This window comes from Gorillibacterium massiliense (assembly GCF_000455485.1).
GTDB classification, from domain to species: Bacteria; Bacillota; Bacilli; order Paenibacillales; family NBRC-103111; genus Gorillibacterium; species Gorillibacterium massiliense.
This window is the reverse complement of sequence record NZ_CBQR020000103.1, coordinates 1-46983: the sequence shown is the minus strand read 5'-3', so window position 1 is coordinate 46983 and position 46983 is coordinate 1. Positions and strand designations below refer to the sequence as shown.

Below are 46983 nucleotides of genomic sequence, written 5' to 3'. Positions count from 1 at the left end.
TTGTTCAGTTTTCAAAGGACCAAGTGTTGCGTTTTGAAGCTTTTCTTTCGTCGTTCGCTTTCAGCGGCGACTCAATTAATATACCATAGTCGAACACCTAATTGCAAGCTTTTTTTTTAAAACTTTTTTCAGCGTTCGAAACAGTGAATCTCTCTCACTGACTCTATTTGGCTGCCGGTTAAGACAGCGAGGTATAATATATCACGGATTTGGAGCAGGGTCAACCCTTTTTAATATAAGAAAACCTTTATCGAGGCTTTACAAAGATGATCAACCGCGTTTCAGAGGTAGGTTTTCTTAGTACAGAATGTTTTAGTGTTTCAGCACTTTAGCAACTTTTACATTCTGTAGCGTTAAAAAAGCAGATTCGTACAAACCGTACAAATCCGCCATATGTCGTACTGAACTAGTTGATCAGCAACAAGCACCTTATCGAGTCAAAACCTCTTGAATATACATTTTCCGTTCAACAACCAGATTAATGATGTTTTCTCCTACCTTGACCCATGGCCGTGTAGGATTATCCCGGTCAAAGAAAACAATCTCGCCCACGCTGCCGTCATTGAGCTTAACCAAATTCCCCTTAGAGAACGAGGTTACTTTTATAATAAACGTTTGAACCAGCGTCGGATCCAGCTTGCCGAAAGATTCCTCCCATAATTGATCCAGAACCAGATAGGGAGACTGGGATGATTTATAACTGCGATTACTGATCATAGCTTGATAGATGTCGGCGATCGCGACTATTTTGGCATAGGGATGAATGCGATCACCGGTTACGCCCATAGGATACCCTGAACCGTCTTCCCGTTCATGATGCTGCAGCGTGCAGTATTTGACGCCCTCATTAACCGCCGGCACGTTTTTCATGATTTGATAACCCATCAAGGTATGCTTCTGCATGTGATCGCGTTCTTCAGCCGTCAGCTTTTCCTTGCGCTCAAAAATCGATGCGTCCACTTTGGCATGACCGATATTATGAAGCAGTCCGCCTAAGGCGACAGGCAGCCAATCCTTTTGCGGCAGACCATGCCACTTGGAGAGCAAATACGAGGTCATGGCTACATAAATGCTATTGATGAAAAGATAATCGCTTCCAATGTCCTTCTTTTCATTCAGCAAAACTTGAAACTCGTCGATATGATCCAACAAACGGATGAGCTGCAGACGAATTTCCAAAATCGGTACAGGCTGGCCAGAGGCAATCAGATTGAAGACGCGTTTAAGCAGATCTTTCATCACTTTGATTTCGTCATCAAGCGTTGAAGAATGATCGGAAGAAGGTGCATCCACTGTCATTTCAGATAAATCGTTTTCCGTCCCATTTTCAAGAGGTATCGAAGTAATCATAAAAGCATGAAGCAGCTGCCGCTCCCGTTCATGGATGACCTTACCTTTCTCCAACAACAAATTGCCCCTTTTGGTAAAGACGTCCTCGGAAAGCCTCGATCCATTTTTCGCTTGAGCAAGCGGTACAACGGTCATTGTTACCCATCCTAACTCAGGTGTTTTTTTCTGCTTCATCTAAAGCTTATTCATTATTGTAATGCAAAAAAGGAGGGGAGAAAACCCCTCCTTTGCAAAGATCGTTATTCTTCTTCTTCCGCCATTTCTTCATTTTTCTCTACGCGGGACACCGTCGCAACCTCATCGTCTTCTTTAATATTGATAAGTCGAACGCCCTGAGTGTTTCGTCCCATTGTATTGATACCGTCCATACTCATCCGGATGATGGTTCCCTGGGTGGTGATGATCATCAGATCTTCATCATCGCGAACCACCTTGAGCCCGACAACAGGGCCGTTTTTGGAGGTGATGTTCAAGGTTTTAATCCCTTTGCCGCCTCGGGACTGGATACGGTAGTCGCTCATCGGAGTGCGCTTGCCGTAGCCTTGGGAGGTGACGATCAGCACGCTGTTGTCTTCGTTCACGATATCCATATCGATGACGGCGTCGTCCTCGCCGATGCTGATCCCTTTCACCCCGGTTGCAGCCCGTCCCATTGAACGGACGTCCGATTCCGGGAAGCGGATGGACATGCCCGTTTTCGTTCCCATGATGATCTCCTGCTTGCCGTCCGTCAGCTTGACGCCGATAAGCCGGTCTTCTTCCCGCAGGTTGATAGCGATCAGGCCGCCCTTGCGGATGTATTTGTAATCATCAAGAGGCGTTTTCTTGACGATGCCTTCCTGTGTGGCAAAGAACAGGAACAACTCGTTTTCGCCGGATTCTTCGATGGGAATGACCGCACTGATCTTCTCTCCCTGCTCGATTTGCAACAGATTGATGATCGGTGTTCCTCGGGCTGTCCGGGACATTTCCGGAATCTCATAGGCTTTGATCCGGTATGCTTTTCCTTTGTCCGTAAAGAACATGAGGAATTGGTGCGTGTTGGTGACGAAAAGGTGCTCGACAAAATCGTGCTCCTTTGTCTCCATACCGATCACGCCGCGGCCGCCCCTCTTTTGCGAGCGATAGGTACCGACCGGAAGACGCTTCACATAGCCGGAATGGCTGAGAGTGATGATCACGTCTTCTTGCGGAATCAGATCCTCATCGAGAATGCTTTCTTCCCCGATGGTGATTTCCGAACGGCGAGCATCGCCGAATTTGACGCGGATTTCCTGCAGCTCATCACTGATAATGGCCAGCAAGCGGGTTTCATCAGCGAGAATTTCTTTGTATTCGGCGATTTTAGCCATCAGCTCGGCGTATTCTTCCTCCAGCTTCTCCCGCTCCAAACCAGTGAGACGGGATAGACGCATATCAAGAATCGCTTGAGCTTGATCATGACTCAAATCGAAGCGGGTCATCAATGCTTCCCGGGCGGTTTCCATACTGCGGGAAGTACGGATCAAATGAATAACTTCATCCAAATGATCAAGGGCGATCCGCAAGCCTTCGAGAATATGGGCGCGGGCTTCCGCTTTTTTCAGATCGAATTCGGTCCGGCGGCGGACCACTTCTTTTTGATGCTCCAAATAATAATAGAGCATGTCCTTCAAGTTGAGCACTTTCGGCTCATTATTGACGATGGCCAACATAATGATACCGAAATTCGATTGCAGAGCCGTATGCTTGTATAAGTTATTCAGCACAACGCTAGGGTTAACGTCCCGGCGCAGCTCAATGACGATACGCATGCCGTTGCGGTCGGATTCGTCTCGGAGATCGGTAATGCCATCGATACGTTTTTCCCTGACCAAATCAGCAATGTTGGAAATAAGCCGGGCCTTAATAACTTGATAAGGCAGTTCATGAACAATAATGCGGGCTTTGCCGTTTACTTCTTCGATTTCCGCCCGAGCGCGCATTGTAACCGATCCACGGCCGGTGGTGTATGCTTGTCTAATGCCCTCGCGGCCTAAAATATAGCCGGCTGTCGGGAAATCCGGACCCTTAATGTATTGCATCAGATCGAGAGGCGTGATCTCCGGATTTATAATCATCGCCTGCAGACCGTCAATGACCTCTCCCAGGTTATGAGGCGGAATGTTCGTAGCCATCCCCACCGCGATCCCTGACACGCCGTTGACCAGCAGATTGGGAAAACGGGACGGCAACACCGCCGGTTCCTGCTCTTCCCCGTCGTAGTTCGGCACAAAATCGATGGTCTCTTTATTGATATCCCGCAGCATTTCCATGGCGATCTTCGACAAACGGGCTTCCGTATACCGCATAGCAGCTGCGGAATCACCGTCGATGGAGCCGAAGTTGCCGTGTCCGTCTACCAACGGATAGCGCAGGGAAAAATCCTGAGCCATGCGGACCATGGTTTCATAGACTGCTGAGTCACCGTGGGGATGGTACTTCCCGATGACTTCCCCGACGATCCGCGCCGATTTCTTATGGGGCTTGTCCGGTGACATTCCCAGTTCGGACATGGCATAAAGTATACGCCGGTGAACCGGCTTCATTCCGTCCCTTACATCCGGCAACGCGCGGCTGACAATGATACTCATGGCGTAATCCATAAAGGATTCGCGCATTTCCGAGCCGATATCTCGTTCCCTCACTTGTGGTTGCAGTTCTTCGGCCATGGCGCACCTCCTCAAAATTCATAAACGCGAGTACGCAGCAAAGCCCCGTTTCCGGGACTTGCCGCTTATCCATAAACGTTTGGCTAAGAAGATTAGATATCGAGATTTTTCACATATTTCGCGTGTTCTTGAATGAACTCCCGCCGCGGTTCTACGTTGTCACCCATAAGGGTATCGAAAATTTGATCCGCGTCGATGGCATCCTGAATGTTGACCTGCAGCAGCGTCCGCGTAGCGGGGTCCATAGTGGTTTCCCACAGCTGTTCCGGATCCATCTCGCCCAAGCCTTTGTAGCGCTGCACGCCAACCTTGACTCCCTCGCCGAACTCTTGCAAAATCGCATCCCGTTGTTTATCGCTGTATGCGTAACGAACCGTTTTGTTTCGTTCCAGCTTATAAAGCGGCGGCTGCGCGATATAGATATATCCGCTCTCGATCAATTTCCGCATATACCGGTAAAAGAAAGTGAGCAGCAGCGTACGGATATGTGCGCCGTCAACGTCGGCGTCCGTCATGATGATGATTTTGTGATAGCGAGCTTTCGTGATATCGAAATCATCGCCGATTCCGGTGCCCGCAGCCGTGATCATCGCACGGATTTCCGCATTAGAGAGAATACGATCAAGCCGTGCTTTCTCTACGTTGAGGATTTTACCACGCAGGGGCAAAATCGCTTGGAAATGCCGGTCCCGGCCCTGCTTGGCTGAGCCGCCAGCGGAGTCGCCTTCGACAATATACATTTCGCTGACGGAAGCATCCCGAGAAGAACAGTCAGCCAGTTTGCCTGGTAACGAACTGCCTTCCAGCGCGCTTTTCCGTCTGGTTAGCTCACGCGCCTTACGTGCGGCTTCCCTGGCTCTAGCAGCCTGAATGCCCTTCTCCATAATTTTGCGAGCTACCGCAGGATGTTCCCCAAGAAACTCTTCCAGCTTATCAGCAAAAAGAGATTCGACGATCCCCCGCACTTCGCTGTTACCCAGCTTGGTTTTCGTTTGGCCTTCGAACTGCGGTTCGGGGATTTTCACGGAGATAATCGCCGTCATCCCTTCCCGCACGTCTTCGCCGCTCAAATTGGCATCGCTTTCCTTCAAACCGCCGTTTTTACGGGCGTAATCGTTCAGAATGCGAGTTAGAGCGCTTTTAAAACCAGACTCGTGAGTACCGCCTTCGTGGGTATGAATGTTATTGGCGTAAGAGAAAATATTTTCGTTGTAGCTGTCGTTGTACTGCAGGGCGACCTCTACCGAAATGCTATCTTTGCTGCCCTCTGTATAGATGGGATCATGGAGAGCTTCCCGGTTGCGATTAAGATACTGTACGAAAGTGACGAGCCCGCCGTTATACTTATGGCTTTGTGAAGCGCCTGTCCGTTCGTCAAGAATATTGATTTCAATGCCTTTATTAAGATAAGCCAATTCCCGCAGACGGGAGACCAGCACATCGTATTCGTATTCGGTCGTTTCCGTAAAAATTTCCGCATCGGGCTTGAAGCTGATCTCCGTGCCGGTTCTGTCCGTTTCCCCGATCACCGTCACTTCGCATTGCGGAATGCCGCGGTGGTATGTCTGTTGATAGATGTTCCCTTCGCGATATACCGTAGCTGTAAGAATCTCGGACAGCGCGTTGACGACAGAAACGCCCACGCCGTGCAAACCGCCGGATACTTTATAGCCGGATTCCTCGCCACCAAATTTGCCGCCGGCATGGAGCACCGTGAGCACGACTTCGAGGGCGGATTTTTTCAGCTTGGATTGCTCGCTAACCGGAATACCCCGGCCGTTATCTATCACGGTGATGCTATTGTCCACGTGAACGATGACGTCGATTTTATCGCAATATCCGGCAAGTGCTTCGTCGATGCTGTTATCGACGACTTCCCACACCAAATGGTGAAGACCTCTTGCGCTTGTGGAGCCGATGTACATGCCTGGACGCTTCCGTACCGCTTCAAGTCCTTCCAAAACCTGAATCTGATCCGCATCATAAGACGCGTTCGGAGGATTGACTGACACTAGACTTCACCTACTTTACACGATTTAATCCCCGAATAAGAAGTACGCCGTAAGTCGACGCATGATCTTCCTTTCTTATTGGGGACCCGAAGAATGCTGCTATTCAATTGACTTGCAGGGAGACGGACCGCTTCTTCAGGGTAGACGTAGAAATAGGAGAATAGTAAACCTTATCCACGGTAACGACCATGGATTTGCTTTCTTCTTCCCCGATGATTTCAACTTTGTTCTCCCGTGCGGCTTCGTATACAAACTGTTTGGAAATTTTGGAATTTTCCTCGATGGATAAGTCGAAAATGGCGATAAGCTCCGAAGAGCGGATGATCTTATCCCCGCCTAAATGAATAAACATCAGGTCAACCCTCCGCTGAGAATGAGATCGCAACATGCGATAAGCGAACACAAAAATCGGGTACGGTGCCGGTCATGCCAGCAAGCCTCCGTCCTTCACATGATAAAGGGCGGCATTTTGCAGCTTGCCGAGATCAAAGCTTTCCGTTCCCGTCGTCGTAATAAAGGTTTGCACCTTGTTCTGGAACGTTTCGATCAACTGGGTTTGGCGGTTGCGGTCCAGTTCGGACAACACATCATCTAGAAGCAAGATCGGATATTCTCCAGCTTCCTCGCGGATGAGTTCAAGCTCCGCCAACTTAAGAGAAAGAGCCGTTGTCCGCTGCTGGCCTTGAGAGCCAAATACTTGGGCTTCTTTGCCATTTATGATAAACACCATGTCGTCCCGATGGGGGCCGATCAAGGTTGATCCCCGTCTAAACTCCTGATCTTTCACCTGTGATAACTGTACCATAAACTTGGAAAATAACATAGCTTCATCTTCATCCCCAGCCATATCCAGTGAGGGTCGGTAGTGAATACTGAGCTCCTCCTGGCCGCCGGTTATGCCGGAATGAATGCGCTCCGCCCAGACTTGCAGCTGTCTTATAAAGCTTTGACGTTTTTTCATGATTTTAATACCGAATTGAACCAATTGCTCGTTCCACACCCCAAGGAGCGCGTCATCGGCATTCCGGGCCATTCCGGTCTGTTTCAAATACTGGTTTCTTTGAGTCAAAATCTTCTGGTACTGCATCGTATCGTATAGATAGCCGGGATGAACCTGCCCCAGTTCCATATCGAGAAAGCGCCGGCGGATTCCAGGCGCTCCTTTGACGATTTCCAAATCTTCAGGCGCAAACATCACCACGTTGAAGGTCCCGATAAAATCGCTCAGCTTTCGCTGCTCGAGCCCATTGATCTTCGCTTTTTTCCCTTGTCGGGTTAGCATTAGGTTCAATTTGGCCGTTCCGTATTTTTTTTCCACTTCGCCGTAAATGGAAGCTTGTTCGGCATTCCAGCCAATTAATTCCTTATCCTGATGGGTCCGATGGGATTTGGTTAAAGCGAGAACGAAGATCGCTTCCAGCAGGTTCGTCTTGCCTTGGGCGTTTGGGCCTACGAAGAGATTAACCTGATGATTGATATTCAGCTCCACCTGTTGATAGTTCCGATACTGCTGCAGAACCAGCTTGTTCAGGAACATGACTCGCGCACCACCCGGAATTCACCTGCTCCCTGAACCCGGATATGGTCGCCTTCCACCAGTTTTTTCCCCCTGCGGTTTTCCGGTTCTCCGTTTACCCACACCTGCGTTTCCTGCAAAAATATTTTTGCTTGTCCACCTGTGGATATGCAGTCGGATAGCTTAAGAAATTGTCCCAAGGTTATGTTATCGGTGCGTATCGCGATATTTTTCATCTGCCGCTCCTTAATTCGTTGTCCGATACGGCAAAATCAGCTGCAACAGCTTAATGTCGCCTACCGGTTCAATGATGATCGGACTCATGGCGCCAGTAAAACCGAGACGGATGGCGGCGCTATCGATGGAACGCAGCGCATCCAGCATATATTTGGAGTTGAACGAAATCTTCAGCCGTTCGCCAGTAAATTCTTCTGCATCAATGGTTTCCGTAACCCGCCCCAGTTCTGTTGAGCTGGAAGAAATTTCGATCGTTCCATCTTCCATCATGGTCATTTTAACCACATTGGATTTTTCCTCCCGGGACAGCAAATAGGCGCGGTCGATTGCATCCACCAAATCCCGGGTTTGCACGACGAGGGTGCTTTGATGGGATTTTGGAATTAGCTTGGATGTATCCGGATAGGTTCCATCGAGAATACGGCTGTAAAAAAGCAGATTATTCAACCGAAACAGCACCTGGTTATCCGATACGACGATATCCGTTAGCTCGTTGGAGTCCGGCAAAATTTTGCTCAATTCGTTCAGCGTTTTCCCTGATATCGCGATATTGGAAAAATGCTGCCCTTCCCCGATAGCTAGCGGAGTTTCCCGTTCGGCCAAACGGTGACGGTCGCAGGCGATAAACTTAAGACCATTGTCGGTAACAGTCCACAGAATTCCGGTCAGGATCGGCGTTGTTTCGCTGGTGGATACGCAAAAAGATGTTTGCCGCACCATTGCTTTTAGCAGATCGCTCGGAATGGAGATGACTTTCTTTTCCTCGACGAGAGGGAGCTGGGGGTATTCTTCCGGGTCCAATCCCACCATTTGAATCTCCGATGATCCGGAGCGAATGGTGGCATGGAAAGGCGGCCGCACATGAATTTCCACATGTTCGGAAGGAAGCTTTTTGATCATATCGCCAAAAAATTTAGCCGGAAGCACAATGCTGCCAGTTTCCGCAATTTGCGCGATGGTTTTTCCATCCGCTTCAACAGGAATAAAGGATTGTATGGAAATATCCGTATCACTGGCGGTTAGTGCTACACCGGTTGGCGTTGCGTCAATTTTTATGCCGGCAAGAATAGGGATCGTGGTGCGACTGGAAACCGCCTTGGACACATGTTGAATGGATTCATTTAAATATTCTTTGGAAATGGATAGTCTCAACGTTTTCACTCCCGGATACAAGTTTCGGTTCTGGAGAACAGCTGACTCGCATAAATTAAAATGAGGGCCCCATCTCCGTGATCATTTCTATTATTTTTGTAGTTAAAAAATAGTCGTAGTAATAGTAGGGGCTGCGGATATGTGGATAGGTATGTGAATGCCGCTCCAGACTTGATTATCCACATGTGTATAAGTTGTGCGTACTCCTATCATTTTATCCTCATTATCCGATTAACTATTCGAGTTTTTGATTTTATCGGAAATATTGCGGATAACTTGATGCAGCTCTGAGTCCTGCTTCAACGACGATGAAATTTTCTCGTGGGCGTGGATGACGGTGGTATGGTCCCGGCCGCCAAAGGCGTCACCGATTTTTGGCAAGGAATAATCCGTCAGCTCGCGGGCTAAATACATCGCTACCTGGCGGGGAAAAGCAACCGCCTTGGTTCGTTTACGCGCTTTAAAATCCTCCAGCTTGAGGCCGTAAAATTCGCCGACCTTCTGCTGAATATCCTGAATCGTGATGGCTTTCGGCCGGCCAGACGGAATAATGTCCTTAAGGGCGTCGGCAGCGAGCGGCACGGAAATATCTTCGTTGATGAGGGAGGAATAAGCGACAACGCGAATCAGCGCGCCTTCCAACTCGCGAATGTTGGTATCAATGTGGTTGGCGATATAAACCATGGCATCATTGGGGATTTCCAGGTTTTCCGACTTCGCTTTTTTGCGTAAAATGGCGATCCGCGTTTCCAGGTCCGGTGGCTGGATATCGGTAATGAGGCCCCATTCGAAACGGGAACGAAGACGTTCCTCCAAGGTGGGAATTTCTTTCGGCTGACGGTCGCTGGAGATGATGATTTGTTTGCGTTCTTCGTGGAGCGCGTTGAAGGTATGGAAAAATTCCTCTTGGGTCGACTCTTTGCCGGCGAGGAATTGGATATCGTCAATTAACAGGACATCGATATTCCGGTATTTGTTTCGGAAGCTTTCCGCGCGGTTGTTCATGATGGAATTGATGAACTCATTGGTAAATTTCTCAGATGAAAGATATAGAACCTTGGCCGCCGGATTATGCTCCAGCACATAGTGGCCGATAGCATGCATCAAGTGGGTTTTCCCAAGTCCTACGCCTCCATAGAGAAAAAGCGGGTTATACGCTTTTGCTGGAGCTTCCGCTACAGCGAGGGAGGCAGCATGCGCAAAGCGGTTGCCCGAACCGATGACGAAGGAGTCGAAGGTATAGCGGGGATTCAGCATGCTGGCGACAGCGTCTTCCGTTTGGACCGCCGGTTTAGCGGCGGGCGGCGCTGCCTGGGTTTGGGCGGCGGTGAATTGCCCAGCGTCTTCTTCAAGAATGAATTGAACTTCGACGTTCCAATCAAATACTTCGCTGACCGTTGAACTAATCATTTTGACATAACGGGTCTCCAACCATTCCCGTGCAAACTTATTGGGGGCGCAGATGACGATAATTTCATCGGTAAAAATGCTGGCCTTGGTTGATTTCAGCCACGTATCAAAGCTGGGTTTGCTCAACTTGGTCTGTATGGCCGATAGTACTTGTTGCCACCGTTCGTCGACAAGGCGATCCACAAACAATTCACTCCTTTAATTCCTGAAAAGCAAGAAAACCAATGACGGGACTAAACTTACAAATTCTTATAAAGAGAAAAGAAGCTCCCTGCGTGAGGGAACGAGTTCGACGGCAAACGACACCGCCCCAAAAATTTTTGAGACGGTGTGTTGTTAAACCAATTATCCACAGTTATGAAAGTGTAAGTTAGCAGTAAATAGAATAAATCGAAAATTGTTAACAGGGTTATCCACAGGCTGTTGATAATACCTGATCATTTATACGCTATCCACAAGCGAAAGTAATACTAATATATCAAAACAACCCTTGTTTTTCAATGAAAAATGGTTTTTATCCACAAACACAATCACTTGTGGAAAGTATTTATGCACAGCACTACATATTGTGCACAATTTGTGTTTTGTTCGACAGAACCTGCCTTTTGCCAAAAAATATTGTCCACAGTCGCCAAAAGGGAGTCAAAAATTTCATTATGGTTTGGGAAACGAATGCGTTGACTTTTGTCTGTAATGATGATTTAATGGTTGAAGGTATTTTTAAGGATGGGATAATCCTCGGGAGGTGCAAAATAGATGAAACCGACTTATCAACCGAATACGAGAAAGCACAAGAAGGTGCACGGCTTCCGCAAGCGGATGAGCACGAAAAACGGACGGAAAGTACTTGCTGCACGTCGTTTGAAAGGCAGAAAAGTATTGTCCGCCTAATCGCAAAGACCACTTCACGTGGTCTTTTTTGCTGTTTAAGGGCATTATGCATCCAGTCGGGCGCGATTTTTGTTTAACCGTGCTCATTCTGGTGTATGCTGAAAAGAGTAACCTATATAATGGGGTTTTAACTGTGCATAAAGAACATCGTCTGGCCAGAAGGGAAGACTTCAACCGCGTCTACCGATATGGAAAATCCACGGCGAATCAGCAGTTTGTCGTTTACGTTCTGCCGAAACCGCAAAACGAATGTTTCCGCGTCGGGGTTTCCGTCAGCAAGAAGCTAGGAAATGCAGTGGTGCGCAACCGGCTGCGTCGAACGATGAAGGAAATCGTTCGGTTGCATAAGGAACAGATCGCGGACAAGGTAGACTTTGTGCTGATCGCCCGCAAGCCTGTAGCCGACATGGAATATGAAGAGATGCGCAAAAGTCTGCTGCACGTTTTAAAAAGAGCTTCTTTAATAAAAGGTGGACCTTCCAAAGGATCAAATTAATGTTTTTCGGTGATTTTTTCGGTGAATCGAAAAGTTGTTGAAACCGGTGGACAATCCGCGCGTAGAACAAAAAACGGCGGAGCCGTTTCGCTTGGCATGAACCTTTCTTGAATCTCCGTCGGTTTGGTTTATTTGTTCTATTAGATATGGTATATTTGGGTTTGTACACGATTTTCCAGCGGGAGGATAAGATTTTGCTACGACGTTTGTATAAACTATGGCCGCTGGCCATACTGGTGCTCGTTTTGTCCGGTTGTTCCACCACCGTCAAGGGGCCGGACGGAAAGATGATTCCAAAGCCGATCAATGCAGATAACGGCTTCTGGGATAAGTTTGTCGTTGGTCCGTTGTCACACTTCCTTGACTTTATCGCGCATATTTTTGGCGGCGAATATGGACTGGCCATTCTGGTCGTGACCATTATCATTCGTCTTATTATTCTGCCTCTTACCCTTAAACAAGTTAGAAGTTCCAAGGCCATGCAAGCTCTGCAACCGGAACTCGCCAAGCTGAAGGAAAAGTACAAAGACGATCCTAAATTGCAGCAAGAAGAAACGATGAAGCTGTTCAGCCAAAATAATGTCAACCCGATGGCTGGATGTTTGCCGATCTTCATTCAAATGCCGGTGCTGATGGGGCTTTACCATGCCATTATGCGTAACGGCGAAATTCATAACCACACGTTCTTATGGTTGCAGCTCGGCACCAAGGATCCGTGGGTGCTGCCGATTATTGCGGCCCTTACTACCTGGCTGCAGCAAAAAATGATGTCGAAGACCACGGGCAATCAAATGGGACAAATGCAAGTCATCATGTACATTTTCCCAATCATGATTTTCTTTATGTCCAAAAACTTTCCGGCTGCCTTGCCGCTGTACTGGATTTTCTCTAATATCTTTACCATCGTGCAGAACTATTTCATATATGGAAGAAGTTCGAAGACGACTCCTGCCTTGGCTACTGCCGGCGTGACGGACACAGGCAAGAAGTCGGGTAAATCACAAAATGCTAAACCGAAGAATGTGCAACCAGGCAAGATCGTCAATAGCAATACAAAGAAGGCAAAAAAACCATCGAAATAGCAGGGGTGGTACCGGCCTATGAAGAAAGTTGTCGTTTCGGGGAAAACAGTTGCGGATGCGGTGCGTCTCGGACTGACCCAATTGGGAGTGGCGGAAGACCGAGTTCAGGTGACGGTTCTGGAACAACCGGTAAAAGGGTTCTTCGGGCTAATTGGGGCCAAGGACGCTAAGGTTGAGGTGGAGAAACTTCCAGATCCGCTGGAAGAAGCCGAGATCTTTCTCCAGGATGTTTGTAGTACAATGAATCTGGCAGTGAAGGTGGAGCGAACGGAAACAGCCGAAGGCCTTACCTTTAATCTGACGGGTCCCGAGCTTGGGATGTTGATTGGACGAAGAGGGCAGACACTGGATGCTCTGCAGTATCTGGTGAACATTGTAGCGAATCGCTACTCGGATACTCATCTGAAGATTATTCTCGATGCCGAGCAGTTCCGGGAACGACGTCGCAAGACGTTGGAGGATTTGGCAAGGCGACTGGCAGATCGGGTTGTCCGAACCCGTAAGGAAATGGTGCTGGAGCCGATGCCGCCACAAGAACGAAAAGTCATTCATTCCTATTTACAAACTCACCATGCGGTAAAGACATTCAGCAAAGGGGAAGAACCCAACCGGCGTATCGTCATTACCTTACGTTAGTGTAAGACATGAGAGCAATGATTCGGGGGAAACTACGGATCATTGCTTTTTTACTCTATAGAATTTTCTAAATTCAGATTTACGGATTGAAGTGGGGGGATATTCATGATTAACGACACCATCGCCGCGATATCTACGCCTTTGGGAGAAGGCGGAATTGCCGTTATCCGTATTAGCGGAGACGGGGCCATTGCTGCCGCTGAACAGGTATTCGCACCCAAAAACAAGCTTGGGAAGGCAGAAACCCATACGGTGCATTACGGGCATATTGTCGATCCATCCACAGGAGAGCGGTTGGAAGAGACGCTGGTTACGGTGATGCGGGCTCCCCGATCTTTTACAATGGAGGATGTCGTGGAGATTGGCTGCCATGGCGGTCTTGTTTCGGTAAAACGGGTGCTGGATCTTCTCCTGCAAAAGGTCAGTGGAGTGCGGCTGGCAGAACCGGGGGAGTTTACGAAGCGGGCTTTCTTGAACGGTAGAATAGACTTGGCCCAAGCGGAGGCGGTCATCGACCTGATCCGCGCAAAGTCGGACCGTGCTCATAAGGTGGCTATGAAGCAGGTGGAAGGGGACCTATCCCGTCGGATCCGCGATCTGCGGCACAAGCTGGTTGAACTGATGGCTCATATTGAGGTCAATATCGATTATCCGGAGCACGACGTGGAGGAGATGACCAGCGCTTTTATCCGCGAAAAGAGCTCGGATTCCATTGCTGCGATCCACAAACTGCTGAAAGCAGCGCAGGAGGGCAAGATTATCCGGGAAGGCATTACGACGGCCATTGTCGGGCGCCCCAACGTCGGAAAATCATCGCTACTGAATGCACTGGCCCGGGAAAATAAAGCGATTGTGACGGATATCCCCGGTACGACTAGAGATGTGATTGAGGAATATGTTACGATGAACGGGATTCCCTTGAAATTGCTGGATACCGCGGGAATTCGTGAAACGGCAGACCTGGTGGAGAAAATCGGCGTGGAGCGCTCCCGGGGAGCGTTGCAGGATGCGGATTTGATTTTGCTGGTGCTGAACGTGAACGAACCTCTTCATGATGATGAAAAGCGGTTGCTGGATGAACTGCGGAACCGCAAGATCATTGTTATTTTGAACAAAACGGACCTGCCGGTGGAACTGGATCAGGCGTTTGTTGAGGAACGGATTCCGCAGGAGCGTCTGGTCTCCATGGCCGTAAAGGAAAACGAGGGCCTGGAGGAATTGGAAAAAGCGGTGACGGACCTGTTTTTTCAAGGGGGACTGGAGTCGGAGGATTTGACCTATGTAAGCAACGCCCGTCATATTCAACTATTGAAGGAGTCGGAAGCGGCGCTTACGGACGCCATGGAGGCGGTGGATCTGCAGATCCCCATCGACATGATTCAGATCGATGTTCGCAGAGCCTGGGAAGCCCTAGGGGAAGTGATTGGGGAAGAAGCCGGGGACTCGCTGATCGATCAGATTTTTACGCAATTTTGTTTGGGTAAATAGACGGTAAGGAATGGCGCTTCAAGGGAAACGCCGCATAAAACATACATGCCGCTTAAGCAGCATCAGCGAATGTATGAAAATCGGCACAGCCGCCTGAAGCTTAACCTGCATGAGTGAAGGTTATTTCAGGGTAGAAAGGAAGTTGTATTATGGGTTATCAAGCTGGCGATTATGATGTCATCGTCATCGGTGCTGGGCACGCTGGTTGCGAAGCCGCATTGGCATCGGCCCGAATGGGATGCAATACGCTGCTTTTAACCATTAATTTGGATATGGTTGCGTTTATGCCCTGCAATCCCTCTATCGGTGGTCCGGCAAAAGGCCACGTTGTTCGGGAAATCGATGCCCTTGGCGGCGAAATGGGACGCAATATCGATAAAACGTATATTCAATTACGCATGTTGAACACCGGTAAGGGTCCTGCGGTTCATGCATTGCGGGCGCAGGCGGACAAGTTCTCCTACCAACATACGATGAAGGAAACCATCGAAAAGACGGAGAACCTAACCCTTCGACAAGGCATGGCCGAAGATCTCATCGTGGAAGATGGCGTCATCCGTGGAGTTGTAACGAAAACCGGCGCTACTTACTCTGCAAAAGCGGTCGTGTTGACTACCGGGACATATCTGCGCGGCAAGGTCATCATTGGTGAGTTGATGTATGAGAGCGGACCTAACAATCAGCAGCCTTCAGTGCGCTTGTCTCACTGTCTACGGGAGCTGGGCTTTGAGCTGGCTCGTTTCAAAACGGGAACGCCGCCGCGGGTACACAAGGATACCATCGATTTCAGCAAAACGGAAATTCAACCAGGGGACGAGCACCCGAAATTCTTTTCCTATGAAACGACGGAAGAGGTACCGAACCAGTTACCTTGTTGGCTGACCTATACGTCAGGGGAAACCCACGACATCATCAACAGCAATCTGCATCGGGCGCCGATGTTCTCCGGGCAGATTGAAGGAACGGGTCCGCGTTATTGCCCGTCCATCGAGGACAAAATCGTCCGTTTTGCCGATAAGCCAAAGCATCAGATTTTCCTTGAGCCGGAAGGCCGCCATACCAGTGAATATTATGTGCAGGGTCTCTCTACCAGTATGCCGGAAGACGTGCAACTAGGCATTCTCCGCTCTATCCCCGGTTTGGAAAAGGTGGAGATGATGCGCACGGGTTATGCCATTGAATACGATGCCGTCGTTCCCACGCAGCTGAAACCTTCTTTGGAAACGAAGCGGGTGGACGGTCTGTTTACAGCAGGGCAAATCAACGGAACCTCAGGGTACGAAGAAGCAGCGGGACAAGGCATTATGGCCGGCATAAACGCTGCTCGCAAAGTGCAGGGGAAAGAGCCAGTCATTTTGGATCGTTCTGAGGGCTATATCGGTGTACTAATCGACGATCTCGTAACAAAAGGAACCAATGAGCCTTATCGGCTGCTCACTTCACGTGCGGAATACCGCTTGCTGTTGCGCCACGATAACGCGGATTTGCGGCTGACGCCTATCGGGTATGAGATTGGTCTTATTTCCGAAGAGAGGTACGGACGGTTTTTAAATAAAAAGGCGCTGGTAGCTGAAGAAATTGAACGGCTGAAAGGGACGAAGATCCGTCCCGATGAAGAGGTGCAGGCGGTGCTGCGGGAAGCCGGATCGACGGAACTGACCAATGTAACCGATGCCTTATCCTTGCTCCGTCGGCCGGAAATCACTTATACCCATTTGGATATTCTTGCCCCGACATCTTTGGAGTTGACCGAGGAAATGAAGGAGCAAGTGGAGATCCAAATTAAATACGCCGGGTACATTGAAAAGCAGCTTGCTCAAGTGGACCGGTTGAAAAAGATGGAGAAGAAGAAAATCCCGGACGATATCGTCTATGAAGAGGTTCACGGCATCGCGACGGAAGCGAAGCAGAAACTGGCGAAAATCAGACCGGTATCCATCGGCCAAGCAACACGGATTTCCGGTGTGACTCCGGCGGATATTTCGATCCTTCTCGTTTATCTGGAACACTACAATAAAGTAACGGCTTCGAGGAAGTGATCAGGTATGGATCAGACGGAACGGCTATTCACCGAATTATTGAGTGATCACGGACTGGAACTCAGCGAGCTGCAGTTAGAGCAGTTTGATGCTTATTACCGGGAGTTAGTGGATTGGAACGAACGGATGAATTTGACCGGCATTACAGAAAGAGAACAAGTGTACGTAAAGCATTTTTATGATTCTCTTTCTCTTGCCTTCCATGTCAACATGAAGGAAGTCCATTCCATCGCGGATATCGGTTCCGGCGCTGGGTTCCCTAGTATTCCTCTTAAAATCGCTTTTCCTCATTTACGTGTTACGATCGTGGATTCGCTGAATAAACGCATCCTGTTTTTGCGGCATGTGGTGGAGACACTTAACCTGAATCAAGTACTTTGCGTACACGGCAGAGCGGAAGAGGTGGCTCGTGCATCTGACCACCGGGATCGCTACGATCTGGTCACGGCAAGAGCGGTTGCGCGGCTGAGCATACTGAATGAGTTTTGCTTGCCATTTGCCAAAACCGGGGGTCTTTTTGCAGCTATGAAAGGATCAGACCCACATGAAGAAGTGGAAGATGCGGCGTTCAGCTTATCTGAATTGAACGGGAATCTGATCGGCATTTCCGCCTTCAAACTGCCTGTGGAAGAAGCGGACCGACACATTATCTCCATTCGCAAGACGGCTTCAACGCCAAAAAAATATCCGCGCAAACCTGGAACTCCATTGAAAGAACCGCTAACAAAACGGTGATTGTCAAGTGCTTCCGTTGTTTCACGTGAAACATTTGCCAATGGAATTTCACAGATGCGGCGGCAGGAAAAACCTGTGAAGATGGAGAAATTATTATTCCAGCTTTTAAGCGGCTTATCAACCGGCGAAATGATTCATCGTTAGGGAATGCGAAAGAGGCGAACGCCAGCAGAATTATCGTTCGGGTCAGACATTTGGCGTGTCTGTTTTTCGCTGAGGTGCAAAGAGTATGGTTTCGACTTTTGAGAAGTGTTTTGTCGGGCTGACTTACTTTGTAGAGCGGCAGTATTTGAAAAATGGATATTCGGATCGGTTCGTTTTTCCCGCAATTGATTATGCAAACCAGTTAGGTGGTATAAGCTGATGAAAGAACAACTGTCCAAACTTTTCGGTTTAAACGATCGCGCGGCTGGAGATGAATTGAGACAACTTCCTTTGGAGGAAATTGTTCCAAGCCCTTATCAGCCCCGGACGGTTTTTGATGAGGAACGGATCGATGAACTATGTCAAACCATAAAGACACATGGCGTCATTCAGCCCATCGTCGTCCGGATTCGCGGCGGCAAGTTTGAAATTATTGCCGGTGAGCGGCGTTTTCGCGCTGTAAAAAAACTTGGACATGAAACCATCCCCGCTATCATCCGAGAGTTTAACGATTCGCAGGCGGCCTCTATCGCACTTATCGAGAACTTACAAAGAGAAGGGTTGACTGCTGTTGAGGAGGCGCTGGCTTATACGCAATTGATGGAGATGCATCAATTGACTCAGGAAAGCCTGGCTCAACGCTTAGGAAAAAGCCAATCCACCATCGCGAATAAAATCCGTCTATTGCAATTAGGCGATGATGTGAAAAAAGCATTGATGGAACGGCAAATCACGGAACGGCATGCTCGTGCGCTGCTAGCTCTTAACTCTGAAGAATTGCAAAGCAAAGTTCTACAGGATATCATTACAAAAGAGTTGAATGTGAAGCAGACGGAAGCCAGAGTACGTTTTCTTATGGAAGCTAGCAAACTCAAGAAGAGTAAACGGATTTCCTTCACGAAGGATGCACGACTCGCACTTAATACGATCCGGCAATCCGTTGATATGATCACCAACTCCGGAATGAACGTGAAAGCAAAAGAACAAGATTACGAGGATCGCTACGAGATTGTCATCACCATTCCGAAAAGGAAAGATGCTTAATAGTCGTTGTCGGCCCAATCCAAGCCTGTTTTTTGGCATTATTATGCCGCAGGCTGTTTCTTTTTTTACGATATAAGAAAGCAAACTTCGGAACATCAGCATCCTTAGATCGCACGAAAAACTACCTTTATAAGCGGTCTGGCTTCTTTGAATATACATCGATAGAAGTTTTTTTGTATTTAGCATTTTTTAATGGAGAAACGTGATAGAATAGAACTCTGACGTCATTTTTTTATAAGATGTCAGAGAGTCGGCAGGGTGACCGTTTGCACAACCGACATATGGCCCTATGGACTATACCCGCGAACAACTTTTGAAGATATCAGAAAGTATAAACCTCGCAGCAGCGACTTCCTGATATCGCAAGAAAAACGACCTTTATACGCGGTCTGACTTCTTTGAATGTGTGTCGATAGACGTTTTTCTTAACGATACAGAATATTAAGTTTGCTAAAGTGCTCAAGCACTAAAACATTCTGTACCAAGAAAACCTACCACTAAAACGCGGTCGCTCATCTTTGTAAAGCCTCGAAAGAGGTTTTCTTATCGGGAGTACTTTGAAATTCTGAGGTGACTATTTTGGCTAAAATCATTGCCGTGACCAATCAAAAAGGCGGAGTCGGAAAAACGACTACATCCGTGAATTTAGGTGCTTCTTTGGCTACGCTAGGGAAGAGGGTTCTGTTGGTGGATATTGATCCCCAGGGGAACACCACTAGTGGAGTTGGGGTCAATAAGGCGGATGTCAGCAATTGCATATATGATGTTTTGATTAATGATGTTCACCCGAAAGATGCGATTGTTGAAACCAATATTCCAAATTTAAAGATTATTCCTGCTACCATTCAATTGGCTGGCGCTGAAATTGAGCTTGTACCGACGATATCGAGAGAAGTGCGGTTGAAAAAGTCTTTGCAGCTGGTCAAACATCAGTTTGATTACATTCTCATCGACTGTCCTCCGTCTCTTGGTATTTTGACCGTGAATTCGTTAACGGCTGCGGATTCCGTGATCATTCCCATTCAATGCGAGTACTATGCCTTGGAAGGATTGAGCCAACTGTTAAATACAGTTCGTCTGGTGCAAAAACATTTGAACACGGGCCTGCAAATTGAAGGCGTGCTGCTGACGATGTTCGACGCTCGGACAAACCTGGGCATCCAGGTTATCGAAGAAGTGAAGAAGTATTTTCAACAGAAGGTTTATCAGACAATCATTCCTCGAAACGTGCGATTAAGCGAAGCGCCCAGTCATGGGCAATCAATCATCACCTATGATCCCCGCTCCAAAGGGGCCGAAGTGTACATGGAACTTGCCAAGGAAGTGATTGGTTTATGAATAAAAGGTTAGGAAAAGGTCTCGATGCTCTTATTCCTTCCTTGAACATTAATGATGACGATAAAGTGGTGGAAATCCCGTTAAAGCAACTGCGGGTGAACCCTTATCAACCGAGAAAAAGCTTTAACGAAGAAACGATTCGCGAACTGGCTTCCTCCATTAAAGAGCATGGTGTTATTCAGCCGATTATTGTCCGAAGTGTACTGAGGGGTTATGAAATCATTGCTGGGGAGCGCAGATACCGAGCTTCGGTATTGGCGGGCCTGGAAACGATCCCTTCTGTGGTGAAGAGTTTTTCGGATAGGCAAGTTATGGAAATTGCCCTCATCGAGAACATTCAGCGTGAAGACCTCAATGCCATTGAGCTTGCTTTAGCTTACCAATCCCTTGCAGACGAGTTCCAGCTTACACAGGAAGAGCTGTCTTTGAAGGTTGGAAAGAGCCGCTCTCATGTTGCTAACTTTTTGCGGCTGCTGCAGCTGCCTGAAGAGATTAAGCAAAATGTTTCACGTGGAACATTGACCATGGGACATGCCAGAGCGATTGCGGGTGTCAAAAACGACAAACTGAAAAAGCAACTGGCAGAGACAACGGTGCGCGAACAATGGAGCGTGCGGGATCTGGAAGAGGCCATTAAAAAGATGGAGGAACGGCCAGAGAAAGAAAGTGCGAAGAAAAAAGCTACGGTCAGCCGAAATCCATTCATTAATGAGGCGGAGGTAAACCTGCGCAACCAGTTTCAAACGACGGTAAAAATCAAGCATCACAACCATAAAGGGAAAATCGAAATCGCCTACTATTCAGATGATGATTTGCAGCGTCTGCTGGATTTGTTGAATCGTGAATAGAAGGGATACGTAAAGGTGGACGGTTAACATGCCGTCCATTTTTTTCTTCTCGGATCAATCGATAGGAGGGGACGATAAGCAGAATATGATGAAGACAACGTATTTCGATCATGCAGCCTCGTCCTGGCCAAAACCGCCGCAGGTTGCTCAAGCCGTTGGTAAATGGGTCGAAGATAACGGAGCAAACCCCGGAAGGGGAAGTCATCGGCTTGCCATGGATGCGAGCCGGATCATTTATGACTGCAGATGGAATCTTGCAGATTTGCTCGGTGTTAAAAATCCTCTGGATATTGCCTTTACAGCCAATGCGACGATGGCGTTGAATATGGCACTCAGCGGATACTTGCGTGAGGGTGACCATGTGATAAGCACGGAACTCGAACACAATTCAGTACGCAGGCCGTTGGAATGGCTAAAGCGAACACGCGGAGTGGAAGTCACCTATGTGCCAGCCGATCGAAAAGGAAATATTGATTTGACAGCATTAGCAGATGCTTTTCGAAAAAACACGAGACTGGCGGCGGTCAGCCATGGCTCCAACGTGTTGGGCAGTATTTTGCAGGTGGGGGAAATAGGTGAAATGTGCCGTAAAAAGGGCGTCCGGCTCTTGGTGGATGCGGCACAAACTGCAGGGGCTCTGCCCATAGATGTAGAAAAGATGAACATAGATCTGTTGGCTTTTCCCGGTCATAAAGGATTGTTGGGTCTACAGGGGACCGGTGGCTTGTACATTAGCCCTGAGATTGATTTGGAGCCGTTTATGTATGGGGGCACAGGCGGATTTTCGGAAGAAACTGGCCAACCGGATGTACGGCCGGATCGTTATGAAGCGGGTACACTAAATACCCCGGGGATTGCCGGGTTAAACGAAGGGGTTAAGGTTGTACTGCAGGAAGGAACGGAAGCCATTCACCGGCGGGAGTGGGAATTAAGCCAACTGTTGATGGAAGGGTTAATGCAAGTAGAGGGGTTAGAATTATTGGGACCATCGCTCGGCGAAGCGCGCACAGGAACAGTCAGCTTTCTTTTGCCGAAAATGGATCCGTCGGAAATGGGAATGATACTTGATAAATCTTATGGGATCGCCGTACGTACCGGACTCCACTGTTCGCCACTCAGTCATCAGACGGCTGGAACATTAGGCAGCGGTGCCGTGCGGGCCAGCATCGGGTTTTCTACAACCCGCGATGAGGTTGTATATGTCATACAAGCCGTACAAGAGATTGCACGGACATACAGAGACTGAGCATTCATGGAGAGGTGATGTTTTATGGGGACTGATTTTGAAATTGATCCACAGGTGTATTTTGTTGCAGGAACGGCTTTGTTCCTTTTGTCGCTGGTTTTGTTTTTGATTTTATCCATTCGGTTAAGCAAGATGAACAAACGGTACAAAAAGATGATGAATGGCAGATCAGGGGCGGATATCGAGGAAGTATTGGGCTCGGTGCAGGAAACGTTGCATACGTTGAATGATCGAACGGAACGCAATGAACAAGCAGCCCGGGATATTCGCAGCGAATTGAAGGAGCGCAAGTCCAAGGTAGAGGTAATCCGATACAACGCTTTCGGACAAAGAGGAAGCGATATGAGCTTCTCCATTGCCATTTTGAACGATTACCTGGATGGTGTAGTGTTGACAGGCATTCATAGCCGCGAACAAACATTCATGTATGCCAAGCCGCTGGAAAAGGGGGATTCATCGTACAACTTGTCCCCTGAAGAAAAAGAAGTGGTGGAAAAAGCGGCAGGGTCTAGCCGCAAGGAGCGGCAAACGACCAGCGTTGGCTAATTCCGATTGAAACAGGTAATTATTGCTCCATGGTACGGTAGAGCGACGATGAAGAAAAGGCAGCCAATCTGCCGCAATCCAGAAGCGATAAATAGATGCCTTTGGCGATAACCTCTGCCATGTTCATGACAATGCTAAGTCGGGTGTTTTGCAGGACGAAGTACTCCATGAAACCGCCGATGTTGACGATGCCGGTGATATGCATATGCCCGACAGGTGGCAGGTCCTTATTCACGCCGGCGCCGGGTTTAACAGGTCCGCTGGCCAGCTTGACCGAACCGACGCTGGAATTTTGCCCTAGACAGGCGTCAATGGCGATGATATAAGGATCACCGTAATCAGCGTGCAGCTGGGTGACTGTATCAGCCAGATTCAAGGCGTGCACCGGTTGGTCCAAGGTGCCATAGAGATGGATATCGTTAAAACTGTACCGGCGCAGCCTCGATCCGACCAAGGGCCCTAGAGAATCTCCTGTGGAACGGTCGGTTCCGATACATACAAAGACGACGGAACGGGATTCGGGAATCCGCCGAAGTACGTCGATCATCGCTTCTGCCAGCTTCCGAGCTGGGTTGGGTTCGCTGGCTGAGATGACGGTGGGGGTAAAGGAAAAGTCGGATTCGTACTCGGGAATAAGTTTCATAGGATTCCTCCAGATATGTTTTTTACTAGTATATGGAGAGAAAACTTCTTTTATACGTTGCAGATCTGATAGAAAAAGAAGGAGGAACCGCTGTGACGCAGGCGAAATACCTGATCGCGTTCGATTCCACCCAGCAGGCGCTGAGGGCTGAAATGCTGCTGGATTACGCGGAAGTGGAGTCGGATACGCGGCCGACGCCGAGAGAGATTACGGCGGGTTGTGCGTTGTCCATTGAATTCCCGGAGGGGGACCTGGAGAAGGTACAAGCTTTGTTTCGGGAGGAAAAAGTGGCCATAAGAGGCATTTTTACTTATAACGGATCGGCTTACGAAGTTGTGCAATAACCGGGAAAAAACGATGGGTTACAATTGAGGATCATCGGGTGCATTGAAATTTTTTCGAGAAGGAGAGAAGCAGGATGAAGGGATGGGCCTTTACTCTGGTGTCGGATTTGCTTCCGACCGGCGACGCGAAAGGCTTTTTTACGAAAGCGACGGACTATTTTACGGATCCGGATCATTGGAGCGCATGGCTCTATGTTGTCGTGAAAGTACTGCTCATTTTGCTTTTGGCCAAAATCGTCAACAAGGTGGCTAAAGCGGCACTAAGAAGAGTGATGAATGATCGGAAGCGGAATCCGCTGCGATTTGACCCAAGAAGGTCGCGAACCATTGGCTTGCTAATTGAGAATGTGGTGACGTATTGCGTTAATTTTATTGCCATTATGTTGATTCTGAGCCAGTTCAACTTCGATCTGGGGCCGCTTATTGCGGGTGCCGGCGTCATCGGTCTTGCTATAGGGTTCGGAGCCCAAAGTATTGTGAAAGATGTGATTACAGGGTTTTTCATTATTTTCGAGGATCAGTTTGCCGTTGGAGATGTGATCCAGACCGGAGCATATAAGGGAACGGTGGAGACGATCGGGCTGCGGATCACGACCATCCGTGCATGGACAGGCGAGATGTTTATCATTCCGAATAGCCAGATTCAGACAGTAACGAATTTCTCCGTAAACAACTCCCTTGCGGTAGTGGATTATTCGTTCTCGGTTGATGGAGAGATTGAGATCGCGATGCAGGAAATGCGCTCGATTTTGCAGAAGCTTCATACGGAGAATGAGAATGTGGTGAGTGAGCCGGTTTTACAGGGTATTCAGACCCTGGGCGAATCGACGGTAGGTTTGCGAGTGGTGATGGAATGTCAGCCCAATAGCCAAGGGGACGTGATTCGTGGGTTGAACGAGGAACTGAAAACGCGGATGGCAGACAAAGATTTGCGCATTCCTCCGCTTAAGGCTGTTAATTATTCGCCGAACGAGAAAGGGTGATGACGGGTGGAACCAAAGGTGTATGCATTAGGCGATGTGGTGCAAATGAAAAAACCGCATCCTTGCGGAACGAATGAGATGGAGATCATCCGTATGGGAATGGATATCCGGATCCGTTGCGTCGGCTGTAAGCACAGCGTTCTTGTGCCCCGGGCAAAGTTCGAGAGCAAATTGAAAAAGGTGCTTCGTTCCAATCCTGCAGTTCAAGAGAAGAAACTGGGGGAAGACCCAGAGGTTTGAGGGAGAAAGGAGCGGATGGATCATTGTGTGAATGGGTTCTTATGGGTGGAGGTCTTCCCATAAAATTTCCGTTGCGTACGGTCTCCACGATGTGGTACAATACCATTTGTCCGCATTAGCGGCAAATTGGAGAGGTACCCAAGAGGCCCAAGGGGGCTGACTCGAAATCAGCTAGGCGTGTCAAAGCGTGCGTGGGTTCGAATCCCACCCTCTCCGCCATACATACGAAATAAACCGCCAAAGGGCGGTTTTTTTGTTGGGCAGATGAGAACCCACAAGGGTTCGTCGGAGTTAGAGGATCTCGTAGAGATCCACATAAGCATATGCTCGGCATCGATAGCACAAAAAAGATTTCGTGAATCGGCTGGAATCCGTTACTTACGGAAGAAGGATTCAAAATATGGGTGTAGAAGCTATATAGCCATAGATTAGAGCGACAGAGGGGATGCTTTGTGACGTATTACATCGACCAGTCGTGGGAGCGGTGCGTGCTGGCGGGTAAGGATCCGCGAACGATTCCGCAACCGATCAAAACATTACGGACAGAGGAGATGAAGGAGGAGCTTCTACGCTACGCGGATGTGCTCTCCGTTATTCATTTAATCGGTTTAAAACTGCTCTACCGGCTGCAGGATACGCCGTTGCTTCTCGCTCTTGTTAACCAGGATGGCTATGTGCTTGAGATCTTTGGACATCCAGAAATCAATCATGTCATGAGAAAACTGGGCATTCGCGAAGGCGTCCAAATGACGGAAGAGTCGATGGGGACGAACGCGGTTTATTTGGCTCAACTATTGAAGAAACCAATCGAAGTGGTAGGGAAGCAGCATTATCATCATGCCCTATATGATTTTGCCTTTTATAGCGTACCGTTTTCCTTTGGGGAAGCTTATCAACTGGAAGGCGCCGTGCTTATGATGAATAGGCTGGAGGATCACAGCCGGTTTCAGCTAGCACTTTTAGAGACGATGATCGATTCAATGGAACGGGAGCTGTTGGTGCAGCATAACAATCGCAATCAGTCCGTTGTGAACCGGTATTTGGTCCACAGCGGTGTGATATTGACAGATGCAGAAGGTTTTGTGGTCGAGTGTAATGACCTTGTCGAGCAAATAATGGGATGTAAACGAGCTGATGCCATCGGCCAATCCGTATTTGATTATGAGCTATTCGGAGGCTACGTCAAAGAGGTGTTGGAGGCGGGAACCATAATTGAGGACTTGGAACTAACCTTCAATCATTCCTTGGCCAAGCAGATGGTCTGCCTTTTAGATGCCATGCCCCTCCACAATGAGGAGCAAGAGCTGACTGGAGCCTTCGTTCAGTTTCGCGATATTACGGAGCGCAAGCTGTTCGTGCAGCAGACAATCAATTCCGAAAAATATTCCGCTATCGGCAAAATGGCGGCGGGTCTCGCTCATGAGATTCGAAACCCGCTCACTGCCGTTCTAGGTTTCAATAAGCTGCTGATTCAGAAGGGCATTGGCAAAGGTGAGCCGGAGGAACAGTATTTGAACATCATGTATAACGAACTGCAAAGCGTGAGCCGATTGATCTCGGATTTTGTCGTGATGGCGAAACCGGGTTCACCGGACCGAAAAATATGCGTGCTGCAGGAAATTTTGCACAATACGATGTTTTTAATGAAAAGCCAAGCGATCCTTAAAAATACAGTCATCCATCAGGACTATCCGGAAGCCCCCATTCAAGCCTCCATTGATCCAACGCAAATGAAGCAGGTCTTGATGAACCTTGTGCAAAATGCCATCGATGCCATGCCGGAAGGCGGTGTGGTGGAGGTTACGCTCAAAAGCTCGGAGAATTGTCTCCATATTGGTATCAGCGACAACGGAATCGGAATGACGGAGGAGGAATTGGCGCAGGTGCTTGACCCGTTTTTTAGCACAAAAGAGAACGGACTAGGCTTGGGGCTGCCCGTTTGCTACCGGATTATCCAGAATCACGGCGGCCGGTTATCCGTTGTTTCGCAAAAAGGCATAGGCACTCATATTGATGTAACCCTGCCAACTGACTAATACCAACTATGCACAAAAGGGAAGCGATGAACATTGCCGCTTCCCTTTTATATACCGAGCCTTTACCCGTTGCGTTTGATGCCCTTATGCATACGGGTCCATTTGCGGTTGTGATTGGAAGTTTCGGGGAACTTCTGGCCCTTTTCCATATGAATCTGCGCGGGGTCGTTTATCCCCATCGTATGATCTCTTTCCCCGATTTCTATATACACCCCGTTGTTAGGCGCTTCATCACCCGGCTTGAATTCCGTGCGCTCACCCATGATTTCACCTCCATTTTTCCATAGCGTGTGTGCAACGATAATCACTTATCCATGGAAAGTTTCACCTGAGAAACGAGCGCGCATAATCCTTTACTTGTTTTCCTGTCTCTCATTTGGTATAGTATTTGGGTGCGAGTTTTCATAAGAATGTCTCGCTCCTTGCTCCTTCTATACCGGAGGGAGCCGTTTAAGTCCATAAGGAGGTGAATAGATCAATGCGCAAGTACGAAGTGATGTACATTATTCGTCCGGATGCCGATGAAGACGCAGTGAAAGCTGCAGTCGAAAAGTTTCAAAACATCATCGTAAACGGCGGCGAAGTTACGAAGAGTGAAGTCTTGGGCAAGAAACGTCTCGCGTATGAGATCAACAAGTTCCGTGACGGTGTTTTCGTACTCGTCAACTTCAACGCTGAACCAGCTGTTGTTGCAGAACTTGAGCGCGTAATGAAGATTTCGGATGAAATCATTCGTTACCTGATCACGAACGACGTAGCGTAAGACAGAGCTTTGTATCGCCCCGTTTTTAGCCGTCTAACGAAAGCTGTTGGGAGGAAAACCAGATGTTAAATCGCGTGATTTTAATCGGAAGGTTAACCCGTGATCCGGAGCTCCGTTATACCCCGGCCGGTGTTGCCGTAACCCAGTTTACCCTCGCGGTAGACCGCCCTTTTTCCAATCAGAACAAAGAGCGGGAAGCCGATTTCATCCCCGTCGTGACCTGGCGCCAATTGGCGGAAACCTGTGCAAATTATTTGCGCAAGGGTCGTCTGGCAGCCGTTGAAGGACGGATTCAGATTCGCAATTACGACAATAACGAAGGCCGTAAAGTATACGTGACCGAAGTAATTGCCGATAATGTGCGTTTCCTGGAATCCGCAAATCGCGAAGGCGGAGCGGGTGGAGGCCGGGAAGAAGCGGCAGGCAACCGGTATGGCGGCGGAGGAAACCGGAATCAAGATCCCTTCGCAGACGACGGCAAACCGATCGACATATCGGATGATGATTTGCCATTTTGAAACCGGAAAGGACTGAAAAGAAATGAGCTTAAACAAGCGTGATAACAGCGAAGATCGCGGCGAGCGCAAGTTCAGCGGACGCAGAGGCGGACGCAACAAGCGCCGGAAGGTTTGTTACTTCACCGTTAATAAGATCAAGCATATCGATTACAAGGACACGGAAACCCTCCGTAAGTTCATCAGCGAGCGCGGCAAAATTCTGCCCCGCCGTGTAACCGGTACGTCTGCTAAGTACCAACGCGCCTTGACGATCGCCATCAAACGCGCCCGTCAAATCGCACTCTTGCCTTACACCACCGAGTAATCGGAACGAAAAAATCAGCCGTTTCCCTGAGTCTACGAGGACAGGGGAATCGGCTTTTTTTGTGTGAAACCCCCATTACTACGCGAAGCGGGTCTTATGGTATAATGGAGGGTACAGTCTGACAAAGAGAGTTGAGTGAAGACAGGTGAACAGCAAGGCTGCCTCCATACGCACGCTTCTTCTGTGGAGCGTCGTTTTTCTCTTGCTTGTGGCGACGATCGCTATACCCGGGCTCAATATCCTGACTTTGCATGTTCTGCTCGTACCGAGCTTGTGTTTATTTTTGCTCGCCGGCTGGAAAAAGTCGCTGATTACCATCCTCCTTTGCCTTGCCATTGCCGCGGTTTTGCTTCCTTCTTTCTGGTTGATAACCGTTGTCGCAGCTACAGTCATTCCTGCGGGGATCATGGCTTTGGTCTATAAACGCAAAAATCATGCGCCGCTGGCGATTGCAGCCGGAGCATTGACGATATTGGCAGAGCTGGTGCTGATCCTGGGGCTGGCAAAGCTGCTCGATTATGATCCCCTAGGCTTTATGAAGGAAATGTCCGATGACTGGGTGAATAATCTACCTGCCAGTATGAGGCAAGGTATGAATACGGACGCCTGGATCCAGAATGCCCGTCTGATATTCCCCTCCGTGCTGATCACCATCAGTACTTACTTTGCTTGGATCACCCATGTGATTGCCCGTTGGGTGGCACGCAAATCAGGCATGCTGCTGCCCGCGCTGCCGAAAATCCGCTCGTGGAAGCTGCCGCGCTCCTTGGTGTGGTATTTTCTCGTTTTGCTCATTTTGCAGGCCTTGTTGAAGCCGGAAGGCCAGTCAACGCTGAATATTGTCGTCATGAATCTATTCCCGCTGTTGACGTTCCTCTTCGTCATCCAGGCGTTTTCTTTTCTATTTTATATGGTTCACGCGCGTCGTTGGAACATTGCGATTCCCTGGATCGCCTTTGCGCTTTTGCTTGTGTGGTGGGACGCAACGCTGTTGTTCACTGTGCTTGGAGTGCTGGACACGGCTTTCCCTTTGCGGGATCGGATGTCTGACAATTCGTAGGGTAGGGGGAGCGAAAGGAAATGCCTGATTTTTTGTTGAAACGCTGGCATGGCCGACATATGATGGGCGCTTTCGTGCTGGCCCTCGCCCTTTCCGGGCTGCTGTTCGTTTTTGATTGGGCGCTGGGTGTGGCAGGTCTTGTTCTTTGCGGGGTTCTCGTTTACTTCTTGTTTCGTGCGGAAAAAGCATTTCAGCTGGACTTGAACCGTTACTTGGAGACCCTCAGCTTGCGCATTCGCAAAGCCGGGAACGACGTACTGCACGAACTGCCCATTGGCATCCTCCTCTATGATGAGGAGAAGCGGATCGAGTGGCACAATCCTTTTATCACGGCGATGCTGGGAAAGAAGGAACCAATCATTGGCGAGTCCTTCACCGAAATTTTCCCGACTCTGCGGAAGAAGGATAAAGAGAAGGATGGCCGTGTCGAGCTGCGCATCGAGAACCGAATGTATCAGGCTCTGCTTCGGGAAGAGGAACGGCTGATTTATTTTCAAGATATTACGGAGAAAAATGAGCTGTCCAAAAAGTATCAGGAAGAGCGCATCGCCATCGGCTTGGTGTTTCTGGACAACCTGGACGAAGCGTCTCAGGGTATGGACGATCAAACCCGCAGTGTTCTCTTGGGAAAAGTGGTCGGCGAACTGAACGAATGGACGGCCAAGTTCAATCTCTATTCACGGAGGCTTTCCTCCGAACGCTATTTGCTCATGATGAACAACCGCTCGCTGCAGCTTTTAGAGCAGGACCGGTTTGATATTTTGGACCGGGTGCGGGATATGACGGCGGATCTGAAGGTTCCCCTCACGCTAAGCATCGGGGTGGCCGGAGGCGGCGACAGTCTCGTGGAATTGGGCCAGCTGGCGCAAACCAGCTTGGATATGGCTCTTGGCCGGGGCGGCGATCAGGTGACGGTAAAAGTGGGGCAGCGTACGTCTTTTTACGGCGGACGGAGCAACGCGGTGGAAAAACGCACCCGGGTACGGGCGAGGGTCATTGCCCATGCGCTGCGGGATTTGATCAAAGAGAGCGAAAACGTGGTCATCATGGGCCACAAAGTTCCTGATCTGGATTCCATTGGTGCGGCCATCGGGGTGCTTAAGGCGGTACAACTGCTGGGCAAGGAAGGCTTTATCGTCGTCGAATCCGCCAGCCCTTCCATCGTCAAGCTGCTGGATGTGATCAAGGAAAGCGAGAAGTTGGCTCGTTGGATCGTTACACCGGAGCAGGCACTGCAGTTGACTACACCTCGCAGCTTGGCTGTTGTGGTGGATACCCATAAGGCGTCAATGGTGGCGGAGAGCCGCCTGTTGTCTCAAACCCACCGGGTGGTGGTGGTCGATCATCACCGCCGGAGCGAAGACTACTTGCAGGACGCTCTGTTGATTTACATGGAGCCTTACGCATCCTCTACTTGCGAATTGGTGACGGAGCTGCTTCAATACATTCATGACCGTCTTACCCTAGACAGCATCGAATCGACGGCACTGCTCGCCGGTATGATGATGGATACGAAAAACTTCAGCGTCCGCACCGGCTCCCGCACCTTTGATGCAGCGTCGTTTTTGCGGCGGTATGGGGCAGATATGGCACTCATCCAACAGATGCAAAAAGAAGATTTCCGCACCTATGTCAGCAAAGCGGAAATGATTAAACATACGGAGATTCTGTATGATCAAATCGCTTTAGCAGTTGCCGAGCCGGGAAATCCCCATACCCAAGTGCTCATCGCCCAAGCGGCTGACACCTTGCTGACGATGGCGAATATCTCTGCCTCTTTCGTCATCAGCGAACGGCCTGACGGGCTCATCGGCATCAGCGCTCGCTCAACCGGCGAACTGAACGTTCAGGTGGTTATGGAACGGATGAAGGGCGGCGGCCATCTGAACAATGCCGCTACTCAATGGGAGGGCACTGTTGAGGGTGCCGAGCAGGAACTGAAACGGATTTTGGCTGATATTATTAAGGAAGAGGGGTTTTTGGAATGAAAGTGATATTACTCAAGGATGTTAAGGGACAAGGGAAAAAGGGAGAAGTCAAGGAAGTGTCGGAGGGCTACGCTCAGAACTTCCTATTTAAACAAAACTTGGCCAAGCCGGCTACTGATGGCAACATCAAAACGCTGGATCTGCAAAAGCAATCGGAAGTGAAGAAGAAAGAGCGGGAGAAGGAAAACGCCGTCGCTTTGGGGGAACGTCTCGGGGAACTGACGCTGGTCATGAAACACAAGGCAGGCGAAGGCGGCCGGTTGTTCGGCTCCATCACAACGAAGCAGATCGCTGAAGCGCTGGAGAAAACGCACAAGATCGTCATCGATAAACGGAAAATGCTGCGGGACGAGCCGATTCGCAACATTGGCACGATCAATGTACCGATCAAACTTCATCATGATGTGACGGCAACGCTCAAGGTAGAGATTGTAGGGGAGTAAGACATGATGGAAGGCGAACTTTTAATGTCGCGGGTCCCCCCGCAAAATGTCGAAGCCGAGCAGGCCGTGCTAGGCGCGATCCTGTTGGATGCGGAAACGCTGGTTACCGCCATGGAGCGGTTGCGCAGCGACGATTTTTATAAAAACGAGCACCGTTTTATTTTCGAGGGCATGATCACTCTTGCGGAGGGCAATGAGCCCATCGACTTGATCACCTTGACGGCGAAGCTGCAGTCTAAAGGACAGCTGGAGGAGGCTGGAGGCGTCGTCTATTTGACGGAGCTGGCCAATGCCGTACCGACTGCGGCGAACATGGAGTATTACGCCCAAATCGTCGAAGAGAAGTCCATGCTGCGCCGGTTGATTCGCGCGGCCACCCAAATCGTCAGCAATGGCTACGCTAGCGAGGACGATGTGGGCGGACTCTTAAGCGAGGCGGAGCAGAGGATTTTGGAGATCTCCAACCGGAGATCGTCCACCGGGTTCGTGTCCATCCGTGACGTGCTGATGGAAGTATTCGAGCGAGTGGAGTTCCTGCACCAGAACAAGGGAGGAACCACGGGCATCGGCTCGGGCTTCCGCGATTTGGATAAAATGACCTCCGGCTTTCAGCGCTCGGATTTGATTATCGTGGCCGCCCGGCCTTCCGTCGGGAAAACGGCTTTTGCGTTGAATATCGCTCAAAACGTCGGTGTGCGGGAAAAAGAGACCGTCGCCATATTCAGCTTGGAAATGGGTGCCGCTCAGCTGGTGCAGCGGATGATTTGTGCCGAAGCCAACGTTGACGCTACCCGCTTGCGGACAGGATTTCTGGAGTCGGACGATTGGGAGAAGATGACCATGGCCATCGGCTCACTGTCCGAGGCGAACATCTATATCGACGATTCACCCTCGGTTACCGTTGCCGATATTCGGGCTAAATGTCGCCGGCTAAAAAAAGAGCGTGGCCTCGGCATGATCCTCATTGATTACCTGCAACTTATCGCCGGCCGCGGCAAAGCCGGTGAGAACCGGCAGCAGGAAGTATCGGAAATCTCCCGAACGCTGAAGCAGATCGCCCGTGAGCTGGAGGTTCCGGTTATCGCTCTGTCCCAGTTAAGCCGGGGCGTCGAGCAGCGCCAGGACAAGCGTCCAATGATGTCCGACTTGCGGGAATCCGGCTCTATCGAGCAGGACGCTGACATCGTTGCGTTCTTGTATCGGGATGACTACTATGACAAAGAATCCGAGAAGAAGAACATCATTGAAATCATCATCGCCAAGCAGCGGAACGGCCCGGTAGGCACTGTCGAACTGGCCTTTCTGAAAAACTATAACAAGTTCGTCAGCCTGGATCGCTCCCATCAGGCGGGAGCATGAGCCATGAACCGAATAGCCGGAAGTCCCGGTCTGAGATCTGCCGTTCCACAAGGAACGTGCGCAAGGTTCTCAGCCGGGACTTTTTTTTACGGAAATAAGGTCATGCGTTAGTACTCATTTTTGCGAATGAGAATGGCAAACCCGTATGCGGGTAAAGAGAGGATAGCGTTGGAGTCTTTCTTGGCGACTGCAACAACCTTTTCGCTAGACAGCCAATCGCTCCATACCCCTTCAACCAGTGGTACAGTTGCGGTTACGGAAACATCCGAAGCGTTCACGGCCACCACAACCCGTTCTCCGTTCAATTCTCGTTCAAAGGCTATCGTACGGCTTCCCGCCTTTCCCAACAAGAATCGGAACTTGCCGGAACGAAGGGAAGGATGATCTTTACGAAAGCGAATGATGTTTTGATAAAAACGCAGCAAATCAAGATCCTGGGCGGTTTTCTCCCATATCATACAGCGCCGGCTATCGGGATCGTCTCCGCCGGTTAAGCCCACTTCATCTCCGTATAAAACACAAGGAACCCCTGGGTAAGTGAACTGAAGAACGACAGCCGCCTTCATCATATCCTTGTCTTCTTTGCACCGGTACAATAATCGGGCCGTGTCATGACTGTCGAGAATGTTGAAGGAGGAATCGGTTACAGCTTTGGAATAAAGGGCGATTTGGCGGCCGATATCGGATGCATAACCGGCGGCATCCAGCTTTCCTTTTGCAACAAAATTGATGACCGCATCCGTGAAGGGGTAGTTCATGACCGCATCGAACTGGTCGCCCTGCAGCCAAGGCAAGGGATCGTGCCAGATCTCCCCAAAAATATAAGCCTCGGGATTGGCCTTCTTGACCGTAAGCCGGAACTCCCGCCAGAACGCATGGTCAATTTCATCGGCTACATCAAGCCGCCAGCCATCTATTCCGATGTCCTCCACCCAATAGCGGGCAACCTCCAGAAGGTATTTCTTTACCTCAGGATTCTCCGTGTTCAACTTCGGCATGTGCGGCTCGAAAGCGAAGGTATCATAAGTAGGGACGCCCTCTTTGACGGAGAGAGGCCATTCCCGAACATGGAACCAATCCGCATATGCCGAATTCTTGCCCTTCTCGAGGGCATCCATAAAGGGTTTGAAGCCGCTTCCGCAATGATTGTAGACGGCATCCAGCACGACCCTGATTCCATTCTTGTGAAAAGCATCCACGAGTTCCTTCATGAGCTTGTTGCTTCCGAAATGCGGATCGATGTTCATATAGTCGATGGTATCGTATTTATGGTTCGTCTTAGCTTCAAAGACGGGAGTGAAATAGACCGCGGTTATGCCCAATTCCTTCAAATGATCGATATGATCGATAACCCCCTGCAAATCCCCGCCAAAAAAGTTGCTTCTCGACGGTTTGCCGCCCCATTGTTCGACACCGGCCGGATCGTTCAGAGCATCTCCATTTGCAAACCGTTCGGGAAAAATATGATAGAATACGGCGTCTTTAACCCAGGATGGAGCAGAAAAAATTTCGCTTGTGTGAAGAAACGGGTATTCAAAAAGTCCCCAAGAATCCGATGGCGGCTCATGAAAGAAGCCTTTCTCTGTGTACCAGAGGATTTTGCCTTCCGATTCAAGCTTGAACCCGTACCGTAGGCGGCGCAGGGGAAGTTCGACGGCGGTTTCCCAATAGTCAAACAGAGCATCTGAGACAAGGTGTTCCATAGGCTGCACTTTATGGCTCTTTTCCCAGATGTACTTGTCTCCGTGCAACAGACTGACTTGCTGCATGTCCCCCTTCTTAGTCTGAATACGGATGTGCAGCGTGTGGGTATCTACCGCATAGGCCCAATTCATCTTCGGTCGATGGTAGACGGCTTCGAGAAACATAGAATCCACTCCTTCTTGATTGAGAATAGCCACGATGAACGAAAAAAAGGCACCCCCTCTGCAATGGCTTGCGAGGTTGTACCTTTTGGTATCATGGCCTTCAAATTATGTTAATTATACCAAAATAAACCTAAAATAATCAAGAGGGAGTTCATCCTTGGCGTTGGTGCTGCTTCTTGCGGTATTCATTTGGGCTGCATCCGGCCTCCTGCCTGAACAGCTTGGAGAAGTGAGAGTAGTTTGAGTAACCTACTTTTGTAGATATAGCGTACACAGATTGATTCGTCGTTTCAAGCAGTCGTTTTGCTGCAGCAATCCGAGTTTGAATGATATAGGTGCCGAGGGGAATGCCCATTTCCTTTTTGAAAATTCTCGCCAGATAATCTGGGTTAAGGTATACGATTTCAGCCAGACTTGTCCGAGACAAATCCTTGCCATAATGAGAATGGATGTACTGTTTGACTTCATCGATGACGGATTGGGATTGCTCTGCAAACTTCAAGGAATTCGCGGCGGTGTCGACTAAATAAATGAGGAAATGATGCAAATCTTCAATCGAATTGAGGGATTGCATAAACAGCTGATCGTTGACTTTTCCCGTGTATAATTTGTGGGCTTGAATTTCCCTGCTTTTCAAATGGGAGTACACCAATTGAATCATATCCAGACGGAACAGGCTGAGTACTGACTTATCCAATACTTGCCCCTGCATGACCGTTTTCAGATAGGTGCCGGTTTCGTCAAGGAAAGCCGCATAATTGCCTTGATTGAGCAGCAGCTCCAATAAAACCATATCCGGCGGAGAGTAGACGGTCTCATCGGACTGAACATGTTCCAGCAGGAGGGTCTGGTTGCGATGTTTGATCAATGTGTCATTCTTTTGCTGCAAATCTTGAATGGCCTTGCGAATTTGATCAAGTTTACGGGATACCGAGAGGAAGCAACAGGCATCGGATTTGAGGAACTGATTCGCCTTTCTTATAAAAGAGGAGCAAAGCAGCTCGACTTCCTCCGATTCGGGCGGTCCGTTCCATTTTAAAATAAGCATCCAATTATATTCTTTTATCTCCGTAATGATTTCAATGGAAAACAGGTGGCTCTGAAACGACTCGTACATGACATTCAGGAATGAATAATCGTACAGGCTCTTGTCGTTCTTCCCCAGGCTTTGCGCATACGGAAACAAATTGACTAGAACGGGCAGGAACAGGTCGTCCGCCTGATACGGAAGGTTTGGTTCCACAACGAAAGCTGCGTTTGAGGAGGGGCTGGAAGGAAAGGCTTTTCCGAGAATAAGCTTGTTCCAGAAATCCTCAAGAATGGTTTTTCGGTTCTTGTTCCACAAGGATCCTTCCCGGATCGCCTGCTCGTTTTGCTGCTGCTCTCTTGCTTTCGCTATAGCTTTTTGAATAATCAGCGTCAGTTTGTCGAATTCAATAGGCTTTAAGAAGTAATCGAAGCTCTGCAGCTCAATCGCTTTCTGGGCATAGTTGAAGTCGGCATAATTCGTCAGAATAATGGCCTGCAGGTTGTAATGCTCGGAGCGGAGCCAGGCTAGCAAATCGAGGCCGCTGCCTTGGGGCATCTCGATATCGCAGATCAGAATATGAATGGGATGCTGGAGCAGGATTTCCCGTGCCTGAACAACATTGTAAGAGGAGAAGACGCATTCGACGGACAAAGAAGTCCAGTTGATCTTCGATTCGAGGGCTTTAATGACGAAAAAGTCGTCGTCCACAAGCAAAACATTCATGAGCGTTCCCCTTCCCTCATTCTTCGTCCGTATGTTTGATGACGGGAAGCGTGATTTGAATGCAAGCTCCACCGTTCATATCGTTCGAGAATATGACGCTTGCTTCTTTGCCGTAGAGCAGGTCCAGGCGCTGCAAGGCGTTCATGATGCCGATGCGGCTGCCTCCCGTCGGATTGATCGGGTCATCACTTTCTAACTTCTCCAGGATATCCGGGGGGAATCCCGGTCCGTTATCCCGGATCAGGATCACCATCCGCTCGTCTTCCAGGTCGCGCTTCTCACTATGAACAGCGAGGGTGATTTGCATTTCCCGATCTCTCGACACCGCGTACTTGACGGAGTTTTCGATGAAGGTTTGCAGCAGCAGCGGCGGAAGAAACGTTTCGCCGGCATCTTCGGAAAGCTCCACCCGATAGGTGAAGGCGTTGAGATAACGCGACTTTTGAATATCCAGATAAGTGCAAACATGTGCCACCTCATCCTTCAGACGGACAAAGTTATGGCTGTTCTGAAAAATGTAGCGGAAATAGTTGGAGGTGGATATCGTCATCTGCTCAATTTCCTTGTACATCTGCAATTGCGCCATGCTGTAAATGCTGGTGAGACAGTTCAGGAAAAAATGGGGTTTGATCTGCAGCTTCATATAATCAAGCTGAATTCGCTGCTTTTCCAGCTCCTGCTCGTACATAGCGATCTTGAATGTTTTAATCTGTCCAACCAAATCCGTAAACTGCTTGTTGGCTTGTTCCAGTTCTACGATTTTGCTGCTCTTGAAACTAATGGGTTCATCTTCCGATATGATGCGCCCCAAATTGTCCGAAAAGCTCTGGATAGGGCCGAGCACCCGTTTTTTAAAGAACAGCATAAGGATGCACAAAGTAGAGGTAACAATGAAAAACAACAGCACGATAAGAAGCTGGGCAATCATGATCTTTTCGAAGGCGCCAAATTTGATAACCATTCGCGCACTGAATGTAGCATTGGAAAATTTGCTGCTGACGGTGGTGCGGGATTGCATAAGGGTAAAGACGTTTTTGTTTTTCCGGGGTGATTTATCATTGTGAAAGGCCGGGGTCGAGATGCTGATTCCTTGCTCGTTGATCAGTGACGCTTCTCCATTGGCTCCCAGGTCAATTTGGCGCAAAGGAGCAATGAGATTATCCGCTGAAATAAGGCTGATCAAGTACCGGTTGTAGTAGGGGACAATGGTGATGATGTAGTATTTGTTATTCAGGAGGAGGGGCTTCCATTGGGAATAGTATTTCTCGTAGACCTCCGAGTTTTCGATCAGAGAAACAATTTGGTTCTTCAACTCCAGAAAATCCGTATAGGAGATGTTCATCGGAGCGCAATTCAGAAAAAAGGGCTTGTCTTCTAAATAATAGAAGAAGTTGTATTCTTGTCCGTAATTCTTTTGCAGTTCGCTGAACCGTTTGTAGAGGAAGTCGTTTGCCTGCAAGAATTCGGTGCTGTTTTCCGGGTATTCGTTCATCTTAGCCAAGTTCTCATCGTTTGCAAGCGTCCATCCCATATAGTGATTGATGTAAGAAAAATCATGATTGATGCGATTCATGTAGAGGCTGATCGTGTCTTGTAAACTGCGCGTGGACTGCTGTTTGACGATGGAAACAGAGGCGAGACTGATAACCAGATCGAGAAGCAGCATAGCAAACGAGAACAATAGCATGATCTTGATCGAATGTTTGATGGGATAGGATCGGTTTCTCTTTCGTGCAGGGGACAGTTTATGCATCGTTGAAAATAGTCCTTTCCTGTACTATTTGGATATGAATGCGCTTAAATCGCGACACCCTCATTATAGAACCTCCAAGAAAAAAGAGAATACGGAAAGGCACGCTTTTTTAGCAAAGTCCGGAAAACGTATAGAAAAGTCCGAATACCGCCATAATCGCGGCTTGAGCGGAACGAACCCACTCATGGGGAGCACAGAAGCTAGTTGGCGTGCTCAGAATGCGGGATATTGGTCTGAATAACGGCTTCATAGGTCCGAAATACAGGGAAGCCATTGATTATGATAAGGGAGAAGCAGATGAAGGGATTCCTTGAACCAAAGGAGGGTGCGGACCTCGACGAAATCACCAGCGCTTAGCGGCAGTGAAATAAGGAGAAACGAACTCATTTGAAGTTTTATTGATTATTTGGAACGGGGGATTGTGAATGGCAGGAAAAATCGTAAATAAACGATCCGCAAAAAAGTGGCTGATGATGCTGGTAGCAGTTATCATGGTTCTCAGCCTTGTTGGCTGCAACGAGAATAAGACGGACAAACCGGCTTCGTCCGGAGTGAGCGGCTTCAATAAAGACGGGCTGCCTATTGTAAAGGATCAAGTTACCTTGAAAATCTTGACTGTGCGCTGGGGGAACATGGGGAGTACATTTACCCAGAATCAATGGTTGAAAGACCTTGAGAAGAACACTAACGTTAAAATCGATTGGCAGGTCATGTCCTCGAACGACTGGAACGAGCAAAAATCCATTATGTTGGCCAGCGGCACACTTCCCGACGTCATCCTGGGCAGCAACGCATTCACGGATTCGGATATAGTCAATAATTTAAGCTTCTTCCGCCCGCTTGATGATTACATCGACAAATACATGCCAAATCTGAAAGCGGCTATGAAAGATGTGCCGGATATGAAAAAAGTCAGCACCTTTCCCGATGGAAAAATCTATTCCTTGCCATCGATACAGCCCGCATCACCGAAAAGCGCACGCCAGCCTGTCATCAACAAAACCTGGTTGGATAAGTTGGGTCTCAAGGTTCCCGATACGCTGGATGACCTCTACACGGTGTTTAAAGCCTTTAAGGAAAAGGACCCGAACGGAAACGGCAAAGCGGATGAAATTCCTTTTATTGAAGTAACCGATGACCTGATCAGTCCCTACGGCACTGCCGATCTCACCGGTACCAGCATGGTATTTAAGGATGGAAAGCTGGTTTATTATCCGACCAGCGACTTTTACAAAGAAGGACTCAAATGGGAGCATAAACTGTTCAGCGAGGGCCTCCTTGACAAAGAGATGTTTACGCAAGACGCCACGATGCGGTCGGCGAAGTTCTCAAATCCGGATGCGCCCATTGTCGGGTTCTCCTACCAGTGGATTCCGGACGCTGTGTTCGGCAAGTGGGGCGATCAATATGAAACCATTCCGCCTCTGGCAGGACCGGATGGCGAGCGATACACCGTTGGTAATTCCAATGGGATGAGTCTCAACCGCAACGAACTGATGATCACCACAACATGTAAGTACCCGGAAATCGTCGCCCGTTGGGCTGATCAGTTCTATACAGGCGAAGCCAGTATCCAGAACTTCTGGGGAGCTATCGGAACCGTCATCAAAAAGAATGACGACGGAACCTACGCTCTGATGGAGCCGCCTACTGGAACCAGCGCGGACGCCTGGTACTGGGATCAATCCCTCCGGAGCTTTGGGCCGAAATATGTGAGTGCTGATTTTGATAAGAAAATTGTATTGAGCACTAAAAGCGGAGACGGATTGAAGCTGCAGCTTGACAAGCTGGGCAGAGATTATGTGAAACCGACATTTCCAAGCGTTATGTATACCGCGGAGGAATTCCAGGAGCTTCCGACCCTGACAACGGATATCAACAAGTATGTCGAAATGATGCGTGCCCAGTTTATCACCAGAGGCGGAATCGACGAGGGCTGGGATGCCTATGTGAAGAAGCTTAACGAGATGGGACTGGAAAAGCTGATCAAGATCCGGACGGACGCCTATCAACGATATACAAGCGCGAAATAATCCATGTTCACAGAAGATGTCGCTCTGGTTGCACGGGGCGGCTTCTTTTGTGAAGGGAAAAATCACGAGATGAGAGATTACGGAGGGAAGTGTCATGATAGCTGGTCAAAGCAAGCGGGGTTTGACCTTTGGGCGAATTAGGCGAAACGGGGGATTATATTTGCTGCTGTTACCCGCTGTGCTGCTTACGATTTTATTCGCCTATAAACCGATGTATGGGGTCATCATCGCTTTCAAGGATTACTCTCCGGCCAAAGGGATTACCGGCAGCCCATGGGTTGGCTTCAAGTATTTCGAGAAGTTTTTTCACTCCTATCAGTTTTCAACAACCATCAAGAATACCACGTTCATCAGTCTGTACAGCCTGGCCACCTTCCCCATTCCGATCATGCTCGCGTTGATGGTCAATCAAATGAGGCCTAACCGATTCAAACGTTTTTTTCAAACCGTAAGCTATATGCCTCATTTTATTTCGACGGTGGTTATGGTTGGCCTCCTGCTGATCTTGCTTTCTCCAACCACCGGACTGATCGGCAATCTGTACAGTCTGTTTGGTAAAGATGCTCCCAGTCTGATCGGCTCATCCGCCTTGTTCAGCAGTATCTATGTTTGGTCGGATGTGTGGCAGCATGTCGGATGGGACAGCATTATTTATATCGCCGCCCTTTCAGCTGTTGATCCCAGCCTGTATGAGTCCGCAACCGTGGATGGCGCAAGCCGTTGGAAAAAAATTCGCTATATCGATATTCCCATGCTGATGCCGACGACCATCACTTTGCTTATCCTGCGGATGGGCGGGCTGCTTGGGGTCGGATTCGAAAAAGTGTATCTGATGCAGAATGATCTGAACATCAGGTCCAGCGAAGTCTTGTCCACTTACGTGTATAAAATCGGAATGCTCAGCAGTCAGTACAGCTTTTCTTCCGCCATCAATCTGTTCAATACCGTCATCAACTTTATCTTGTTGATTCTGGTGAATCAGATTTCCAGGAAATTCAGCGAAAACAGCTTGTGGTAGAAAGAAGGGAACGACATGGGGACAATCGCAGTTTCGGACAATAGGAAGGCATCTAATGTCAGGAACAATCGTTCATCGGATACCGTTATGGAGGTTATGGTTTATACGTTCGCCGCCATTTTTCTCGTCATATTGATTTATCCGCTGTACTTTATCGTGATCGCTTCATTCAGCGATCCATCCGCAGTCGGAAGCGGCCAAGTTAATCTTGTGCCAAAAGGGTTTACCCTGGATGGCTACAAAGAACTCTTCCGGCATGACAATATCTGGGCCGGATACCGCAACACGATTTTTTATACGATAGTGGGAACGGCTATCGGTGTGATCGTCAATATTTCCGCTGCCTACGCCATGTCAAGGAAGGAACTGGTGGGGCGAAATGGATTATCGATATTTTTCATTATCACCATGTTCTTTAACGGGGGATTGATTCCCACCTTTATGACTATCCGGGATCTTCATTTGTACAATACCTTTTGGGTGATGGTCGTGCCCTTCTCCGTTTCGGTTTACAATATCATCGTTGCCCGGACATTCTTTCAAACGAGCATCCCGAACGATCTGTGGGAGGCCGCTCAGCTTGATGGATGCGGACACATACGCTATTTCATCCGGGTTGTTCTGCCACTGTCAAAAGCGATCGTCGCTGTGCTGGGATTATGGATTGCCGTCAGCCAATGGAATTCCTACTTCAATGCCCTGATTTATTTGAAAAAACAAAATTTATACCCGCTTCAGTTAGTCTTGCGGAACATCTTAATTACCAATCAGATGCAATCAAGCCTCGGAAGCGGGGAAGCCGCTCAGATCGCGATGCGCCTCGCCAATTTGATGCGGTATTCCGTCATTATCGTAGCTACGGTCCCCATCATGTGCGTTTACCCGTTCATCCAGAAATATTTCAATCAAGGCGTGATGATCGGGGCGGTAAAAGAATAAAGGGTAGAAAAAAACCGCTCCGATGGGAATCGAAGCGGTTTTTTTTGTGAGAGGATACGGCCGTGCCTGAGACTCCATCGTTAGCGGATGAAAAAGCTGTTTTCGGGCGGCGCCTCCTGTACTGCTGTCTGCTCCTTCAAATCGTCGTAGAAGTTGGCCATGCTGGTGTAAACATAGGGAGCAAGCCAGAGATAGCCGATACCGCAAGTCAATGTGGAAAGTATAGCCCAGCCGATAAAGCTCAGCATAAGAAGAAAAAGGCGTCCTTTATGCCCCTTGGTCATTTGTTTGCTTTGACGCAAAGCTTCTAACGGATTCAGCTCCGGTTGATCCAACAAAATGAAGTAAGCCAGGGAATAGGAGATACCGGCGATAATACCGGGGATGATCAAGAGCAGCGTCCACAAGAAGACAAAAATGCCTTGCAGGATGCTTAAGCCCAGGGTAGGGCCAAATTGGCGGAAACCCTGAAACATATCGGGGATGCGGGTCTCGCGGCCTCGCTTGATTTTCAGAAAAACAAAGAACAGCCCAGCTGTGAGCGGTCCTGACAACAGCAAAGACAGGAACAAAGAAAGGAGATCGTTTCGAAATGCTCCGATGATCAAGGAAATCGCCATATTAATCAGCATCGCAAGGACGCCGATTCCCCATTTTCCCGTAAGTTGACTCCGTGCCGCCGCTCGAATTTCGGGATTGGTTTTGTACGTATTCATTTTTACCCCCACGCAATAAAATGTGCCCAACATATCAAGAATAACATTTGGGCAGCCAGTAGGCCACTGAATAAAAAATCAGGGTAATACCTGATGCATATTATCTCCAGACAGAAACGATACTCTTTCTTACGCCGAAAAAATTTACTGTAATTTGGTCAGATTAGGTGAAGAAAACAGGGGGTGTCCGGACAAATTCCGAACGATTATAATTAATGTAAATATAATGTTCGTTTTTCGCATTGACTTCAAAGCTTTAGCCTGCTAAACTGTTTATGCTGCGCCATAATTGTGGGGCAGTAATCTTGCGGTGCCGTGAACAGGCGCCGGACGGGGGAATAGACATGTCAACCGTAGTTGTTGTCGGAACCCAGTGGGGAGACGAAGGGAAAGGGAAGATCACCGACTTTCTGGCAGAGACGGCGGAAGTGGTGGCCCGGTACCAAGGCGGTAACAACGCAGGCCATACCATTTTAATCAAAGGAACCAAGTACAAGCTGACGATGATTCCATCGGGAATCTTTTATACGGATAAGGTTTGTGTCATCGGCAACGGCACAGTTCTTAATCCCGGCGCATTAATCGATGAAATCAACTATGTAAAAGAAAATGGCTTCAGCACGACCAACCTGCGGATCAGCGACCGGGCTCATGTGATCATGCCGTATCACCTGGTGCTGGATAAGCTGGAGGAAGAGCGCAAGGGAGCCGACAAAATCGGCACCACCGGCAAAGGCATCGGCCCGTGCTACATGGACAAAGCCGCCCGCAGCGGGATCCGTATCGCCGACCTGATGGACGCCGACCAATTCGAGCAGAAATTGCGCCGCATCGTGAAGGAGAAAAACTCTCTCATCGCCATGTACGGCGGGCAAGAAGTCAATGTGGAAGAGATCCTCAGCCAGTACCTCGGTTATGCCGATTTGCTGCGTCAATATGTCACGGATACGTCGGTTGAGCTTAACGAACATATCGATCAAGGCAAGCGGGTGCTTTTTGAAGGAGCCCAAGGCGTCATGCTCGACATCGACCACGGCACCTATCCTTTTGTTACTTCTTCTAATCCTTCTGCTGGAGCAGTTTGCATCGGAGCGGGCGTTGGCCCGACGAAGATCCATCAAATCATCGGTGTGGCGAAAGCCTACACGACCCGTGTTGGCGATGGCCCATTTCCGACCGAGTTGAATAACGAAGTCGGCGATTTGATCCGGGAAACCGGAAATGAGTACGGCACCGTAACGGGCCGCCCGCGCCGCGTGGGCTGGTTTGACAGTGTCGTGGTCCGCCACGCCCGTCGGGTGAGCGGCATCACCGGTCTTTCACTCAACTCTCTTGACGTGTTGACAGGGCTGGAAACGGTGAAGATTTGCACGGCATACCGCTACCGGGGTGAAGTAATCGAGCATTATCCGGCCAGCCTGAAGGTGCTGAACGAGTGCGAGCCGGTGTACGAAGAATTTCCGGGTTGGAGCGAAGATATTTCCGGTGTGAAATCGCTGGAAGACCTTCCGGATAACACTCGCCGTTACCTGAACCGGGTGTCGGAGTTGACCGGTATTCCGATCGCGATTTTCTCCGTCGGCCGCAATCGGGAACAAACCAATCAAGTTCGCCCGATTTACGCCTAAAGCATAATCGAATAGAAGATGAAGGAAGCCCATGTCTTTATATTGAAGACAATGGGTTTCTTTTTTTGTTCGCGGCGCATTGAGCTATGTAATTGACGTCTCAGGTTGACAGAGTGCGACTTTTTCCGTAGCCGCAGGGTTAAAATGAGCCTTCATTCGACCATACTGGTAAAAAAAGGTGCGGGATGAATAGTCGATTAACGAGGCGCTCGAAGCGAGCGGCTTAATTCGATGAATGCTGGCACTGCGGTAAAGGAGCAATGATATGACGAAGTGGCTTTTATGGTTAGGAAAATTGATGATCGGCACCATTCTCATTTCCGGGATCACGGTTTACGTTTCTTGGACGCTGGTCCATGCCTATATCAACAATCTGATGAAGCAATACTCCCTTCCCGGACAAACGCCTGCCCTCTCGGAGCTTTGGAAGCAATGGACGGAGGGGGAGAGCGTCTCTGCGGGGCAGACGAAGGAGAATCAGGAGCCGAATAAATCTGCACCTTCGGGTGAGAAGGCAAGTGCAGAAAGCGGCGGTAAAAGTGGCGCAGCCGAAAGTGGGAATGGAACCATAGATACGCCAAATTATGGTGGAACCCATTCGTTGGAATCGGGAAGTGGCGACGTGTCGGGCAAGGAAAACCGGGATCGTGTGCAGGCGATGGGTAGTGCAGGTGAGGAGAGCAATTCAACTGGCACGAGTAGCGTTGTGATGACGGCGGAAGATTTTTACCGGGAAAAACAGGAGCTTTCAAACGCCGATAAACAAACGATTTTTTCGCTGCTCACGACTCGTCTGCCTGAGGAGGAGCTGCAGCGGTTGGTGAGCCTTGTCGATGGGGGGATCACCCAGGAGGAGCTAGGGACGGTCAAGGCAACGATAAAAAAATATTTGTCAGGGAATGAGTACGAGCAGTTGTTGAATATACTGAGTAAATACCAATAATTCACAAAAATTGTTTGAAGTGTGAGCTAGCCAGTTGATAAAAAAAGGACGGATGTGGTAAAGTGGTTAAAGGTTTGTTAAGGGGGATTTTCCAGGTATATGGACACCCCCACAAAGTCCCGTTGTGGATCACCTGCCGCTGAAAACACGTCGAAATTTGTCGAACAAGATGTTCATACATAATGTACGGGTTAATGGTTTGACGGCTTCGCAGGATCGGTTTGCTAAGAGACGATCCCGGTAGAATGCGAGGCGAAACAGTCAAACAAGCGGACAACGAACAAGAGGAGAGAATCATGTCAGGGATCAAGAGCATAGATTGGGCTCTCCGCATCGTCGCTAAAGCGCGGGCGAATGCGAAAACCCAATGGAAAGGCTTGACTGCCACGAGGAAAGCCAACTTGGGCAAAACCGCCGATAGCGAGAACGATAGCGTTCTGAAGGCAAACGAGCTGAAGAAAGTTGAGCATATCGAATCGAATCCAACCAACCAACGGACAGGGAAACCTGCCCGCGAAGCTGTTTCATCTGAGAAAAAGAACTCAGGTCAAAAGTCAAACGCGCAGCGGACGGGCACGAGCAAGCCTGCGGGTGCCGCATCTGCCGGCGCAAAGAAAGGCCCATCTTCCTCCAAAGGAAAGAAGAAGGGAAAGAACCGCGCCGCCCAAAGCGCGCAGCAGCGCCAGGGCGGCCAGCGCCCGGCTGCAGCCGCCAGCGCGGCCAATGCCGCCAAAGGCGGCAAGGCGCCGCA

Annotated in this window: 43 protein-coding genes and 1 tRNA gene; 30 read left to right on the top strand and 14 right to left on the bottom strand. The window is 49.1% G+C overall.

Annotated features, from left to right (window positions below):
• Positions 1 to 429: 429 nt before the first annotated feature.
• From TJ79_RS14890 to dnaA, 8 genes are all read right to left on the bottom strand, one after another.
• The gene (locus tag TJ79_RS14890) at positions 430 to 1524 is read right to left on the bottom strand and encodes an HD-GYP domain-containing protein (protein WP_238323018.1); all 1095 of its coding nucleotides are present in this window, start codon (positions 1522 to 1524) and stop codon (positions 430 to 432) included.
• A 65-nt stretch (positions 1525 to 1589) separates the two neighbouring features.
• Positions 1590 to 4040, bottom strand: coding sequence for a DNA gyrase subunit A (gene gyrA, locus TJ79_RS14885; RefSeq protein ID WP_052339613.1), 2451 nt, complete (start codon positions 4038 to 4040; stop codon positions 1590 to 1592).
• A 92-nt stretch (positions 4041 to 4132) separates the two neighbouring features.
• On the bottom strand, positions 4133 to 6052 hold the full coding sequence (gene gyrB, locus TJ79_RS14880; RefSeq protein ID WP_040951120.1) for a DNA topoisomerase (ATP-hydrolyzing) subunit B: 1920 nt from the start codon (positions 6050 to 6052) through the stop codon (positions 4133 to 4135).
• Between the two features lie 103 nt (positions 6053 to 6155).
• Positions 6156 to 6404, bottom strand: a complete 249-nt coding sequence (remB, locus tag TJ79_RS14875) for an extracellular matrix regulator RemB (protein ID WP_040951119.1) — start codon at positions 6402 to 6404, stop codon at positions 6156 to 6158.
• A 72-nt stretch (positions 6405 to 6476) separates the two neighbouring features.
• Positions 6477 to 7589, bottom strand: a complete 1113-nt coding sequence (gene recF / locus TJ79_RS14870; protein WP_040951118.1) for a DNA replication/repair protein RecF — start codon at positions 7587 to 7589, stop codon at positions 6477 to 6479.
• Positions 7580 to 7804: a S4 domain-containing protein YaaA gene (gene yaaA / locus TJ79_RS14865; RefSeq protein WP_040951117.1), complete on the bottom strand. Its 225-nt coding sequence runs from the start codon at positions 7802 to 7804 to the stop codon at positions 7580 to 7582. Before yaaA ends, recF begins: the two co-directional genes overlap by 10 nt.
• A 10-nt stretch (positions 7805 to 7814) precedes the next feature.
• A complete protein-coding gene (gene dnaN, locus TJ79_RS14860; RefSeq protein WP_040951116.1) occupies positions 7815 to 8957 on the bottom strand; it encodes a DNA polymerase III subunit beta in 1143 nt (380 codons plus the stop codon).
• Between the two features lie 231 nt (positions 8958 to 9188).
• A complete protein-coding gene (dnaA, locus tag TJ79_RS14855; RefSeq protein WP_040951115.1) occupies positions 9189 to 10550 on the bottom strand; it encodes a chromosomal replication initiator protein DnaA in 1362 nt (453 codons plus the stop codon).
• Positions 10551 to 11123: 573 nt separating this feature from the next.
• Between dnaA and rpmH the strand changes: the two genes are divergently transcribed.
• The 12 genes from rpmH to TJ79_RS14795 all read left to right on the top strand — a co-directional run bounded on the left by rpmH (position 11124) and on the right by TJ79_RS14795 (position 22900).
• Positions 11124 to 11258 (top strand): 50S ribosomal protein L34, encoded by a 135-nt coding sequence (gene rpmH, locus TJ79_RS14850; RefSeq protein WP_040951114.1) that lies wholly within the window; start codon positions 11124 to 11126, stop codon positions 11256 to 11258.
• A 133-nt stretch (positions 11259 to 11391) separates the two neighbouring features.
• Positions 11392 to 11754: a ribonuclease P protein component gene (gene rnpA / locus TJ79_RS14845; protein WP_040951113.1), complete on the top strand. Its 363-nt coding sequence runs from the start codon at positions 11392 to 11394 to the stop codon at positions 11752 to 11754.
• Between the two features lie 194 nt (positions 11755 to 11948).
• A complete protein-coding gene (gene yidC, locus TJ79_RS14840) occupies positions 11949 to 12836 on the top strand; it encodes a membrane protein insertase YidC (RefSeq protein WP_238323019.1) in 888 nt (295 codons plus the stop codon).
• A gap of 18 nt (positions 12837 to 12854) precedes the next feature.
• Complete coding sequence (gene jag, locus TJ79_RS14835) at positions 12855 to 13472, top strand: RNA-binding cell elongation regulator Jag/EloR (protein ID WP_040951112.1); 618 nt, start codon at positions 12855 to 12857, stop codon at positions 13470 to 13472.
• Positions 13473 to 13577: 105 nt separating this feature from the next.
• Positions 13578 to 14960 carry a tRNA uridine-5-carboxymethylaminomethyl(34) synthesis GTPase MnmE gene (mnmE, locus tag TJ79_RS14830; RefSeq protein WP_040951111.1) on the top strand — a complete coding sequence of 461 codons (1383 nt, stop codon included), beginning with the start codon at positions 13578 to 13580 and terminating at the stop codon, positions 14958 to 14960.
• Between the two features lie 149 nt (positions 14961 to 15109).
• Entirely contained in the window at positions 15110 to 16999 is a 1890-nt protein-coding gene (mnmG, locus tag TJ79_RS14825) for a tRNA uridine-5-carboxymethylaminomethyl(34) synthesis enzyme MnmG (protein ID WP_040951110.1), read from the top strand.
• 6 nt (positions 17000 to 17005) lie between these two features.
• A complete protein-coding gene (gene rsmG, locus TJ79_RS14820; protein ID WP_040951109.1) occupies positions 17006 to 17734 on the top strand; it encodes a 16S rRNA (guanine(527)-N(7))-methyltransferase RsmG in 729 nt (242 codons plus the stop codon).
• 363 nt (positions 17735 to 18097) lie between these two features.
• Positions 18098 to 18922, top strand: a complete 825-nt coding sequence (gene noc / locus TJ79_RS14815; protein ID WP_040951108.1) for a nucleoid occlusion protein — start codon at positions 18098 to 18100, stop codon at positions 18920 to 18922.
• Positions 18923 to 19501: 579 nt separating this feature from the next.
• Positions 19502 to 20260: a ParA family protein gene (locus TJ79_RS14810; protein WP_040951107.1), complete on the top strand. Its 759-nt coding sequence runs from the start codon at positions 19502 to 19504 to the stop codon at positions 20258 to 20260.
• Positions 20257 to 21108, top strand: a complete 852-nt coding sequence (locus tag TJ79_RS14805; RefSeq protein WP_040951106.1) for a ParB/RepB/Spo0J family partition protein — start codon at positions 20257 to 20259, stop codon at positions 21106 to 21108. Before TJ79_RS14810 ends, TJ79_RS14805 begins: the two co-directional genes overlap by 4 nt.
• 88 nt (positions 21109 to 21196) lie before the next feature.
• Positions 21197 to 22354 (top strand): aminotransferase class V-fold PLP-dependent enzyme, encoded by a 1158-nt coding sequence (locus TJ79_RS14800; RefSeq protein WP_155987903.1) that lies wholly within the window; start codon positions 21197 to 21199, stop codon positions 22352 to 22354.
• 24 nt (positions 22355 to 22378) lie between these two features.
• A complete protein-coding gene (locus TJ79_RS14795) occupies positions 22379 to 22900 on the top strand; it encodes a DUF4446 family protein (RefSeq protein WP_052339612.1) in 522 nt (173 codons plus the stop codon).
• Positions 22901 to 22919: 19 nt separating this feature from the next.
• On the opposite strand, the gene yyaC is transcribed toward TJ79_RS14795, so the two are convergent.
• Complete coding sequence (gene yyaC / locus TJ79_RS14790; RefSeq protein ID WP_040951105.1) at positions 22920 to 23543, bottom strand: spore protease YyaC; 624 nt, start codon at positions 23541 to 23543, stop codon at positions 22920 to 22922.
• A 92-nt stretch (positions 23544 to 23635) separates the two neighbouring features.
• On the opposite strand from yyaC, the gene TJ79_RS28180 reads away from it, so the two are divergent.
• From TJ79_RS28180 to TJ79_RS14765, 5 genes are all read left to right on the top strand, one after another.
• On the top strand, positions 23636 to 23887 hold the full coding sequence (locus TJ79_RS28180) for a putative Se/S carrier protein (protein ID WP_272944751.1): 252 nt from the start codon (positions 23636 to 23638) through the stop codon (positions 23885 to 23887).
• A 74-nt stretch (positions 23888 to 23961) separates the two neighbouring features.
• Positions 23962 to 24870 carry a mechanosensitive ion channel family protein gene (locus tag TJ79_RS14780; protein WP_052339611.1) on the top strand — a complete coding sequence of 303 codons (909 nt, stop codon included), beginning with the start codon at positions 23962 to 23964 and terminating at the stop codon, positions 24868 to 24870.
• A 6-nt stretch (positions 24871 to 24876) separates the two neighbouring features.
• Complete coding sequence (locus TJ79_RS14775) at positions 24877 to 25110, top strand: DUF951 domain-containing protein (RefSeq protein ID WP_040951104.1); 234 nt, start codon at positions 24877 to 24879, stop codon at positions 25108 to 25110.
• Between the two features lie 128 nt (positions 25111 to 25238).
• Positions 25239 to 25329 (top strand) — tRNA-Ser (locus TJ79_RS14770).
• Positions 25330 to 25562: 233 nt separating this feature from the next.
• Positions 25563 to 27146: an ATP-binding protein gene (locus tag TJ79_RS14765; protein WP_040951103.1), complete on the top strand. Its 1584-nt coding sequence runs from the start codon at positions 25563 to 25565 to the stop codon at positions 27144 to 27146.
• A 62-nt stretch (positions 27147 to 27208) separates the two neighbouring features.
• On the opposite strand, the gene TJ79_RS14760 is transcribed toward TJ79_RS14765, so the two are convergent.
• Complete coding sequence (locus TJ79_RS14760; RefSeq protein ID WP_040951102.1) at positions 27209 to 27409, bottom strand: YjzC family protein; 201 nt, start codon at positions 27407 to 27409, stop codon at positions 27209 to 27211.
• 215 nt (positions 27410 to 27624) lie between these two features.
• Here TJ79_RS14760 and rpsF point away from each other — a divergent pair, with 215 nt between their 5' ends.
• The 7 genes from rpsF to dnaB all read left to right on the top strand — a co-directional run bounded on the left by rpsF (position 27625) and on the right by dnaB (position 33581).
• Positions 27625 to 27909 carry a 30S ribosomal protein S6 gene (rpsF, locus tag TJ79_RS14755; RefSeq protein ID WP_040951101.1) on the top strand — a complete coding sequence of 95 codons (285 nt, stop codon included), beginning with the start codon at positions 27625 to 27627 and terminating at the stop codon, positions 27907 to 27909.
• Positions 27910 to 27971: 62 nt separating this feature from the next.
• Positions 27972 to 28427, top strand: a complete 456-nt coding sequence (gene ssb / locus TJ79_RS14750) for a single-stranded DNA-binding protein (RefSeq protein ID WP_040951100.1) — start codon at positions 27972 to 27974, stop codon at positions 28425 to 28427.
• 22 nt (positions 28428 to 28449) lie between these two features.
• Complete coding sequence (gene rpsR / locus TJ79_RS14745; protein WP_040951099.1) at positions 28450 to 28731, top strand: 30S ribosomal protein S18; 282 nt, start codon at positions 28450 to 28452, stop codon at positions 28729 to 28731.
• 145 nt (positions 28732 to 28876) lie between these two features.
• Positions 28877 to 29791 carry a DUF2232 domain-containing protein gene (locus tag TJ79_RS26030; RefSeq protein WP_052339610.1) on the top strand — a complete coding sequence of 305 codons (915 nt, stop codon included), beginning with the start codon at positions 28877 to 28879 and terminating at the stop codon, positions 29789 to 29791.
• Positions 29792 to 29811: 20 nt separating this feature from the next.
• On the top strand, positions 29812 to 31779 hold the full coding sequence (locus tag TJ79_RS14735) for a DHH family phosphoesterase (protein WP_040951098.1): 1968 nt from the start codon (positions 29812 to 29814) through the stop codon (positions 31777 to 31779).
• Positions 31776 to 32222: a 50S ribosomal protein L9 gene (rplI, locus tag TJ79_RS14730; RefSeq protein ID WP_040951097.1), complete on the top strand. Its 447-nt coding sequence runs from the start codon at positions 31776 to 31778 to the stop codon at positions 32220 to 32222. Before TJ79_RS14735 ends, rplI begins: the two co-directional genes overlap by 4 nt.
• A gap of 3 nt (positions 32223 to 32225) precedes the next feature.
• Positions 32226 to 33581: a replicative DNA helicase gene (gene dnaB / locus TJ79_RS14725; protein WP_420319393.1), complete on the top strand. Its 1356-nt coding sequence runs from the start codon at positions 32226 to 32228 to the stop codon at positions 33579 to 33581.
• Between the two features lie 107 nt (positions 33582 to 33688).
• Here dnaB and TJ79_RS14720 read toward each other — a convergent pair whose 3' ends face one another.
• The 3 genes from TJ79_RS14720 to TJ79_RS14710 all read right to left on the bottom strand — a co-directional run bounded on the left by TJ79_RS14720 (position 33689) and on the right by TJ79_RS14710 (position 38868).
• Positions 33689 to 35482 carry an alpha-glycosidase gene (locus tag TJ79_RS14720; RefSeq protein WP_337588947.1) on the bottom strand — a complete coding sequence of 598 codons (1794 nt, stop codon included), beginning with the start codon at positions 35480 to 35482 and terminating at the stop codon, positions 33689 to 33691.
• Between the two features lie 118 nt (positions 35483 to 35600).
• Positions 35601 to 37202, bottom strand: a complete 1602-nt coding sequence (locus tag TJ79_RS14715) for a response regulator transcription factor (protein WP_040951095.1) — start codon at positions 37200 to 37202, stop codon at positions 35601 to 35603.
• A 16-nt stretch (positions 37203 to 37218) separates the two neighbouring features.
• The gene (locus TJ79_RS14710) at positions 37219 to 38868 is read right to left on the bottom strand and encodes a sensor histidine kinase (protein WP_238323017.1); all 1650 of its coding nucleotides are present in this window, start codon (positions 38866 to 38868) and stop codon (positions 37219 to 37221) included.
• Positions 38869 to 39380: 512 nt separating this feature from the next.
• On the opposite strand from TJ79_RS14710, the gene TJ79_RS14705 reads away from it, so the two are divergent.
• The 3 genes from TJ79_RS14705 to TJ79_RS14695 all read left to right on the top strand — a co-directional run bounded on the left by TJ79_RS14705 (position 39381) and on the right by TJ79_RS14695 (position 42945).
• Positions 39381 to 40988 (top strand): extracellular solute-binding protein, encoded by a 1608-nt coding sequence (locus tag TJ79_RS14705; protein WP_052339609.1) that lies wholly within the window; start codon positions 39381 to 39383, stop codon positions 40986 to 40988.
• Positions 40989 to 41082: 94 nt separating this feature from the next.
• Positions 41083 to 42006, top strand: a complete 924-nt coding sequence (locus tag TJ79_RS14700; RefSeq protein WP_040951093.1) for an ABC transporter permease — start codon at positions 41083 to 41085, stop codon at positions 42004 to 42006.
• A 15-nt stretch (positions 42007 to 42021) separates the two neighbouring features.
• On the top strand, positions 42022 to 42945 hold the full coding sequence (locus TJ79_RS14695) for a carbohydrate ABC transporter permease (RefSeq protein WP_040951092.1): 924 nt from the start codon (positions 42022 to 42024) through the stop codon (positions 42943 to 42945).
• Positions 42946 to 43025: 80 nt separating this feature from the next.
• Here the strand turns inward: TJ79_RS14695 and TJ79_RS14690 are convergent, their stop codons facing one another.
• Positions 43026 to 43661, bottom strand: a complete 636-nt coding sequence (locus tag TJ79_RS14690; protein ID WP_040951091.1) for a DUF975 family protein — start codon at positions 43659 to 43661, stop codon at positions 43026 to 43028.
• Positions 43662 to 44005: 344 nt separating this feature from the next.
• On the opposite strand from TJ79_RS14690, the gene TJ79_RS14685 reads away from it, so the two are divergent.
• The 3 genes from TJ79_RS14685 to TJ79_RS14675 form a co-directional block, all read left to right on the top strand.
• Positions 44006 to 45289, top strand: a complete 1284-nt coding sequence (locus TJ79_RS14685; protein WP_040951090.1) for an adenylosuccinate synthase — start codon at positions 44006 to 44008, stop codon at positions 45287 to 45289.
• A gap of 265 nt (positions 45290 to 45554) precedes the next feature.
• Positions 45555 to 46232, top strand: coding sequence for a hypothetical protein (locus TJ79_RS26025; RefSeq protein WP_052339608.1), 678 nt, complete (start codon positions 45555 to 45557; stop codon positions 46230 to 46232).
• A gap of 296 nt (positions 46233 to 46528) precedes the next feature.
• Positions 46529 to 46983 (top strand): hypothetical protein (locus TJ79_RS14675; protein ID WP_155987902.1); only part of this gene is annotated, 455 nt, incomplete at its 3' end.

Coding starts and splice junctions, on each gene's coding strand:
- rplI (WP_040951097.1), top strand. CDS start 31,776: ATGAAAGTGATATTACTCAAGGATGTTAAGGGACAAGGGAAAAAGGGA.
- TJ79_RS14805 (WP_040951106.1), top strand. CDS start 20,257: ATGAATAAAAGGTTAGGAAAAGGTCTCGATGCTCTTATTCCTTCCTTG.
- yyaC (WP_040951105.1), bottom strand. CDS start 23,543: ATGAAACTTATTCCCGAGTACGAATCCGACTTTTCCTTTACCCCCACC.
- rsmG (WP_040951109.1), top strand. CDS start 17,006: ATGGATCAGACGGAACGGCTATTCACCGAATTATTGAGTGATCACGGA.
- gyrA (WP_052339613.1), bottom strand. CDS start 4,040: ATGGCCGAAGAACTGCAACCACAAGTGAGGGAACGAGATATCGGCTCG.
- rpsR (WP_040951099.1), top strand. CDS start 28,450: ATGAGCTTAAACAAGCGTGATAACAGCGAAGATCGCGGCGAGCGCAAG.
- TJ79_RS14690 (WP_040951091.1), bottom strand. CDS start 43,661: ATGAATACGTACAAAACCAATCCCGAAATTCGAGCGGCGGCACGGAGT.
- yaaA (WP_040951117.1), bottom strand. CDS start 7,804: ATGAAAAATATCGCGATACGCACCGATAACATAACCTTGGGACAATTT.
- TJ79_RS14710 (WP_238323017.1), bottom strand. CDS start 38,868: ATGCTGCTTCTCGATCTGGTTATCAGTCTCGCCTCTGTTTCCATCGTC.
- TJ79_RS14890 (WP_238323018.1), bottom strand. CDS start 1,524: ATGAAGCAGAAAAAAACACCTGAGTTAGGATGGGTAACAATGACCGTT.
- mnmE (WP_040951111.1), top strand. CDS start 13,578: ATGATTAACGACACCATCGCCGCGATATCTACGCCTTTGGGAGAAGGC.
- TJ79_RS26025 (WP_052339608.1), top strand. CDS start 45,555: ATGACGAAGTGGCTTTTATGGTTAGGAAAATTGATGATCGGCACCATT.
- TJ79_RS14705 (WP_052339609.1), top strand. CDS start 39,381: ATGGCAGGAAAAATCGTAAATAAACGATCCGCAAAAAAGTGGCTGATG.
- remB (WP_040951119.1), bottom strand. CDS start 6,404: ATGTTTATTCATTTAGGCGGGGATAAGATCATCCGCTCTTCGGAGCTT.
- TJ79_RS14735 (WP_040951098.1), top strand. CDS start 29,812: ATGCCTGATTTTTTGTTGAAACGCTGGCATGGCCGACATATGATGGGC.
- TJ79_RS14800 (WP_155987903.1), top strand. CDS start 21,197: ATGAAGACAACGTATTTCGATCATGCAGCCTCGTCCTGGCCAAAACCG.
- mnmG (WP_040951110.1), top strand. CDS start 15,110: ATGGGTTATCAAGCTGGCGATTATGATGTCATCGTCATCGGTGCTGGG.
- recF (WP_040951118.1), bottom strand. CDS start 7,589: ATGTTCCTGAACAAGCTGGTTCTGCAGCAGTATCGGAACTATCAACAG.
- jag (WP_040951112.1), top strand. CDS start 12,855: ATGAAGAAAGTTGTCGTTTCGGGGAAAACAGTTGCGGATGCGGTGCGT.
- TJ79_RS14780 (WP_052339611.1), top strand. CDS start 23,962: ATGAAGGGATGGGCCTTTACTCTGGTGTCGGATTTGCTTCCGACCGGC.
- rpmH (WP_040951114.1), top strand. CDS start 11,124: ATGAAACCGACTTATCAACCGAATACGAGAAAGCACAAGAAGGTGCAC.
- noc (WP_040951108.1), top strand. CDS start 18,098: ATGAAAGAACAACTGTCCAAACTTTTCGGTTTAAACGATCGCGCGGCT.
- dnaB (WP_420319393.1), top strand. CDS start 32,226: ATGATGGAAGGCGAACTTTTAATGTCGCGGGTCCCCCCGCAAAATGTC.
- rpsF (WP_040951101.1), top strand. CDS start 27,625: ATGCGCAAGTACGAAGTGATGTACATTATTCGTCCGGATGCCGATGAA.
- TJ79_RS14760 (WP_040951102.1), bottom strand. CDS start 27,409: ATGGGTGAGCGCACGGAATTCAAGCCGGGTGATGAAGCGCCTAACAAC.
- TJ79_RS14700 (WP_040951093.1), top strand. CDS start 41,083: ATGATAGCTGGTCAAAGCAAGCGGGGTTTGACCTTTGGGCGAATTAGG.
- TJ79_RS14685 (WP_040951090.1), top strand. CDS start 44,006: ATGTCAACCGTAGTTGTTGTCGGAACCCAGTGGGGAGACGAAGGGAAA.
- TJ79_RS14695 (WP_040951092.1), top strand. CDS start 42,022: ATGGGGACAATCGCAGTTTCGGACAATAGGAAGGCATCTAATGTCAGG.
- TJ79_RS14715 (WP_040951095.1), bottom strand. CDS start 37,202: ATGAATGTTTTGCTTGTGGACGACGACTTTTTCGTCATTAAAGCCCTC.
- ssb (WP_040951100.1), top strand. CDS start 27,972: ATGTTAAATCGCGTGATTTTAATCGGAAGGTTAACCCGTGATCCGGAG.
- TJ79_RS14795 (WP_052339612.1), top strand. CDS start 22,379: ATGGGGACTGATTTTGAAATTGATCCACAGGTGTATTTTGTTGCAGGA.